Annotated in this window: 61 protein-coding genes and 2 tRNA genes (1 of these 63 only partly in view); 38 read left to right on the top strand and 25 right to left on the bottom strand. The window is 42.0% G+C overall.

Annotated features, from left to right (window positions below):
• The 3 genes from EXT43_RS05135 to EXT43_RS05125 form a co-directional block, all read left to right on the top strand.
• Positions 1-368: the 3' portion of an HAD-IA family hydrolase gene (locus tag EXT43_RS05135; RefSeq protein WP_130166510.1), read on the top strand. Its footprint begins 343 nt before the window's first position; only the last 368 of its 711 coding nucleotides appear in the window; its start codon lies beyond the left edge, outside the window; it ends in the stop codon at positions 366-368.
• Positions 369-437: 69 nt separating this feature from the next.
• Positions 438-1550, top strand: coding sequence for a retropepsin-like aspartic protease (locus EXT43_RS05130; protein WP_130166509.1), 1113 nt, complete (start codon positions 438-440; stop codon positions 1548-1550).
• A gap of 9 nt (positions 1551-1559) precedes the next feature.
• Positions 1560-1919 carry a HopJ type III effector protein gene (locus EXT43_RS05125; RefSeq protein ID WP_130166508.1) on the top strand — a complete coding sequence of 120 codons (360 nt, stop codon included), beginning with the start codon at positions 1560-1562 and terminating at the stop codon, positions 1917-1919.
• A gap of 14 nt (positions 1920-1933) precedes the next feature.
• Here the strand turns inward: EXT43_RS05125 and EXT43_RS05120 are convergent, their stop codons facing one another.
• On the bottom strand, positions 1934-2341 hold the full coding sequence (locus EXT43_RS05120; RefSeq protein ID WP_130166507.1) for a GNAT family N-acetyltransferase: 408 nt from the start codon (positions 2339-2341) through the stop codon (positions 1934-1936).
• A 47-nt stretch (positions 2342-2388) separates the two neighbouring features.
• Complete coding sequence (locus EXT43_RS05115; protein ID WP_130166506.1) at positions 2389-2694, bottom strand: DUF6482 family protein; 306 nt, start codon at positions 2692-2694, stop codon at positions 2389-2391.
• Positions 2695-2774: 80 nt separating this feature from the next.
• Between EXT43_RS05115 and EXT43_RS05110 the strand changes: the two genes are divergently transcribed.
• The 3 genes from EXT43_RS05110 (at position 2775) to EXT43_RS05100 (ending at position 5118) form a co-directional block, all read left to right on the top strand.
• Positions 2775-3461 carry a pseudouridine synthase gene (locus tag EXT43_RS05110; RefSeq protein WP_130166505.1) on the top strand — a complete coding sequence of 229 codons (687 nt, stop codon included), beginning with the start codon at positions 2775-2777 and terminating at the stop codon, positions 3459-3461.
• A 68-nt stretch (positions 3462-3529) separates the two neighbouring features.
• Positions 3530-3904, top strand: a complete 375-nt coding sequence (locus tag EXT43_RS05105) for a BlaI/MecI/CopY family transcriptional regulator (protein WP_054554650.1) — start codon at positions 3530-3532, stop codon at positions 3902-3904.
• 8 nt (positions 3905-3912) lie between these two features.
• Entirely contained in the window at positions 3913-5118 is a 1206-nt protein-coding gene (locus EXT43_RS05100; RefSeq protein ID WP_063528565.1) for a M56 family metallopeptidase, read from the top strand.
• Between the two features lie 78 nt (positions 5119-5196).
• Here EXT43_RS05100 and EXT43_RS05095 read toward each other — a convergent pair whose 3' ends face one another.
• A complete protein-coding gene (locus EXT43_RS05095) occupies positions 5197-5580 on the bottom strand; it encodes an MAPEG family protein (protein ID WP_130166504.1) in 384 nt (127 codons plus the stop codon).
• Between the two features lie 235 nt (positions 5581-5815).
• Here EXT43_RS05095 and EXT43_RS05090 point away from each other — a divergent pair, with 235 nt between their 5' ends.
• Positions 5816-6694, top strand: coding sequence for a DMT family transporter (locus tag EXT43_RS05090; protein ID WP_082710959.1), 879 nt, complete (start codon positions 5816-5818; stop codon positions 6692-6694).
• Between the two features lie 41 nt (positions 6695-6735).
• Here the strand turns inward: EXT43_RS05090 and EXT43_RS05085 are convergent, their stop codons facing one another.
• Together EXT43_RS05085 and EXT43_RS05080 are read right to left on the bottom strand one after the other, a co-directional pair.
• A complete protein-coding gene (locus EXT43_RS05085) occupies positions 6736-7053 on the bottom strand; it encodes a multidrug efflux SMR transporter (protein ID WP_054554646.1) in 318 nt (105 codons plus the stop codon).
• Positions 7053-8585: a carbon-nitrogen hydrolase family protein gene (locus tag EXT43_RS05080; protein ID WP_058585386.1), complete on the bottom strand. Its 1533-nt coding sequence runs from the start codon at positions 8583-8585 to the stop codon at positions 7053-7055. Before EXT43_RS05080 ends, EXT43_RS05085 begins: the two co-directional genes overlap by 1 nt.
• Positions 8586-8845: 260 nt before the next feature.
• On the opposite strand from EXT43_RS05080, the gene EXT43_RS05075 reads away from it, so the two are divergent.
• The gene (locus EXT43_RS05075; protein ID WP_240701471.1) at positions 8846-9946 is read left to right on the top strand and encodes a GGDEF domain-containing protein; all 1101 of its coding nucleotides are present in this window, start codon (positions 8846-8848) and stop codon (positions 9944-9946) included.
• Here EXT43_RS05075 and EXT43_RS05070 read toward each other — a convergent pair.
• Positions 9939-12221 (bottom strand): penicillin acylase family protein, encoded by a 2283-nt coding sequence (locus tag EXT43_RS05070; RefSeq protein WP_062566251.1) that lies wholly within the window; start codon positions 12219-12221, stop codon positions 9939-9941. The two genes, EXT43_RS05075 and EXT43_RS05070, sit on opposite strands and share 8 nt — an antisense overlap.
• Before the next feature lie 165 nt (positions 12222-12386).
• Here EXT43_RS05070 and EXT43_RS05065 point away from each other — a divergent pair, with 165 nt between their 5' ends.
• From EXT43_RS05065 to folX, 6 genes are all read left to right on the top strand, one after another.
• Positions 12387-15752: an ATP-binding protein gene (locus EXT43_RS05065; RefSeq protein ID WP_130166503.1), complete on the top strand. Its 3366-nt coding sequence runs from the start codon at positions 12387-12389 to the stop codon at positions 15750-15752.
• Positions 15753-15767: 15 nt separating this feature from the next.
• The gene (locus EXT43_RS05060; RefSeq protein WP_062566253.1) at positions 15768-16394 is read left to right on the top strand and encodes a DUF480 domain-containing protein; all 627 of its coding nucleotides are present in this window, start codon (positions 15768-15770) and stop codon (positions 16392-16394) included.
• A gap of 67 nt (positions 16395-16461) precedes the next feature.
• On the top strand, positions 16462-17298 hold the full coding sequence (nadE, locus tag EXT43_RS05055; RefSeq protein ID WP_054563697.1) for an ammonia-dependent NAD(+) synthetase: 837 nt from the start codon (positions 16462-16464) through the stop codon (positions 17296-17298).
• A gap of 248 nt (positions 17299-17546) precedes the next feature.
• Positions 17547-18266, top strand: a complete 720-nt coding sequence (folM, locus tag EXT43_RS05050; RefSeq protein WP_062566254.1) for a dihydromonapterin reductase — start codon at positions 17547-17549, stop codon at positions 18264-18266.
• Between the two features lie 18 nt (positions 18267-18284).
• Positions 18285-18839: a GTP cyclohydrolase I FolE gene (folE, locus tag EXT43_RS05045; protein WP_055199245.1), complete on the top strand. Its 555-nt coding sequence runs from the start codon at positions 18285-18287 to the stop codon at positions 18837-18839.
• 2 nt (positions 18840-18841) lie between these two features.
• Positions 18842-19201, top strand: a complete 360-nt coding sequence (gene folX, locus EXT43_RS05040) for a dihydroneopterin triphosphate 2'-epimerase (RefSeq protein WP_054554637.1) — start codon at positions 18842-18844, stop codon at positions 19199-19201.
• Here the strand turns inward: folX and EXT43_RS05035 are convergent.
• Together EXT43_RS05035 and EXT43_RS05030 are read right to left on the bottom strand one after the other, a co-directional pair.
• Positions 19198-19632 carry a YqaA family protein gene (locus tag EXT43_RS05035; RefSeq protein WP_130166502.1) on the bottom strand — a complete coding sequence of 145 codons (435 nt, stop codon included), beginning with the start codon at positions 19630-19632 and terminating at the stop codon, positions 19198-19200. The two genes, folX and EXT43_RS05035, sit on opposite strands and share 4 nt — an antisense overlap.
• 57 nt (positions 19633-19689) lie before the next feature.
• Complete coding sequence (locus EXT43_RS05030) at positions 19690-20061, bottom strand: DUF4870 domain-containing protein (protein ID WP_054563699.1); 372 nt, start codon at positions 20059-20061, stop codon at positions 19690-19692.
• 205 nt (positions 20062-20266) lie between these two features.
• Here EXT43_RS05030 and EXT43_RS05025 point away from each other — a divergent pair, with 205 nt between their 5' ends.
• Genes EXT43_RS05025 through EXT43_RS05010 form a run of 4 tightly spaced genes read left to right on the top strand, consistent with a single transcriptional unit; the run spans position 20267 to position 23965 of the window.
• Positions 20267-20968, top strand: a complete 702-nt coding sequence (locus tag EXT43_RS05025; protein WP_130166501.1) for a spondin domain-containing protein — start codon at positions 20267-20269, stop codon at positions 20966-20968.
• Positions 20969-20977: 9 nt separating this feature from the next.
• Positions 20978-21706, top strand: a complete 729-nt coding sequence (locus EXT43_RS05020) for a spondin domain-containing protein (protein WP_062566256.1) — start codon at positions 20978-20980, stop codon at positions 21704-21706.
• Between the two features lie 58 nt (positions 21707-21764).
• Positions 21765-22490 (top strand): response regulator transcription factor, encoded by a 726-nt coding sequence (locus EXT43_RS05015; RefSeq protein ID WP_130166500.1) that lies wholly within the window; start codon positions 21765-21767, stop codon positions 22488-22490.
• Positions 22490-23965, top strand: coding sequence for a HAMP domain-containing sensor histidine kinase (locus EXT43_RS05010; protein ID WP_130166499.1), 1476 nt, complete (start codon positions 22490-22492; stop codon positions 23963-23965). Before EXT43_RS05015 ends, EXT43_RS05010 begins: the two co-directional genes overlap by 1 nt.
• A gap of 21 nt (positions 23966-23986) precedes the next feature.
• Here the strand turns inward: EXT43_RS05010 and EXT43_RS05005 are convergent, their stop codons facing one another.
• Together EXT43_RS05005 and EXT43_RS05000 are read right to left on the bottom strand one after the other, a co-directional pair.
• Complete coding sequence (locus tag EXT43_RS05005; protein WP_130166498.1) at positions 23987-26152, bottom strand: S9 family peptidase; 2166 nt, start codon at positions 26150-26152, stop codon at positions 23987-23989.
• Positions 26153-26281: 129 nt separating this feature from the next.
• Positions 26282-29683 (bottom strand): S8 family serine peptidase, encoded by a 3402-nt coding sequence (locus EXT43_RS05000; protein ID WP_062566260.1) that lies wholly within the window; start codon positions 29681-29683, stop codon positions 26282-26284.
• Between the two features lie 244 nt (positions 29684-29927).
• Here EXT43_RS05000 and EXT43_RS04995 point away from each other — a divergent pair, with 244 nt between their 5' ends.
• A complete protein-coding gene (locus EXT43_RS04995) occupies positions 29928-30398 on the top strand; it encodes a DUF2721 domain-containing protein (RefSeq protein WP_054554628.1) in 471 nt (156 codons plus the stop codon).
• A 103-nt stretch (positions 30399-30501) separates the two neighbouring features.
• Positions 30502-30954 (top strand): cytochrome c, encoded by a 453-nt coding sequence (locus tag EXT43_RS04990; RefSeq protein ID WP_058585373.1) that lies wholly within the window; start codon positions 30502-30504, stop codon positions 30952-30954.
• A gap of 62 nt (positions 30955-31016) precedes the next feature.
• On the opposite strand, the gene EXT43_RS04985 is transcribed toward EXT43_RS04990, so the two are convergent.
• Entirely contained in the window at positions 31017-31667 is a 651-nt protein-coding gene (locus tag EXT43_RS04985) for a cytochrome b/b6 domain-containing protein (RefSeq protein ID WP_062566261.1), read from the bottom strand.
• 151 nt (positions 31668-31818) lie between these two features.
• On the opposite strand from EXT43_RS04985, the gene EXT43_RS04980 reads away from it, so the two are divergent.
• The 3 genes from EXT43_RS04980 to EXT43_RS04970 all read left to right on the top strand — a co-directional run bounded on the left by EXT43_RS04980 (position 31819) and on the right by EXT43_RS04970 (position 33412).
• Positions 31819-32526 (top strand): AzlC family ABC transporter permease, encoded by a 708-nt coding sequence (locus EXT43_RS04980; protein WP_063529257.1) that lies wholly within the window; start codon positions 31819-31821, stop codon positions 32524-32526.
• Positions 32523-32822, top strand: a complete 300-nt coding sequence (locus EXT43_RS04975; protein WP_063529256.1) for an AzlD domain-containing protein — start codon at positions 32523-32525, stop codon at positions 32820-32822. The genes EXT43_RS04980 and EXT43_RS04975 overlap by 4 nt, the downstream gene beginning before the upstream one ends.
• 107 nt (positions 32823-32929) lie before the next feature.
• Positions 32930-33412: a glutathione peroxidase gene (locus EXT43_RS04970; RefSeq protein WP_130166497.1), complete on the top strand. Its 483-nt coding sequence runs from the start codon at positions 32930-32932 to the stop codon at positions 33410-33412.
• 52 nt (positions 33413-33464) lie between these two features.
• On the opposite strand, the gene EXT43_RS04965 is transcribed toward EXT43_RS04970, so the two are convergent.
• Positions 33465-33653: a hypothetical protein gene (locus EXT43_RS04965; protein ID WP_082389337.1), complete on the bottom strand. Its 189-nt coding sequence runs from the start codon at positions 33651-33653 to the stop codon at positions 33465-33467.
• A 391-nt stretch (positions 33654-34044) separates the two neighbouring features.
• Between EXT43_RS04965 and EXT43_RS04960 the strand changes: the two genes are divergently transcribed.
• Complete coding sequence (locus tag EXT43_RS04960) at positions 34045-34845, top strand: YggN family protein (RefSeq protein ID WP_054563710.1); 801 nt, start codon at positions 34045-34047, stop codon at positions 34843-34845.
• 61 nt (positions 34846-34906) lie between these two features.
• Here the strand turns inward: EXT43_RS04960 and EXT43_RS04955 are convergent, their stop codons facing one another.
• Positions 34907-36349 (bottom strand): PLP-dependent aminotransferase family protein, encoded by a 1443-nt coding sequence (locus tag EXT43_RS04955; protein ID WP_054563711.1) that lies wholly within the window; start codon positions 36347-36349, stop codon positions 34907-34909.
• A 101-nt stretch (positions 36350-36450) separates the two neighbouring features.
• Here EXT43_RS04955 and EXT43_RS04950 point away from each other — a divergent pair, with 101 nt between their 5' ends.
• Positions 36451-37380 carry an EamA family transporter gene (locus EXT43_RS04950; protein WP_054563712.1) on the top strand — a complete coding sequence of 310 codons (930 nt, stop codon included), beginning with the start codon at positions 36451-36453 and terminating at the stop codon, positions 37378-37380.
• 53 nt (positions 37381-37433) lie between these two features.
• Here the strand turns inward: EXT43_RS04950 and EXT43_RS04945 are convergent, their stop codons facing one another.
• On the bottom strand, positions 37434-38282 hold the full coding sequence (locus EXT43_RS04945) for a YegS/Rv2252/BmrU family lipid kinase (RefSeq protein WP_062566263.1): 849 nt from the start codon (positions 38280-38282) through the stop codon (positions 37434-37436).
• 323 nt (positions 38283-38605) lie between these two features.
• Here EXT43_RS04945 and EXT43_RS20650 point away from each other — a divergent pair, with 323 nt between their 5' ends.
• The 5 genes from EXT43_RS20650 (at position 38606) to EXT43_RS04925 (ending at position 40653) form a co-directional block, all read left to right on the top strand.
• On the top strand, positions 38606-38746 hold the full coding sequence (locus EXT43_RS20650; protein ID WP_165385084.1) for a hypothetical protein: 141 nt from the start codon (positions 38606-38608) through the stop codon (positions 38744-38746).
• A gap of 227 nt (positions 38747-38973) precedes the next feature.
• Positions 38974-39064, top strand: a tRNA-Ser gene (locus EXT43_RS04940).
• A 53-nt stretch (positions 39065-39117) separates the two neighbouring features.
• A tRNA-Ser gene (locus EXT43_RS04935) sits at positions 39118-39210 on the top strand.
• Between the two features lie 108 nt (positions 39211-39318).
• Positions 39319-39819 (top strand): DUF4124 domain-containing protein, encoded by a 501-nt coding sequence (locus EXT43_RS04930; protein WP_165385083.1) that lies wholly within the window; start codon positions 39319-39321, stop codon positions 39817-39819.
• 69 nt (positions 39820-39888) lie between these two features.
• Complete coding sequence (locus EXT43_RS04925) at positions 39889-40653, top strand: MBL fold metallo-hydrolase (RefSeq protein ID WP_062566266.1); 765 nt, start codon at positions 39889-39891, stop codon at positions 40651-40653.
• Here the strand turns inward: EXT43_RS04925 and EXT43_RS04920 are convergent.
• On the bottom strand, positions 40625-41743 hold the full coding sequence (locus tag EXT43_RS04920) for an aminotransferase class V-fold PLP-dependent enzyme (protein ID WP_062566267.1): 1119 nt from the start codon (positions 41741-41743) through the stop codon (positions 40625-40627). The two genes, EXT43_RS04925 and EXT43_RS04920, sit on opposite strands and share 29 nt — an antisense overlap.
• Complete coding sequence (locus EXT43_RS04915; RefSeq protein ID WP_062566268.1) at positions 41743-42912, bottom strand: monodechloroaminopyrrolnitrin synthase PrnB family protein; 1170 nt, start codon at positions 42910-42912, stop codon at positions 41743-41745. The genes EXT43_RS04920 and EXT43_RS04915 overlap by 1 nt, the downstream gene beginning before the upstream one ends.
• Positions 42913-43025: 113 nt before the next feature.
• Between EXT43_RS04915 and EXT43_RS04910 the strand changes: the two genes are divergently transcribed.
• From EXT43_RS04910 to EXT43_RS04900, 3 genes are all read left to right on the top strand, one after another.
• Positions 43026-43487: an Lrp/AsnC family transcriptional regulator gene (locus EXT43_RS04910; RefSeq protein ID WP_062566269.1), complete on the top strand. Its 462-nt coding sequence runs from the start codon at positions 43026-43028 to the stop codon at positions 43485-43487.
• Positions 43488-43554: 67 nt separating this feature from the next.
• Complete coding sequence (locus EXT43_RS04905) at positions 43555-44922, top strand: alpha/beta fold hydrolase (protein WP_130166496.1); 1368 nt, start codon at positions 43555-43557, stop codon at positions 44920-44922.
• The gene (locus tag EXT43_RS04900) at positions 44919-46058 is read left to right on the top strand and encodes a GNAT family N-acetyltransferase (RefSeq protein ID WP_130166495.1); all 1140 of its coding nucleotides are present in this window, start codon (positions 44919-44921) and stop codon (positions 46056-46058) included. Before EXT43_RS04905 ends, EXT43_RS04900 begins: the two co-directional genes overlap by 4 nt.
• Here EXT43_RS04900 and EXT43_RS04895 read toward each other — a convergent pair.
• Positions 46035-46625, bottom strand: coding sequence for a DUF938 domain-containing protein (locus EXT43_RS04895; protein ID WP_130166494.1), 591 nt, complete (start codon positions 46623-46625; stop codon positions 46035-46037). The two genes, EXT43_RS04900 and EXT43_RS04895, sit on opposite strands and share 24 nt — an antisense overlap.
• A gap of 183 nt (positions 46626-46808) precedes the next feature.
• Between EXT43_RS04895 and EXT43_RS04890 the strand changes: the two genes are divergently transcribed.
• The 5 genes from EXT43_RS04890 (at position 46809) to EXT43_RS04870 (ending at position 49910) form a co-directional block, all read left to right on the top strand.
• The gene (locus EXT43_RS04890) at positions 46809-47003 is read left to right on the top strand and encodes a hypothetical protein (protein WP_054554610.1); all 195 of its coding nucleotides are present in this window, start codon (positions 46809-46811) and stop codon (positions 47001-47003) included.
• Between the two features lie 106 nt (positions 47004-47109).
• Entirely contained in the window at positions 47110-47475 is a 366-nt protein-coding gene (locus tag EXT43_RS04885) for a hypothetical protein (protein WP_054554609.1), read from the top strand.
• Positions 47476-47483: 8 nt separating this feature from the next.
• Positions 47484-48860, top strand: a complete 1377-nt coding sequence (locus tag EXT43_RS04880; RefSeq protein ID WP_062566273.1) for a class II fumarate hydratase — start codon at positions 47484-47486, stop codon at positions 48858-48860.
• A gap of 149 nt (positions 48861-49009) precedes the next feature.
• Positions 49010-49495 (top strand): hypothetical protein, encoded by a 486-nt coding sequence (locus tag EXT43_RS04875; protein ID WP_062566274.1) that lies wholly within the window; start codon positions 49010-49012, stop codon positions 49493-49495.
• Positions 49496-49508: 13 nt separating this feature from the next.
• The gene (locus EXT43_RS04870) at positions 49509-49910 is read left to right on the top strand and encodes a hypothetical protein (RefSeq protein WP_058585357.1); all 402 of its coding nucleotides are present in this window, start codon (positions 49509-49511) and stop codon (positions 49908-49910) included.
• On the opposite strand, the gene EXT43_RS04865 is transcribed toward EXT43_RS04870, so the two are convergent.
• The 8 genes from EXT43_RS04865 to EXT43_RS04830 all read right to left on the bottom strand — a co-directional run bounded on the left by EXT43_RS04865 (position 49903) and on the right by EXT43_RS04830 (position 55976).
• Positions 49903-50088, bottom strand: coding sequence for a hypothetical protein (locus tag EXT43_RS04865; protein ID WP_062566286.1), 186 nt, complete (start codon positions 50086-50088; stop codon positions 49903-49905). The genes EXT43_RS04870 and EXT43_RS04865 overlap by 8 nt on opposite strands.
• 65 nt (positions 50089-50153) lie before the next feature.
• Complete coding sequence (locus EXT43_RS04860) at positions 50154-50471, bottom strand: hypothetical protein (RefSeq protein WP_062566275.1); 318 nt, start codon at positions 50469-50471, stop codon at positions 50154-50156.
• Positions 50468-51106, bottom strand: coding sequence for a hypothetical protein (locus EXT43_RS04855; protein WP_055199258.1), 639 nt, complete (start codon positions 51104-51106; stop codon positions 50468-50470). Before EXT43_RS04855 ends, EXT43_RS04860 begins: the two co-directional genes overlap by 4 nt.
• Before the next feature lie 71 nt (positions 51107-51177).
• Complete coding sequence (locus EXT43_RS04850) at positions 51178-51870, bottom strand: PspA/IM30 family protein (protein WP_130166493.1); 693 nt, start codon at positions 51868-51870, stop codon at positions 51178-51180.
• 24 nt (positions 51871-51894) lie between these two features.
• Positions 51895-52308 (bottom strand): DUF2170 family protein, encoded by a 414-nt coding sequence (locus EXT43_RS04845; RefSeq protein WP_054563728.1) that lies wholly within the window; start codon positions 52306-52308, stop codon positions 51895-51897.
• A 79-nt stretch (positions 52309-52387) separates the two neighbouring features.
• Complete coding sequence (locus tag EXT43_RS04840) at positions 52388-54109, bottom strand: polyamine aminopropyltransferase (protein WP_130166492.1); 1722 nt, start codon at positions 54107-54109, stop codon at positions 52388-52390.
• 4 nt (positions 54110-54113) lie between these two features.
• Complete coding sequence (locus EXT43_RS04835) at positions 54114-55013, bottom strand: DUF350 domain-containing protein (RefSeq protein WP_062566277.1); 900 nt, start codon at positions 55011-55013, stop codon at positions 54114-54116.
• A 30-nt stretch (positions 55014-55043) separates the two neighbouring features.
• The gene (locus EXT43_RS04830) at positions 55044-55976 is read right to left on the bottom strand and encodes a hypothetical protein (RefSeq protein ID WP_058585354.1); all 933 of its coding nucleotides are present in this window, start codon (positions 55974-55976) and stop codon (positions 55044-55046) included.
• Between the last annotated feature and the right edge of the window lie 772 nt (positions 55977-56748).

Raw genomic sequence — 56748 nt, 5'->3', positions numbered from 1 at the left:
CTGATGAAGTGCTTGAATTACTTGCTAACCTCAGTAAACACTACCGCCTCATCGCCATCACCAATGGTAATGTCGAAGTAGAAAAGTTTAACCTTAATGGTGTGTTTGAGTTAGTTTTACAAGCAGGCCCACACGGAAAAGCAAAGCCGCACAGCGCCTTATTTGATAGCGCAGCCAAAAAATTAGAAGTGCCTCACAAGGAAATTTTGCACATTGGCGATAGCCTAGATACTGATGTCCAAGGTGCCAATAATGCCGGATGCCAAAGCGTTTGGCTAAATAACCAAGCAACGCAATATCGTTATCAAGGATTAGCAGATATTGAAATAAGCAATATCATGGCGCTCAATCATTTGATTAAAAAGTAACGACTTTGAGAAATTTGTTTTATGCTGAGTAAGTAGGCAACGAAGATTTAAAACTGGTGGGCGAAACGGATGAATGCTTTTCTTAAATTAATATTGCTACTTTCTCTTAGTTTAAATGGTTACTTTATTTGGCAGCTTTTTAACCCTGCAAAGCCTATAGAAATAGAAACTGTCGCACCAGCGCCTAAAGTACAAAAAGGCACGGTCTTACCTGCCCACTTCCAGCAAGCAGTTGCACTATTTAGCAATCAGTTATTTGATAAAGCCGTCGCTGAGTACACTCAATTACTTGTGAATGAACCTCGCTATGCAAGGCAGCTAAAGCAAGCTTGGCAACAACAACTTGAGACATGGCTTTCCCATCAAAAATTCACTTTAAGTGAGCAATTTTTAACGGCCTTTTTAAATAGCCACCCTTACGATGTCACCATGCTTGAACTTGAAGCTAAGCGTTTAATCGCACAAGGTGATACCCAACAAGGTATTATCAATTTACTGGCTCTTAGCAACCAGTTAGACAGCAATGATAAGCAACAACTTAACAAACAAATAGACGAGCTAAGCACATCCTATATTGATGAGCTTACTGCAGCACAACAATGGCAAGCCCTACTTAATATTAGTCAACAATGGCTTGATTACGAGCCTGGCAACGCCCATTACTTATATAACCATGCATTAGCTAACTACCATTTAGAAGATTATGTCGCGAGCCAAATAACCCTAGATCAACTACCCGAAGATCATGACTATAATCATCAGGCTGAGCAATTACATCAGTTGATTCAACAAGCCCTCGCAGGTGTTGAAGTTATAGAGTTAACCGCTCGAGGTTCACATTATTTAGTAAACAGTATTATCAACGATGATATTGAAACCGAGCTGATGATCGACACGGGCGCTAGCTTTACTGTAATTAACCAAACATTATTAAACTCGCTTAACACCCCTGCCAATTACCTTGGCACCTTGCAAGTAAACACAGCTAATGGAATTGTTGAAGCACAGCGTTATCAGCTCGAATCATTTCAAGTCGGTCAACAACGTATTCGTAATTTTGAAGTGCTGATAATAGAAAATCATGCTGGCTATGGCTTATTAGGTATGAACTTTTTAGAGAATTTTAAGTTTAATATCAATCAGCAAGTGAATGAGTTAGAGTTGATAAAGAACAATTTTTAAGGACAAGCAATGACTCTTAACGAATTTCTGGCGACATTAGCAAGCTCACCACAGCAAATTGAGTTTACCGATACCATGGCGGTTATAGACAACAATTATGATTTTACCCCAAGCGGTTTTAACAATCATGGCCTGCTAAGCGAAGCAAATGAAAATAATGGCTCATGTAAAATTTTTGCCTTTGCAAAGCTTAATCAACTAAGCAAACAAAATACCCTAGATTGTTTTGGCGCGTTTTATCGTGATGACGTATTACACAATCCTGAAGGGCAAGACCATATGAACATTCGCACCTTTATGCTTGCCCCTGAAGCGACCCCTTTCTTAGGGATTACTTTTACCGAGCAAGACGTGCTTAAAGCGAAGTAAGTAAAAGCCAATAGTTAAAGGCTTTTTTCCATAAAATAACGGCAACCATCAAGTGGGTAGTTACTCATTTCGTATTTAACTTGGTAGCCGTTTTTTTCGTAAAAGGGTTTGGCTTGGAAATCGAGCGTATCAAGTTGAGCGGTGCTTGCACCAAATGCTTTAGCTTTGCTCTCTAATTCAGCTAACAACCGTGTCGCAAGCCCTTTACCACGCGTCTTATCATCACACCAAAGCCAATTAATAAGCAGCCAGTTACCAAATACTTGGCCATGGATACCAGCAACAACACTGTTTTGTTCATTAACAAATTTAAAGCCTAAAGGAATACGCTCGGCATTAAAATGCGCAGCGTTGAAAGCAACAATATGTTCTCTTAGCTGGTTGTTGAGATCAGCTGAGTCATCACTTTTTAATTGATACATAGCATACCTATAAAATGTTATGACTCAGTATACGCTTATATCGTTAATCAGTATAAGTGGTTCTTGCCATAGGGTACTTCGAGCATATTACTCGCGAGCTTTTCGGGCTGACCGCACATTTCATCATAAGCACTGGTGTGGCGTAGAACCATATCGCCATAACTTAAGTGATCAAGACGCTTTTGAATATGCAACGGGCTAATATCACGAATAAACTCACCCTGCTCATCAGTAACATAATACTCAACGTTATTGATCATCACAGACACTTGATACAGTGCCATTTCTAATGAATGAAGGATAACCTTTTGCAGTGGTTGGTGATCTGCAAGCTCTGATAACTTGATAGGCATGTGCATTCCTCTTTGGTGGTGGAACTATTTATACGTGATTTTGATATACTGTGATCAAATTAATTGTACAAAAATCACTCATGTCAGAAAAAGTACGACTTGCTAAATTTATTGCCCATGCGGGTGTTTGCTCTCGAAAGCAAGCATCGCGCTTGATAGATCAAGGTGAGGTAACAGTAAATGGCCGTGCCGCAAATCATATAGATCATGTTGATGAGCACGATGATGTGATTGTACTTGGCGAAAAAATATCAGAAAAAGCGCCACTCACCTACTTTGCTTATCACAAACCCGTTGGTATAGATTGCAAATTAAATGCTAACGACCCAACCAGTCTTATTCATAGTCTACCTAAAACCACTCGGGTTTACCCAATTGGCCGGCTCGACAAAGACTCCCGAGGTTTGTTGATTTTGACCAATGACGGTGAGTTTTGTAATCAACTGATCCACCCTGATTACCACCAACCCAAACGCTATTTAGTCACCGTAGATAAACCCCTTGATAGCGACTTCTGTAAAAAAATGGCGAGCGGTGTGCCTGTCGATAAACAAATAACCCTCCCTTGCACGGTGACTCAAGTCAACGAAACGCAGTTTTGCATCGTCTTAAAACAAGGCTTAAATCGGCAAATACGTAAAATGGCACGTTTTTGTGGCTACAAAGTCATCGACCTTTACCGCACAGATATCGCAAAATTGTCACTCACCACGCTTAATTTGCCCGAAGGACAGATAGTCAGTATCAAAAAAAGTGACATTCTCTAACAAAAAAGTTTGCATTAATTGATTACACGTGTAATCTTAAATTAAAGATTACATCTGTAGGCATAAAAATGATTGAACTTTCTAAAGCTGAATTCGAAGTATTAGATGCGGTATGGCTTGGCTACCCAGCCACGGCAAGTGAAGTAATTGCGCGTTTAAGTGACGATAAAGAATGGCACGAAAAAACCATCAAAACGCTACTAAGCCGTTTAGTTAAAAAAGGTGCACTTAGCTTCGAGAAACAAGGCCGCCAATATAACTACACTCCTTGCATCGCCCGTGAAGAATACACATTAAAAGAAAGCCAAAGCTTTATTGAACGCTTTTTTAATGGCCGTATTGCGCCACTGGTGAGTGGCTTTGCTAAATCAGAGCAACTCTCGCAACATGATATTGATGAGCTGAAAAAGGTCATTGATGATTGGGAAAAACAGCAAAAATAAGGCTTGTTATGTTAGATGCATTTTTTAATTGGTTGTTAGATCAACAACTTTTGATCTCATCTGCAATAATGTTTTTATTGCTGCTAGAGCGAAAGTTGCTAAGCCAGCTGTCGGCACGCTTGGTTTATACACTGTGGGCGCTTTTACCGATTAGTTTATTGTTAGCGAACCTACCAGAACACTTAAAACCAATTCAAAACGACTTTATCAGTAAGCTGACTATCACGCCAAACACAGCAATAATGCCGCAGTTTACGCTCACTTGGTTTGCTATTTATGGCTTTATTAGTGCCGCACTGCTGATCACTGCCGTATATTTTCATTACCGTTTTCTAGCAAAACTGCAATTAGCGCCAATTACGCTTGATCAGCACAGCAACCAAAGCATGCGCTTATACCAAAGCAATCAGGTGAGTTCACCTATGGTTGTAGGGGTTATAAACACCAAGCTAGTGCTGCCTACAAACTATCAAAGCCATTACAACAGCCATGCTTTAGCGCTTATTTTAGAACATGAATCAGTGCACATTAAACGCAAAGACAACCTAATTAATGCCATCGCTTTAAGTGCCACTATTTTGCTGTGGTTTAACCCTGTCGCTTGGCTTGGTTATGCAAGTCTGCGCCGCATTCAAGAGCTTTCATGTGATGAGCAAGTACTCAAAAATAAATCAACTGAACAACGAATTCTATACAGTAAGGCATTAGTGCACTGTGCAAGCTTTAGCAGAACAGGCTTAATGGCTTATTCACAATACGGAGATAAAAACACCATGTTACAACGTCTAAATCAAATAAAGCAGATCGACAACAGCTCATTTATTGCAAAAACAGCGTTAGTTATTTTTACAGCGGGCATGCTTAGCAGCTTTGCCATTGCAAAACAGCCGATGTCCGTTGAAAAGACAAAGGACTATCAAGCGGTTATGCGTGTAGAGCCGATATACCCAATTCAAGCTGCAGAGCAAGGTATTAGCGGTTCAGTCGTTTTGAAATACGATATTTTACCAAGCGGCGCCACCAGCAATGTTAGTGTAGTAAGTGCAGAGCCTGAAGGTGTTTTCAATCGAGAAGCGAAAAGAGCCTTAAAACAATGGCAATATGCGCCGTCTGAATCTGGCTTTAAAAACGCCTTAGTACAACTCGATTTCGCCTTAGACGAAAACTATCAAGCAAAGGATTTAATAGAGAAAATTAAAGTTAGCTCTAAGTAAAAGTAACCACTTAAGACCCTAAAGCAAGCGCCTTATTTAAGCCGCTTGCTTTGTGGTTTTTAACTCATTGGCTTGTAACTAAAGGCAAACAGCAATCATCGCCACAGCGCTTACATAGCCAACAAGCCAGACTAATGAGCGTAAAATATCCTGGTTTATGTAGTAGAAAATACAGTACAACACGCGAGCAACAACATGCACAATCGCTAGGGTCTCAGTTACCTGATAGACATTATTGCTACCTATTACGACTGCCAGCGCGACAGCAAAAATAATCAGCGATTCAAAGCTATTTTGATGTGCTGCCAACGCACGAGCACCAAAGCCGGTTAGTTTAGCTTGTTGCTCGCGTGGGTGCTTATTGTCGTAGCCTGCTAGCTTATTTTGTGCAAAAGCCACAGGTGCTTTAGCTAAATAGGGTATAAGTACTGCGATGAGTGCGCAGATAATCAGTGTGGTCATGATATTTCCTTATCTTTTAATTGTAATAGCTTACCCTAGCGCAAACAAAAAAAAGCCGCTACTTAAAACAGCAGCGGCCAGCAATAGCATCATTGTCACTATAGTCTAAAGCCGGCATAAAAGCCCTGCGGCATATTGTCACAGCTGAGTTTTTCTCAAGTTGGTCGATAAGCTAATGCTCTCATACTTTGGTTTTGTTACTCTAAGCGCCTCTCCTTATTAATTTATTTTCAATATGACTTGGATTTTCTTAACTATTTTTGCGGCATTTATGCAGTCGTGGCGCAATGCACTGCAAAGTAAACTGAGTGCAACAGTGAGCGTTGCAGGGGTAACGCTTGCTCGCTTTATTATTGCCAGCCCGATTGCTGCACTGTATTTATTTGTACTTTATCAATATCAAGACGCCGCACTCCCTGACTTTAATCTGGCTTTTATTGGTTACATTGTTGGCGCCAGTATCGTCCAAATCCTTGCCACCGGTTTGATGGTTAAACTTTTTAAAATGAATAACTTTGCAGTCGGTGCAGGCCTTGCTAAAAGTGAAGCACTGATGGCGGCCATTTTAGGCGTTATGTTCTTTGGCTCAGCGCTGTCGCTACTAGGCTGGATTGGGGTCTTTATTGGTGCAATTGCGGTATTGCTATTAAGTGGCATCGCGAATGTTAAACACTTTAATTTGGGCACCGCACTGCTTGGACTTGCTTGCGGCACTTCTTTTGCTCTCTCTTCATCATGGATCCGTGAAGCAAGTTTAAATTCAGGACTGACTTTCCCACACTCTGCCGCTTGGGTGTTGTTACTGATAATCAGCTTACAAACCCTGATGCTGTGCGTGTATATTGCATTCAAAGAACGCGATACATTTAAGAAAATGTGGCATCACAAAGGCACTACTACCGCTGTTAGTGTTTGTAGCTGTTTAGGTTCAATCGGTTGGTTTAGTGCCATGAGTTTGCAGCATGTTGCTTATGTAAAAACGCTTGGGCAGATAGAAGTATTCTTTACCATTATGGTATCGATTCTTTGGTTAAAACAACCTTTAAAGCGCCAAGACACGGCTGGGCTTGTGTTAATTGCACTGGCAGCCATTCTGGTAATGCTACCAAATTAGTCTTATCCCAAGTCATTAAAAAAGCGGCATTGCCGCTTTTTTTAATGACTAATTTTTAGCGTTATTACACCGCTAATTATCAGCAATACTCCGGCAATGCGGCCAAATGTTGCGGCATCACCATAAAATAAAATACCAACTAAGAAAGTGCCCGCGGCTCCTATGCCTGTCCATACCGCATAAGATGTTCCCATCGGAATATCCTTTTGCGCCAACCACAGCATAAAACCACTAGCGACCATAAATGCGACGGCAATTGCAATGCCTAACCAGCGACTGTCTGCCTGTTGAGACATTTTAAGGCCAACAGGCCAGCCAATTTCTAACAGACCTGCGACAATTAAATACAACCACGCCATTAGTTATCTCGCTTTTTCAAGATCACGTCATACAAATCTTCGCGGCGGTCTTTTAAGTTTCTAACAGTACCTTCACTGTGAAGGATTTTCAGTTTATCCATATCTAAATCACTGAATAACAGCATTTCGGTATTCGGTGTTGCTTCATTCAAGGTCGCATCATGTGGGAATGAGAAATCAGAAGGAGTAAGCACTGCTGATTGCGAATACTGTACGTCTAAACTCTCAACCTCAGGTAAGTTACCAACCGAGCCTGCAATCACAACATAACATTCATTTTCAATTGCACGTGCTTGCGCACAATGACGAACACGTAAGTAACTATTTTTTGTATCCGTCCAAAATGGCACGAACAAAATATCTAACCCTTGCTTAGCGAGAATACGTGACAGCTCAGGGAACTCTACATCGTAACAAATTTGAATACCGACACGACCCGCATCGGTTTCAAATACAGCAATTTTGTCACCGCCTTGGATCACCCAGTCATTTTGCTCGTGAGGGGTAATATGAATTTTGCGCTGCTCATCGATTTTACCGCTACGATGGCATAGGTAGCTGACATTATAAATCTTGTCATCTTCAGCAAGCGGCATGGAGCCTGTGATAATATTGGCATTGTATTCAACCGCCATGCGCGACATTGCATCACGGAAGGTTTCTGTGTATTCGGCCAGATAGCGAATGGCTTCCGTCTGATTGCTTTGCTCGGTGAGGCCCATTAACGGGGCATTGAAAAACTCCGGAAACAGAATAAAGTCACTCTTATAGTCAGACACCGTATCAACAAAGTATTCCACTTGCTTGAGCAGCTCTTCAACAGACTCAACACAGCGCATTTGCCACTGTACGGCACCGACACGGACAATTGATTTGGTCGACTCAAGTACTGTATCAGTCGGCTCAAACATAATGTTATTCCACTCAAGTAAAGTGGCGTAACCAACTGATTCCTGATCTTCAGGAAGGTATTTTTTAAGTAAACGTTTAACTTGGAAATCATTAGATAGCTGAAAGCTTAAAATCGGATCGTACAGCTCTTTGTGGTCTACTTTTTCGATGTACTCCATCGGAGTCATCTCTGCACTATGATTGTAATAACGCGGAATACGCCCACCCGCTAAAATGGCGCGTAAGTTATACTGACGGCACAGCTCTTTTCGTGCATCGTATAAGCGACGACCCAATCGCATACCTCGGTGAGTTGATGAAATCACCACATCTAAACCATAAAGTGCATCACCTTCAGGATCACTAAATACACGGTCATGGCCATCAACAATATCTTCGTAGGTATGTGGGTTAGAAAAGCGCGCGTAATCTACCTGAACACTCAGTGCGATGCCGACTAAGACACCATCGTCAACAATACCTATCTGCCCTTCCGGAAACTGGTCTATTAGCCTAAAAATAGTATGGCTTGGCCAAGCTCCACCAAGCCCTGGGTACGCTTGATCCATAAGGGTCTTTATTTGTGGGTACTGTTCTTTGGTTAGATTACAAATCTCTAAATGCGTTTTTTCCGCCGGCATAGCTACTCCTTTTTAGGCACGAGAGAATAATCACAGCAAACATTGCTCAGCATGTTTCTAGATTAGCTTTAACTAGAGTGGCATCAAATGCCCACTCTGCCAAGCCCCAAGCTTAACAAACATGATGTGAACAAACGCTTAGCTTCATTCATAAACATCAGTGACATGCGTTTACAAAGCAAAAGCGAGCAATTATAAACCTGCATTGCTCAACTTTTCATCTATAATTACGCTACTCTCCATGTGTATTTGAGGTTGGATTGATCAAACACTTACTAAAACAATCAAAGCAATCTGGCTTAGAAGAGATTGAACACGTTAAATTTCTGATTATTTCTAAAATCGCCTATTTCGCGTTGATTGTTCATGTCTTGCTGATCCCCGTATTTGCTCACATAGGGGCAAATACGCTTGCTTTAGTTAATATCTTGAGTGTGCTTGCTTGGGCAAGCGGCATCTTTTTAATTAAACAAGGGCTGACTTCGCTAGCACTTAGAGTATTTTGCCTTGAAGTAATTATTCATGCGGTAATTGTTTGTGCCACCCTTGGCTTAGGCGCAGGGTTCCAGTTTTACCTATGGACTGTATCTTGTATTTTAATGATCGATTATCAATTAACCTTTAAGCGTGCAGCTTTATATAGCTTAGTGATGATTGCGATATTCGCCCTGCTATATGTATTTTTTTCAGATGTTCAGTACGGCTTTGCTTACCCAGAGTTACTACCACATGTAAATGTAATCAATATTATTATTGCCGGTTTACCTATGGTCTATGGCATGGGTCTAATCAGAGAAATCACTTTGTCACAACGGGTTGAGTTAACAGAAATGGCAGCCCGCGATCCACTCACTAAGCTCTACAACCGCCGTTTTGCAAAAAAATTAATCACTGCTGCACATCAAAAGAGCATAGAGCTTGAGAGCAGTCTTTGTATTGTTATGGCTGACATCGATAAGTTTAAAAGTATTAACGACAATTATGGCCATGAAAAAGGTGATACGGTGCTCGTTAATGTTGCAAGGCTAATTCGCCAATTTATTGATGATGAAGATATAGCGGTACGCTGGGGTGGTGAAGAATTTTTAATTTTATTAACTAATACAGATGCAAAGCAGGCCTTTACAAAAATTGAAACCTTACGTTTAAGAATCGCCGAACTAGAGGCGCATCATGAATTCCCCGATCTCAATGTCACTATGAGTTTTGGGCTTATTGAATGGCAACCGCTCGCTTCAATAGAAAAAATGCTACAACACGCTGATGAAGCGCTGTATAAAAGCAAGCACGCAGGACGCAACCAAACTACCATTGCTAAAGGTCAACGCCCTGCTTTCAAAGATACTGATGCGGTTAATTAACCGCATCGATAGTGATACTGTGGGCAATCTCTTGTGGCAATAATGGCGTTAAACCATTACTAACATAATCGTTAAACCCGGCACGATAAAATTCTGACAATGGATGCCCCGATTGCCCACCCGGAATAGCCATTATCGCTTTATCTAAGTGCCCAGGTTGAACAATAAAGCGCTGTGAAGCACCAAAGCTACGTCCTTGCACCGAAGGCATAAAAGTATCACCAAACCCAGGCTCCGTAGGCATATTCAATAAGCTTTTCAGTGCAGGTATTTGCTTAGCAAATGGGTGCTCAATCACTAATTCGTTAACCTTGCCCCACTCCCAGCTATGCGGGTTGTTACCGTATTGATCGGTTAGTTTAGTGATAACGCGGTCAAAGGCTCCTATCATTTGTTGTTGCCAGTTTGCATACTCAGGGTTTAACCATGCCTGAGGCTGCGCTTCGATAAGTTGCCAAACAGCAGGTTCTAAGTCTCGTTTTACTGGTTTTAAGCTACTATCGAGAGCTTTTAGCTTATTCTCTAACGGGCTAAATAAGCCGTTAATCACTTCACTGCGGTAGCGCTTTACTAAGGTGTAGCCAATTGAGTCGCTACAAGCACACGCCTGCCAATTATTTAGCTCTTTTAAATACAGCGCGTATTTATCGCCTGCGTTGCTAAGCTGTTTGACCAGCAGTTTATGCCAAGCCGTTAAGAAACGCGCTTCGTTATCATGTTGTAAGTCATAAAAATCTTGTTCATTGAACTGTTGTTTTTCAAATAAGCGGTCGCGAATTTGTGCCGAGCGAGCCCCCATTGCATAACCACCATTACCAAAGCGCTGGTCATCCTCTGCGGAAACAACTCGTGAGTTGCCCGTCCATAAACGGCCACTTTCTGGGTTTTTAACAAATGGACGCTGGGTTTCGTTTTCGTGCCACTGTGCAGGATACGCTTGCTCAGCCACAGCTAATTGATGGGGCTCTTTACGGGCAGGCACGGCTCCCATATTCTTCCAAGCTGCATTACCTTTATCATCAACAACCATCAGATTTTGTACAGGAATACCCACCTCAGCAGCAAGCGCTAGTGCATCATCAACCGTGTTTGCTTGCTCAAGCTTAAGTAACTCCATATCAACCGCATACTCATGGTGGGCAACCCAACTTAGCGCATAAGATTTGCCGTTAATTTCTTTAACTGGGCCATACTCGCTCATGGTTAAAGCGTAATTTTCGCTGTTGCCGTCATTGAGTAAAATAGGTTCATCTATCTGCCAGGTTTTCTCTTTGCTCTCAAGGGCTATCCAATCGGCTGTATCTAAATAACCATTGGTGAATCCCCAAGCTATTTTATTATTGGTACCAACAACAATGGCAGGAGCCCCTGGTAATGACACACCGGTAATTTGCTGCATTTCACCATTGAGTGGGTAATTGAGCTGGGCACGGTACCAAATGATTGGCACAGCAAACGATAAATGCATATCGTCAGACAGCATTGCAGCACCTGTTTCAGTTAACTGCCCAGTAACCGCCCAGTTATTACTGCCAAGTTCCTTTCGGTCTGCAATGTCAGTCATAGCCCATTGAGGGTCTTTGAGATTAGGAATACTGCCGTCATAAGGTGCTAATTGGCTGTTGTCGAGTGCCGCTTGATAAAGGCTAGGCTGAGTAATAAAGTCAACCATCGCCTTACCATATAAATCTTCGATTTCGATCAGTGTTTTGTCGCGCTCAAAGGTGGCTGTTTGTAAATCTAAATACATACTAAAAATGATTAGTAAGCTGTCTTCGCTTTGCCAAGGTTTTGCTTCAGCGCCTGTGAGTAAATATTCAAAGCTATCGAAACCCACTTGCGCATGGCCTTCATTAACCCCATTCGCGTAGGCTTTTAATAGCGCTTTATCTTTAGCAGGTAACTGCTCGACAGCAATCTGACTGCGTTTACGTAACTGATGAAAGCGCATTTTTTTATCAAGCCCAACGGCAGCTTTACCAAATAACTCACTAAGCTCACCTGCAGCATTACGGCGCAGTAAATCCATTTGAAAGAATCGGTCCTGACCATGAGCAAAACCAAGCGCATAGGCTGCATCTAATCGGTTTTCGGCATGAATAACAGCCTGTCCTAAGGTATCTCGCTCAATCTTAACTGATTGCGAAATAGCGTCGCTTTTACCGCGACCATCAAGTGCCGGTAAACTTAAGTTTAATACGCCATAAACAAGCCCCGTTGCGAGTAACACCACAACGAACAAACCTATTAGTAACCATTTGATTATCTTAAACATGCCAATTATCCTTGCGCTAAAGTAACACTATATTAACCTGAGTTTTGTGAAAGAATAGTGTTGCGATACAAATAATTGAAATTAGGTTTATAGATTTGCTGTTCATTGTTAATTACCACAGAAATTGTCTATAGTAGGTAAATAGTATAAAACCTGATATTTCTCATGCCGCTAGCGACCGAAACAGATAATAAAAAACTACAAAAACTGAAGCTAGCCTTCTGGTTTTCACTTGCCTGTATCATCGTGATTGGTCTTGTAATCGACCAAATTAATTACAGCCGCGAGAAAGATGCTTTTCGTGCACAGGAGCTGGCAAAAGTAAGTGCCTATCGTGCAGAGCTCGAAGCCACCTTAATATCTAACATTCAACTTGTACGCGGCTTGGCGGTTGCCGTTGCGGCTGAACCCAATTTAGACCAAGCCCGCTTCACGCAAATTGCCAGCCCCCTATTTTCAACGTCTTCAGAGCTTAGGAACATCGGCGCAGCACCGGATATGGTTATTCAGATGACTTATCCTCTTGTGGGTAATGAGAAATCTATTGGGCTCAACTTTTTAGAAAACCCAGCGCAGCGTGACGACGCAGTTAGAGCACGGGATGAAAACCGTATTGTTATGGCCGGCCCATTAGAGTTGGTGCAAGGTGGTCAAGCATTGATAGCAAGAATGCCCGTATTCACTCCACCAGAGCTCACTTTTTGGGGGTTACTCTCTGTTGTCCTCGATATAGATAAAATCTATACAAACTCGGGGTTAATCGCACTGAGTCAGCATTATGATGTTGCCCTGCAAGGCAGAAATGGCCTTGGTGCTAAAGGTGATTTTTTCTACGGTTCACAAGACGTGCTCAATACCAACCCTTTGAGCTTTAGAATTAACTTTCCAGGTGGTGAGTGGCAGATGTACGCCACACCAAAATCTGGATGGCAGCCACCAAGTTCTGCTATTTGGCCGCTTAGACTGGCCATTATTCTATTTTGTATTTTATTTGCTGGCGCCTCTGTATTCTTTTTACGCATGGTCGAAAGACAGTACAAAAGCGAACGTATGTTAGAAACTATGAGTAGTCTTGCTAAAGTCGGCGCTTGGTCTTTTAATCTAGAGACAAGAACCGTCTATTGGTCTGATATGACCAAGCAAATTTTTAAGTTTCCTCTTAATGTACAGCCAGAGTGGCCTGCTAACTTTACACTTTTTAAGGCTGGTGAAAGCCGGGATAAAATTCGTCGCCTTAACGAGCGTGCAATCAAGTATGGTGAGAGTTTTGAGACTCAAGTGCAAATCATAACTGCTGAAGGTGATGAAGTTTGGGTGCTGCTACATGGTGAAGCCGAGCATAAAAATGGCCGTTGTATAAAACTTTTTGGTTCACTACAAAATATTGATACCCGTAAGCGAGATGAGCTAGAAAACAACAAAATAGCCTTACATAATGAGATTTTAGCCTCTCTTACCGTTAATGATGCTGTACTGACGGGTAACCTTAACTTATCTAAACATGTTATTGTGCAAGCAATTTGTCACGCTTTTGATATTGATCGCGCTAGTATTTGGCTATTTAGTGACGATCGCCAATCGCTCAATACCTTTGCTATTCACGACCAAAGTCAGCCTGAATTTAGTGAGCCGATTTCACTCCAGCAGTTTGAATTTCAAAATTATTTTGATGCTATTAACAATCACGCTGTAATTAATGCCAGTGATGCACAGCAACATCCACTGACTAGTGACCTACGTAGCAACTATCTTGATTGGTTTAATATACGCTCAATGCTGACTGTGATAATCCCCACAGGTAGCAAAACAATGGGGGTTGTGTGCGCCGAAAAATGTCATAACCGCAGACATTGGAGTAAAAATGAAGAAAGCTTTTTAATCGCAGTTGCGGCACTCATTGGTAGTTTACACGCAAGTCAGCGCCGTATAGAGACCGAACAACAACTCGTTCAAGCAAAAGAAGCTGCTGAACAAGCAGTAAAAGCCAAAAGTGAATTTTTAGCAAGCATGAGTCATGAGATCCGCACCCCTATGAATGGCGTGATCGGGATGCTCAATATCATCAAACAAACCAAACTAGACACCCAGCAAAACCACCATATAGATTTGGCGCAATCATCGGCTGAATCACTATTGCATATCATTAACGATATTTTAGATTTCTCTAAAATTGAGGCCGGTAAGCTCGATATTGAAAATGTTAGCTTTAATGTATCAAAACTACTTGGCGATACTATCGAATCGTTTGCCATTAAAGCAGAACAAAACAATACCAAGTTGCTGCTAGATACCACACACCTTAATCACGGCTTTATCATTAGCGACCCAAACCGGATTAGGCAAATTATCAATAACCTAGTTAGCAATGCGGTTAAATTCACAAAAGATGGTGAGATTATCGTCATCGCCAAACTCGAAACAAACAACGAAGAATTGTTCTTGAACTGCTCTGTTATTGATTCGGGTGTAGGTATCAAGCCCGAAAAGCAAGCCACTTTATTTGACTCATTCACGCAAGCGGATGCATCAACTACACGCCAATACGGCGGTACAGGGCTTGGCCTTGCAATAGTAAAACAGCTGTGTCAGTTAATGGATGGTGATGTCAGTGTGGTTAGTTCATACGGGGAAGGCAGCACCTTTAATTTTACTGTAAAAGTTAAACGTGATCATACAAAGCAAGCGCCAGAGCCAAGCCACATTATAGATAAAAAGCATATTTTAATTGCTGATAATTGTAAGCTCAGTAGCAATATTGCCAAAAAACAATTGCAGCTATGGGGAGCAGAGGTCGAGACCTATAGTGATATGCCAAGCTTACTCAATCGTGCTGCAATGCCAACCGATAATGGCTGCGATGCAATTTTAGTGGATTATCTTTTTTATAGCAGCGCAACAAAAGAGCACCAACAAGCATTCTTAAAATACTTTAATGCCACCAGCTGTAAACGGATTTTGATGGCCCCAATGAGTCTTACTGAAAAACAAACGAGACAAACATTAAAAGTTGAGAGTATTATCTTTAAACCATTAACGCAGTCTGATTTATTTAATTCTCTGGCAAACGACAAGTACATTGAACAGCAGCAGGTTAATAAAGAAACCTTAATAACTAAGGTCGTGACCAGTAGCGATAGCGCTGAATCGCAAGTCTTACTGGTTGAAGATAATAAAGTGAATCAGATGGTGGCAGGTTCGTTGCTAAAACAAGCAGGCATTAGTTTTGATATCGCTGAAAATGGCCTTGAAGCGATTGCAAAGCTTTCAAGCCGCGAGCAAAGCCCCTACCAATTAGTGTTAATGGATTGCCAAATGCCAGAAATGGATGGTTACCAAGCAACGCGAGCCATTCGGGCAGGTGAAGCAGGCGCAGCTCATCAGGGGGTTAATATCGTCGCACTCACTGCAAATGCGATGCAAGGTGACAAAGAGCGTTGTTTAAACGCAGGCATGAACGACTATGTCACCAAACCCCTTAAATTTGACTCGCTCAATAAAAAGTTAACAGTGTGGCTAAGCACTGAAGAATAAAAAGAGAGTAAAACCATGCAATTATCATCAATTCAACAACGTGTTATTGGCTGTTTACTCGAAAAGCAAAGTACAACACCCGAACATTACCCGTTATCTTTAAATTCACTGACTAATGCATGTAATCAAAAGTCGAACCGTGAACCTGTATTGTCTTTAACTGAAGCGCAAGTACAAGATACCCTCGATGAGCTTATTGCATCACGCTTAGTGACGGTTGATGAAGGGCTGTCAGGGCGTGTAAATAAATATGCTCACCGCTTTTGTAATACCGAATTTGGCAGTTTGCAGTTTACTGAGCAGCAACGCGCCATTATTTGTTTGTTACTGTTACGTGGCCCGCAAACACCAGGCGAGTTGAGAACACGCAGCAACCGCCTCGCTGAGTTCAGTAACGTCAATGAAGTCGAAGCCGCATTAAACGCACTCATTGCACAAGAACATGTGGCACGCTTAGCACGAGAGCCCGGCAAACGAGAGAGCCGCTACATGCACTTATTTGTTGACCCAGACAGCATTACTGAGGATATGGCTGCTAATGAGCCAATGCAGGATAATAGTAGTGAAGTGCAGCAATTACGAAGTGAAATCGAAGAACTTAAGCAACAAATTAACGCAATAAAAGCGCATTTAGGTCTTTAATAAAAACCGCGCCCGTAACATAATGTACAAGACGCTGACAACCACAACGAAAAATAGGAGCTCTACCATGCGTGCCGACATTCTGGCGGAAATGAAAGTCCAACCAACTATTGATGTAAAAGCGGAAATCACCCGTCGTGTTAACTTTCTTAAAAGCCGACTTATTGCTGCGCACTCTCGCTCACTTGTATTAGGGATCAGTGGCGGTGTTGACTCATCAACCTGTGGCCGTTTATGCCAATTAGCGGTTGATGAATTAAACCAAGAACATAACACCAACGAATATCAATTTATTGCTGTGCGCTTACCTTACGGCGTACAAGCAGATGAAGACGAAGCACAACTAGCCGTAGATTTTATTCAACCAAGTAAGCGTATGACGGTTAATATTAAAGCGGCTGTCGATGGCATGCATGAACAAGCAATGGCGGCAGTTGTTGGTGGTGGCGCTGAATTACCAGAGCAAGCTAAAATCGACTTTATCAAAGGCAATGTAAAAGCGCGCCAACGCATGGTTGCGCAGTATGAAATTGCCGGTTTCAGCCAAGGCTTAGTTGTTGGTACCGATCACAGTGCTGAAAACATCACTGGCTTTTACACAAAATTTGGTGACGGAGCATGTGACCTGGCACCTTTATTTGGCTTATCAAAGCGTCAAGTTCGTGCGCTTGCTGAGCACTTGGGAGCGCCAGCTGTCCTTGTACATAAAGCCCCAACGGCCGACTTAGAGTGTGATCGCCCAGGTCTAACTGATGAAGAAGCGCTTGGCCTCACTTACGATCAAATTGATGATTTCTTAGAAGGTAAAGAAGTCAGCAATGAAGTCGAAGAAAAGCTAACAGCAATTTACTTACGTACTCAACATAAGCGCCAAGCGATCCCAACGGTATACGACGAGCTTTAAAAACGGTTAAAACACTAAAAGGGCAATAATAATTGCCCTTTTTCCTTCCTCGTACAGACCCTTAGCAATATTCAAAACCTTCAATCACTCATTATCGGCCGCGCTAAATGATCTAGAGCGCTATGCTTGACGTAAAAATTAGCAACATGATTGCAGTAAAGATGAAATAGTTCTGTAATTTGGTTTATAGTTGTTACAGTTAAATACATTACATTTCAAATCAAAAATCTAAGGTTTTATATTAGTTTATGTCATCGCCCATTTTAATTACTGGCGCAGGCCAACGTATTGGACTCGCTCTGGCCGAGCACTTTTTAGCGCAAGGGCAAGAAATCATAGTCACTTACCGTACCCGCCATGAAGCAATTGATGTGCTTGCAGGTAAAGGCGCTATTTGCATCCATGCTGATTTTAATAGTGACCAAGCTATCGGGCATTTTATCGAAGAATTAAAAACCCATACCAACCAGCTCAAGGCAATTATCCATAATGCGTCTAGCTGGGATTGCGAAGCAAATAACCACGATTACGCAGACCTATTCGATAACATGATGCGTATCCACGCCAAAGCGCCCTATTTAATTAATTTAGCAGCTTCTGATTTGCTACTGCATTATCAGCAAAACAGTGGCCAAGCCGCAGATATTATTCACTTAACCGATTATGTGGTTGAAAAAGGCAGCCCTAAGCACCTTGCTTATGCAGCAAGCAAAGCAGCGCTTGATAATTTAACCAAGTCGTTTGCCGCTAAATTTGCACCAGACATTAAAGTGAATGCTATCGCCCCTTCGTTAATTATCTTTAATGAACACGATAGCGACGAATACAAAGCCAAAACATTAAAGAAATCGCTAATGGGCATTGAGCCCGGCTGCGCCGAGATTATTAACAGCGTAGAACTATTACTAAGCAGTCACTACATCACAGGTCGTTCTATGCCTGTTGATGGTGGCAGACATTTAAAATAACGAATTACTGAGAAAGCTATGCACGATGATTTAAAAAATAGTTACCAACAAATAATTACCGCAGTAGGTGAAGATCCTGCTCGTGAAGGATTACTCGACACACCAAAACGCGCAGCAAAAGCGATGGAGTATCTGACTAAAGGCTATCGTCAAACATTAGATGAAATCACCAACAATGCGGTATTCACTTCAGATGCCGATGACATGGTATTGATCCAAGACATTGAGCTTTACTCTATGTGTGAGCACCACTTGCTGCCATTTGTTGGCCGCTGCCATATTGCTTATATTCCTGATGGCAAAGTGCTTGGTTTATCTAAGTTTGCGCGAATTGTTGACATGTTCGCACGTCGTTTTCAAATTCAAGAGCAATTAACCCATCAAATTGCTAAAGCGGTTGAAGAAGTAACTGGCGCGAAAGGTGTTGGTGTAATAGTTGAAGCAAAACATATGTGTATGATGATGCGCGGTGTTGAAAAGCAAAACTCAAGCATGCGTACTTCGGTTATGTTAGGTAACTTCAGAGCCGATCCAAAAACCCGTAACGAGTTTTTACAACTAGTTAGAGGGTAATGATGGCCAATGCAATTATTAATGTCACTAACCTCAGGCTACGAACCTTTATAGGTTTTAACCCTGAGGAACGTGAGAAAAAACAAGATGTAGTGATTAATTTAGAAATTCACTACCCTGCGGATCAAGCTTGTGAAACTGACGCAGTCGATAAAGCGCTAAACTACAAGACCATTACTAAAGAAGTGATCAGCCTTGTCGAAGAAGGCCACTTTTTGCTGTTAGAAAAACTGGTTGCTGAAATTTTAGCAATTTGCCACCAGCATCAAAGTGTTCACTATGCCAAAGTACGCGTCGATAAACCTCATGCGCTGCGCTTTGCTGATTCAGTATCACTGACCCTAGATTGGCAAAAAAGCTAGAATAACTTTTCTAGTCCCACCGCAAAGGCAAGCACAGCTAAATAACGTGCGCCTTTGCCTAAGGTCACGAGTAACAAAAAGATTGAAAACTTAACCCTAAAAATTCCGCCAACAACCGTTAAAGGGTCGCCGACAATAGGCAGCCAAGCAAATAGCAAACTGTAAATACCGTATTTATTAAATTGCTGTTCGGCTTTGTCTATCGACTTTTGTGAAACGGGAAACCATTTACGGTCTTTAAATCGCATGACTTGCGTGCCCAGCCAATAATTCACACAACTCCCAAGCACATTGCCTACAGTTGCACTTAACCATAACAACCAAAGTAGATAATCACCACTGGCTATCATAGCTGTCATTACTAATTCTGAAGAGCTAGGTAATAAGGTTGCGGAAATAAACGCGCTGAAAAATAACGATAAGTAGGCCATAAACATCACATAAAAAAGCTCAGCAAATGGCTGAGCTTTTAGTATATGGCAATTAGTTTACTTTATAAATTCTATCGCCATAGGGTATTTAACTTCTTTACCATCGTTGGCTTTAATCGCCGATACGACCACCATAATCAATGAGAATAGCGCAACCAATGGCAACAGAATGACACCAACGACAACAAACATCAGCATAAAGCACACAATGTAAGCAATCATCATGGTTAATTGAAAGTTTAATGATTTGCGACCATGCTCAGCAACAAGTGGCATTTCTTCTTTTTTTACAAGCCAAACAATCAAAGGCCCAATCACCGAACCAAACGGGAAAAGCAAGCCTGCTAAGGCACTTAAGTGACAAAACATTGCCCATGTGCGCTGCTCTTTATCTGCCACAATTATTTCAACTTTTTGATTATCATCCATTTTAAATTCCTTGTTATGGGTCTGTTTGTTTCTCTACTATAAACCGTAATGACTTTTTACCCTAGTTAAATTGGTTAAATTTAAAACTCTCAACCAGCAAAAAAGGCTGTAATCAGCGTTGTGATAAAAATGTGATAACTTCGTGAGGGTTTCTGGATATTGCTATTCGATACTGGTTTTGAATCATCAAAAACAGGAATCTCACATGAAAGCTTTACCTTTAACTTTATTCGCTGCATGCGCAGTAACTAGCCTTGCAAGCCAAGCTGCTGAGCTTGATATAAAACTAACTAACCTCACGCAAGGTTTACACTTTACCCCTATTCTCATTACTGCCCATAACAGTGACAGCAAACTTTTCAGCGTTGCTATGCCTGCTTCTACAGCCCTACAGACTATGGCTGAAGGTGGCAATCTCGAGCCATTGATGACTGAAGCCACAGCCGCAAACAGCGACATGGTTGCCAACCCAGCTGAAGGTTTATTAGCCCCAGCAAGCTCAACAATGGCTAGCTTATCCACCAAGGATGGCAATAACTACTTATCTCTAACAGCCATGCTACTGCCTACCAATGATGGCTTTGTAGGTTTAGATAGTTGGATGATCCCAACAGAGGCTGGTACCTACACAGTTTATCTCAATGCCTATGATGCTGGCACCGAAGCCAATGATGAGCTTGTTGTTGAGGGTTCAGGTATGCCGGGCACGCCAGGCATTCCTGCCGCACCGGGTGGTAATGCGGGTATGAATGGTAGCGGCGTCACCAGTAGCGAAACCAATATGATGGTGCATATTCATCCGGGTAATTTAGGTGACGACGATTTAGAAGCAGGTATGAGTGACCTCGATAACACCGTACACAGATGGTTAAACCCAGTTGCGATGCTAACAGTTACGGTTAAATAGGAGGTTATTATGCGCTTTTCAAAAAGCTTAATTATCCTCGCATTGAGTGCCGGCCTTGCGGCCTGTGGGGATTCAGATAAATCATCAGACAACATGGATGAAGCGCTGGAAGAAATGACAATGGAAATGGGTGAGATGGCAACAAATCATCAATTTATGGTGGAGGTAGTCAATCTCACCGCTGCTCAACCTTTCTCCCCTGTTGCTGTGATTGCTCACACCGATGGCATGCTTTGGAAAATTGGCGAGCCAGCATCTGAAGCACTTGAAATTATGGCTGAAGGCGGCGATAACAGCGAGCTACTCGCAGCAGAAATGACAATGCAAGCAGCTTCAGCAGAAAGCCCATTACCACCAGGTGAGCAAGTCACGTTGACCCTGACAACGGGAGAGCTTGATTCATTAAAAATTAGCTTAGCGACCATGTTGGTGAATACAAATGACGCGTTTACCGGTCTTAATGCTATAGACGTGTCTTCGTTAGCGGTTAATGAGTCACTGTCTCGTACTAGTTTTGCCTATGATGCAGGCACAGAGGCTAACTCTGAAGCACAAGGCACGATCCCTGGTCCTGCCGACTCAGGCGAAGGCTACAACGAAATGCGTGACGATATTAACCGTGTTGCAATGCACCCAGGTGTGGTTAGTCAAGATGATGGCCTGACAAACTCTGTGCTCACAAGCCAGCATAAGTTTGATAACCCGGTTGCTCGGATCACGATAACGCGGACGCAATAATAATCGCACTCCTTACACCGAGGTCATAAGGATGTGCCTCTGTGATTTGGAGTGAGCCATGCGCCAAGAAAAATTATTAATCGTCGAAGATGATAGAGCAATCCGCCAACTTATCAGCACACAATTGCACTGCCTAAACTTACATATTGATGAAGCCTCGAGCGCTGAAGCTGCAATAAAGAAGCTTGCCAGCTCAAGTTACGGCTTAGTACTGCTTGATATTAACCTGCCACAAATGGATGGCTTGAGCTTATGCCGCAAAATTAAAGAGCACTACCCAAGTATTGCCGTTATTTTACTGACCGCACTCAGTAGCGATATGGACAGAGTGATTGGTTTGGAAATGGGCGCTGATGACTATATTTGCAAGCCTTTCTTCGCCAGAGAATTACAAGCACGAATAAAAACACAATTACGGCATAGGTCACAACTTATGGCAGCTCAATCACATCATGAAGATAGCGCTCAAGCGGCAATTCAGCTTGGAGAACTACACATTGAATTTGCCAGCCACCAAGCATTTTTAGCTGACCAAGCAATTAACTTAACCGCCACCGAATTCGATTTACTGGTCTATTTTGCTAAACACCCAAACCATGTTTTTAGCCGCCAACAATTACTAGACCAAGTATGGGGCTATCAACACAGCGGCTACGAGCATACGGTTAATTCCCATATAAACCGTTTACGCAGTAAGTTTGAGCAACATCACCCAGCAAACTTTATCGAAACAGTTTGGGGGGTAGGCTATAAACTAAACCCCGGTCAATTGAGTGCAAGCTAATGAAATCAATGACGCTATATCAAAAACTCGCTTGGTCTTTGGTGCTCATTTTTAGCCTGTTGTGCGCACTGGTTTTAAATTGGAGTAAGCAATTAGAACAAAGCTCGGTACATCATGCTCAGCAAAACTTGCACCTCCAACTAGCCGAACATTTAGTGCATGATAACCCACTGATCCAGCAAGGTGTGTATGACTATAAGGCACTAGAAAACTTATTTCACACGCTGATGATACTTGGTCCGGCTTTTGAGTTTTATTTTGTAGACCCAGAAGGTCATTTACTGACTTATTCAGCCAAACCGGGGCAAGTCGTAAGGCAAAAAATAAACTTAAGCCCAATACAGCAGCTACTCGACAACCCCACTGCCACGCCAATTTATGGTGACGATCCACGTAGCAAGGATGGCGTAAAAATTTTTTCGACCGCACCAGTTTATAATCAGCAACAACTGCAAGGCTATTTGTACGTGATAATTGGCGGGCAAGCTTACGATACAACCCTTAAAAACATAAAAGCCAATGATAACCTTTGGCTAGCCGCAATGTGGTTTGTAGCCGCCTTAGTTGCGCTCTTTATTGCGATGTTGCTGTTATTTCGGTTTTTCACCTTACCGCTCAAAAAACTCAATAAAGAGCTTAATAAAATAGAAGCGGCTAACTACAGCCTAACCAAAATGTCATTGGACTCTAGCTATACAGCTGATGATGAAATTGGCAATTTAAGCAAAGGCGTCAATGCCATGCTGGCGCGTATTGATGAGCAGTTTCAGTCATTACAGCACGCTGATAAGCAACGCCGTGAGTTACTCACTCATTTATCACACGATTTACGTACGCCGCTCTCTTCACTGCACGGCTTTCTAGAGGTGATCAATAAACCGGATAGCCACTTAAACGAGCCCGAGCAACGTCATTATCTCAACCTTGCAATGGATAACTGCCAGCAACTAAAACAGCTGATTGAACAAGTTTTTGAGCTGGCTAATTTAGAGTGCGGCCAAGTGAAAATACAATCCGAGACCTTTAATTTGGGCGAGTTGATTTATGATTGTGTGGCAAAGCTTGCTCTAACAGCGCAATCAGCTGGGATTTCGCTCAAGGTTATTCCCGAAATTTGCGATTTTACCGTGACAGCAGATATTGCAAAATTAGAGCGGGTGCTTACAAACTTAATCGAAAATGCCATTCGGCACACCCCAAATGGCGGTGAAATAGCCGTTAAAGTTAGCCAGCAAAGTGATCAGTTATACGTGGCAGTGTCTGATACCGGGGTTGGTATTCATGAGGATGAACTCAATGCGATTTTCGAACCTCACTATCAGGCGCGTAATAGTATAAAACGAGGCTCAACAGGCTTGGGACTTGCTATTTGCAAGCAACTGCTCAACCTAATGGATAGTGAAATAAACGTAAAAAGTACCTTAGGAAAAGGCAGTGAATTTCGTTTTAATTTAGCGATGCAGGCATCCGCTTAATCACGGATGCCTGTGTTGTTATTATTTTTCGATACCCGCTAAATCGAGCATAAAGGCGTAATATAAAGCGGTATCCTGCAAGCTTTTAAAGCGCCCAGAAGCGCCGCCGTGCCCTGCTTCCATGTCGGTTTTGAACAGCAACAGGTTATCATCGGTTTTATATTCACGTAGCTTAGCAACCCATTTTGCAGGCTCAAAATACTGAACTTGAGAGTCGTGTAAGCCGGTGGTGACTAACATATTTGGGTAAGCCTGCTTCTTAACTTGGTCATACGGCGAATATGACAGCATGTAATCGTAATAGACTTTATCGTTCGGGTTGCCCCACTCGTCATACTCATTCGTTGTCAGTGGTAAGCTGGCATCTAACATGGTCGTGACTATATCAACAAAAGGCACTGCTGCAATCACCCCTTTATAAAGTTCAGGCGCTTGATTCACAACAGCCCCCATTAGTAAGCCACCTGCACTGCCACCCATGGCAAAAATATTATCCTTATCACCATACTTTTGAGCTGCTAATGATTTAGTCACATCAACAAAGTCATTAAAGCTGTTTTGTTTTTTCAGCAACTTGCCGTCTTCGTACCAAGGACGACCCAGCATTTGTGAGCCACGTATATGCGCAATCGCAAACACAAAACCACGATCAAGTAAGCTTAATCGAGAGCTAGAAAAGCTCGGATCCATGGTCGCACCATACGAACCATAACCATATTGCATAAGCGGATTAGAGCCGTCTTTTTTGAACATGTCTTTACGATAAACAAGGCTCACAGGAACATCGACACCATCTCGGGTGGTCACGTAAACTCGCTCAGAGGCATAATTGTCAGGATTAAAATCACCTAACACTTTACGCTGTTTAAGCAGGTTTTTTTCACCACTTTCTAGGTTGATATCGTAGCTGCTGCCTGGCGTCGTCATACTTGAATAGTAAACACGTAAGTTAGGGTTATCTAACTCACCATTACCATAACTAAAGACCATATAGGTTGGGTCATTAAACGCAACGACTTGCTCTTGTTGGTTACGAAGGTCACGAATAGTGATACGGGTTTGCCCCATTTCTCGCTCTTCGTATACTAAATGATTGTTAAATAACTCAATGCCTTCAAGCTTTACGTTATCACGACCAGCAATTAGCGTTTGCCAATTTGCTTTATCATGCGCTTTATCGCGATGCACTTTCATCAGTTGAAAGTTAACTGCATTTAAATTGGTAACGATGTAATACCAATCGCCTAACTTTTTGATGTCATATTCAAGCCCTGCTTCGCGTTCAATAAAACGTTTTGGCATTGCTTTGACATCATTTGCATCAATAACCGAGACGCCCGATGCACTGGTGCTGCCATGGCTAATATAGATTTCTTGTTGGTCTTTACTCTTGTAAATACCGGTGTAATAACTGGTATTTTTCTCTTCGTAAACGAGTTCGTCGTCGGCTTGCGGGGTGCCTAGCGTATGGCGATATACTTGGTAGCCTAACAGCGTTTGTAGGTCTTTTTTGATGTAGTAAAAGGTTTTGTTGTCATTAGCCCACACGACATCACCTTCTGTACCTTCAAGGCTTTCTGTGAGCATTTTACCTGTGGTTAAATCTTTTACTTTAATTGTGTAAATACGACGACTCACAGTGTCTTCACCATAAGCCAGCAAATTGCCATTTGGGCTGACAGCTAAACCTGTTACGGCAAAATAATCATGATTTTTAGCAAGCTCATTCACATTTAAGATAACCTGCTTACCTTCTCCTTGGCTATCTTTGCTGCGCACATAAACCGGATATTCGTCATCACCGCGCGTTTGTGAGAAATAGTAATATTCCCCTTTTTTTGTCGGTACGGTATCGTCATCCTTCTCAATACGTCCTTTAAGCTCTTCGAACAGGGTGTTTTGTAGCGTTTGAGTATGCGCTAACTTACTTTCAACATACGCATTTTCAGCATTCAAATGAGCAATAACAGCGGCATCTTTGCGCTTATCATCACGCATCCAATAGTAGTTATCGATACGTGTGTCACCATGAATGGTCATTTCATGAGGTATTTTTTTGGCGACGGGTGCTGCAATCTGAACTTGCTCTGTAATAACAGCTTTTTCTTTATTATCTGGGACTTTATTACACGCTGATAGAACAGCTAAAGAGAGTGCCGCTAGGCAAAGTGAATGGCCAACTTTCATGGGATTCCTGTTTTCGTTTTATTATTCTGTCTCCAATATAAGTAAAAAAACTGCAATATATAAGTAGCCTTTGTGAAGCAATGTAAAAAGGGAGCCGAAGCTCCCTTTTATCACTTACTTATCAAGTAATTACTTTTGCTTACGACGACGCATAAATGCGAACGGTGTAGCAAGTAATGTTAACCATGCTAGTGAGCCTGAAGAAGATTTTTTCTTCTCTGGTTCTTCAACTACAACTGGTTGCTCAGACGCTTCATCAGCTAGGTTGTTAACTGTAACAGTTACCATAGCAGACTCTGAAACATTACCTGATCTGTCAGTTGCAACAACTTCTAGTTCAATTGATGTTAAACCAGCGTCATAATCAAGTACGTCTTGATTCATAACTACAACATCACCTGAAGATGTTACTGAAATAGCTGTTGAACTTGAGCTAATTACAATGAACTCTGTAACAGGGCTTGCTAAATCAGCACCATAAGTTGCTTCTAGCGTACCAATTACCGTACCGTTTTCAGTGTTTTCATCAACAGAGAACTCAGTATCAACAATAACTGGTGGAGTATTCGAGTCTGATTCAGGTGTTGCAGCATACGCTTTAGAACCCGAGTCTGAAAGAATCATGAAGTCTTCACCTGCATTGTATAAAGTAGCTGAAGCACCTGGTTCAATTGAGCTAACAGCTTCACCAGCTTCATCTACAAACATTGCATATACATCACTTGATGCATCTGTGAATGTGTAAGTACCCATTGCAACATCACCTTCTTCAGTTGCAATTGGTGTCCATGTTTCTTCTTCTGTGCGGAAACGAACATCTACAGTTGCTCGACCAATGTCATCGGCTGTTAGGCCAAATGCTTCAATACAGCTTTGCATTGTGAGGTGGTTGTTACCGATAATTTGGTAATAATTATCTAAGAAACCAGAAGCACTACCATAGCCGTGAGTAAAGGTAATTGCAGTGCCCGGCTCAACATCGTAGAACCACTCTAACTTACCATTTTGTACTGTAACATCGTAAACACCATCTTGGTCCATATCGAAGTCAGCCATGAAACCACCCACGTAAGAGTGAGTAATTCCCTCGTTTAGCACTAATGTAGTAAGTGTTACATAACCGCTTTCACAAATTTCAGCTGATACAGCAAATGTTTCGATTGATGCGCCTACTAAGTCAAAACGTTGGTCTTCATCAATATCATCAGTCATTACTGTAGGGGCAAATACAGGATCAAGTGCTACCGCACCTGTGTTTGTTACTTCATGTGCAACGCCGTTATCAGTCACAACTGGCATGAAGCTCATTGCCGCATTTGCTTTTGGTAATACGTGGTATACAAGGTGGAATGCTTCATCGCTGCCATCAGAGAAGATTAGCGCACCATCAAGCTCTAGGTTAGTTAAGTCAGCCGTGGCATCTTGAGAACCAATATTTTCCTCAGTTAAGGTCCACTCAGGTAGAGTTGCAGGATCAATTGTTGCTGTCACGTCAAATGACATTGTTTGACCTGCTGGCACTGTAATTGACTCTGGGTAGTCAAGTGAGAATGAACCACGCTCAACATCGTCTGCATAACGTTGTTCAAGAGAAAGTGTGTACACTTGGTCTTCGTTAGAGAAGTTCTTAACTTGAACTGTTTTAGTAAGCTCAACTGTTTCTGATGCGTTTACTAAACCAAACGAAAGCGCAGCTTGTTTGGTATCTGCAGCCCATGCAGCAACGGGTAAGTTAGCCGCTTTGTTAACATCAACAAGACCCGCACCGATATAACTAATTGGTGCAAGCTCAGCGTCTGGGTTAATCGCTAACGGCTCCATAGTTACATTTAGGTTTGCCGTGTTCATTAATGTCGCTTTAATTTCAAACGCGTTACGCTCTGGCAGCGCTTCTTTTAATAAGCTCACCGCACCAGCAGTAATTGGGCCCGAGAATGAAGTACCTGTTGCGCCAGTAAGACCATCACCAAGACCAGGATGAGCAGTCATGATGTTTACACCTGGTGCTGTAATCTCTGGTTTTAACAGCCCGCCCATTGAAGGACCACGCGATGTGAAATCAGCAATCGCGCCAGACATAACAAGACGCTCAACTGTTAGGTTAAACGTACCGCCCGCTTTTAGAGCTGTACCAGCTGCAAACGTTACGCCTACAGAAGGGATAGTAACAGTTGGATCTGAACCGCCCATAGGTGCTGGCGTGCCATCGTCATTATTGTTTGCAATAATAACAAACTCTGCGCCTTTAGCTTGTGCTGCTAATACTTTAACTGTAAATGCACATGCACCACGGTCGATGATAACGCCTTTACCTGTAAAATCTACGTCGTCAGCAAACGCTTCACAAGCCGTTTGATTTGCATCTGGGTACACAAGTTCCAAGTTTTCATTAGTGTAGCTAAATGCCATCTGTGGACCAAAGCTGGCTGGCTGCACAACAGCTTCTTCACCATTAACTGTACCACTACCAACTGATTCTTCACCGGTAGGGTGAGTCATCGCACCCACTGAAAGAGCGTTTTCAGTTGTACTTGGGCCACCTACGATGAATGGATAAGCACCATCATTACCAGCAGAGATAACAACGTTTGTACCAAGTTTAACTGCTTGGTTGATGAATAAGCCTACAGCATCGTTTGCAATATCACCGTAATCGCCACCAAGTGACATATTTACAACATCAACACGGTCGCTCATATCACCGTCACCATTCGGATCCATTGCACTTTCAAGAGCTAAAAGTTGTGCAAGGCCTGGACAGCCACTATTACATACAGAGTAAACAAATAAATCTACGTTTGGTGCAATACCGTTAACAGAGTGAGAAACGTGTGTACCGTGGTTTGTATCTACATCAATAGGATCGGCATCATCGTTAATGTAATCATAACCACCTAATACTTTACCTTGTGGCCAATCAACTGACGCAGGATCAGCAATAGCTGCCGCATAGGCTTCATCAGTCCCCGCACCACCAAAAGCGGTATGAGTGTAGTCAATACCTGTATCAAGCACAGCAACGCGAACACCTTCACCTGTTGCTAAACCATTAGATACTAAAGGAGTTGCTTCAATATAGTCAGCGCTGTCAGCAACATGCAATTCATAATCGTATACTGGGTAAATGCCCTCAACTTGAGAGTTCGATAGTAACTTAGCAACATCTTGCTTATTACCATTGACTACGATTGAGCTTACTAGTGTTGATGTTTTAGCGACAACTTGTACAGGCAAGTCCATACTATTGATTGCTTGCTCTACGCTTGCTTGCGCTACTTTTGCTTGCGCTTGAATTGACGCTACATCCGCGCCCATTGTTTTAGCATTAACTGATGCTGGAGCATTTAACTTAATTAACCAGCTTGTAGCTTCGCGATGAGCTTTTTGTTCTTTTTTAGTTACCGCGCTCGATTGGATTAATTTTTTGCCGGCAAGATTATATTTAGAAAAGTCATTGGCTTGTGCACTAGCGCACATTGCACTGGTTACAGCCAAAGCAACTGCAGTTCTTTTTATTAGATTTTTAGACATGGGTTCCCCTGGGATATGTTATGTTATCGTCTAAATAGTGATTGAAACAAAGTTTCAGAACCAATATAAAACGGAAACCCTAGCAAGAACAACATTTCTGTTACATAAGAATTACATTCAGCTAAAACAAAGAACACTGAGTTTAAGTAACATATTGTTTTAAAATGATTTAAAGATGCAAGCTAGAGTTGTAAATATTTGTAAATGAACAGTGTGTTGAGTTTTAGTAAATAGAGTATTGAAAATGAATTCAGAAGTAATCAACATTCTTACCATGGCAAAGGTGATTCAAACGGCTGTTGCACCCGTCTTTTTAATTACCGGTATTGCTGCAACGTTAGGCGTGCTTTCAAACCGCTTAGCGCGTATTACCGATCGAGCGAGACAGTTAGAACGTAAACTTAAAGTCAGTACGGATGAAGACTTCAATAAGTCATTAACAACGGAGCTAAGGGCACTGTTGAAACGCTCTCGCTGCATCCATATTGCATTTAGTCTAAGTGTACTCAGTGCCTTATTAGTATGTGCTGTGGTTATGTGTCTATTTTTATCGCATATTCAATCTATCAACTTGAGCGTGACAATTGCTAGCTGCTTTGTGGCTGCTATGGCGCTTTTGATATGTGGATTTTTATCTTTACTATGCGAGGTTTTCTTAGCAACAAGAAGCATGCGCCGCGGCATGATCTTCGCTGATATTGATATAAATGATTAAATTAAACTTAAGTTAAGATTAACCGCGATACACTTGAATATTATATTGAGCTAAGATAAAACTCAGTTAGTTTACTTTTATGACATCTTAAGGGGCAAAAGGAATGAAATTAAAACAATTAGTAGTGGGTGCAATGCTTTCAACAATGGCACTAGGCGCTTCAGCAAATTCTGTATTTGAAGAGCCAAGCGATGCAATCGAGTATCGTCAAGCAGCATTTTCAATGATCCGCGTACAAATTGGTGACATGGGCGATATGCTAAAAGGAAAAGTACCTTTTGATGCAGAACGTTTTCAAAAGCGTGCCGACAATGCAGCGGCATTATCTAAAATGCCTTGGGAAGCTTTCGTAGCGGGTTCTGACAAGGGTGATACATCTGCACTTGCAGCTGTATGGAGCGACAACGAAACCTTTATGAAAAAAGCAGTTGCTTTCCAACAATATGCTGATGAGCTAGCAGTAGCAGCACAAAGTGGCGATAAGAAAGTAATCGGCAAAGCATTTGGCGCTTGGGCTAAAGGCTGTAAAGATTGCCATAAGTCTTTCAAAGACTAGTCTAGTTATGATTTAAACTAAAAAGGCGCTTATTAGCGCCTTTTTTTCATGTTTTGAAGTTGCTACCCAAGCAAATAGCTGAGCGGCTCTGCACCCCAAGTCGTAAATAGCACCACTAAGCACACTGCAAAAATAACAAAAGCTATCAACGGTGATTTAGTGACAGGCTCAGTAACCGCAACTTGCTCACTATTACCCGTAAGCATAGGTTTCACTAAGTTTTTTCCTTTAATGCGGTAAATCACAATCGCTATTACATGCAACACAATGGCATACAACAAAATATCAAAGTTTAAATGATGTAACCAACCGGCAAACTCTACGGTATCTGAGGATACATGCTCGACGAGTGGACCATCCGTTAATATATCGTCACTAGTCATTAAGCCAGAGGTTAGCTGCACAATGAGTAACGCAAAAAAGGCTATCACCATATAACTACCCGCCGCGCCGTGACCCGCCTTATGTTCATTGCTTGTAAATGACTTAATTGCAGCAACAGGTGAGTGAATAAGCGCAGACAGCTTTGCCGTTTTACTACCAATAAGGCCCCAAACAAGACGTGTAATAATAAGCGCTAGAGTGAAGTAGCCTGCAGCAAAGTGCAGCTCCAACATACCTTCTTCAGCACTAAAATAGAGGGTTGCGATGGCCGCAACTAATAACCAATGGAAGCTTCTTATAAAGCCATCCCATACTTTAACTTTAGACATTGTAACTTTCCCTTTAAAGACGCTTATAACTTGCAGATATGAAATTTCAGCAATGGGTTCGGCTATACATTATTGCAAACTTCAGTTATTTTGACACACCTCTATTTCAGCTGTTTTGATCTAAGCCATAACAACAAACATGAGCGATAAGATGCATAAATCAACAATAAGAGCCTTGCTAAAAGGGTTTTTCGACATGCTCCCCTTATGTCTTGCGGTGTTACCTTGGGGGATTTTATGTGGCTCGTTAGCCGTTCAAAATGGCTTCAGTGCTTTAGAAACACAAGCTATGTCGTTGTTGGTATTTGCAGGATCAGCACAACTCGTTGCGATTGAATTAATGGCCGGCAATACCCCGCTTTTAACTATCTTATTTACCACTCTCATTATTAGCTCACGGCACTTTTTATATGGTTTAGCTATTCGCCACAAAGTCATAGATCAACCCTTTCGTTGGCGCCTGCCTGTGAGTTTTGTACTGACGGATGAATTATTTGCTTTTTCGCATCATCGCAAAGCCTATCGCACAAAAGTGCGCCTTATTTACGCACTCAGTGCCGGGTTTAGTTTTTATATTGCTTGGAATATCTGGACCTTGCTAGGTATTGTCGCAGGAAGCCTCCTTCCCGATTTAACACACCTAGGGCTTGATTTCGCCATCGCAGCCACGTTTATTGCTTTAGTTATTCCGGGTGTAAAAAACCTTGCAACACTAGCTACTGTGATCACCGCTGGCGTTGTTGCAACGCTATTAAAAAATCAGGGCTTTCAACTTTGGCTTGTCACCGCGGCTCTTATCGCTATGACGGTTGGTTATCTAATTATTCGCTGGCAAGCAAAAGAGGAGCATACGCTATGATGATCACCATTTTATTAATGGCGTGTATCACCTTCTTCACACGTTACTTATTTTTGCACCGCGCATTACCATTCAAAGTCGGCCCCAAAATGCAGCAATTCTTAAGTTTTAGCGCCCCAGCCGTACTCACCGCAATTTGGGTGCCCATTGTGTTTATTAATGACGAAGGGATAAATCTAGATTGGCAAAACCCTTACCTAAGTGCTGCTGTTGTGTCTGTTATCGTGGCCTATAAAACACATAACATATACTACACAACACTGGCAGGGATGGGATTGTTTATAATTTTAAGTTAGCTGCGATGCTTAACGCCAAGTAAGAAAAACCGCTGATTAAAATTTACCCTTTTAGAAAGATGCCAAGCAAGTTAGAATCAATGCAACAATAATAAAAAGTTATCATTATGAGCGAATTTCACCAACTTTCTGCCACCAGCCTACAAGGCCAAACCGTTGACTTTTCTGATTTTGAAAACAAGGTTGTGCTTGTTGTAAATACCGCAAGTAAATGCGGTTTCACTCCACAATATGAAGGCTTACAAGCACTGCATGAAAAATATCATGAGCAAGGCTTAGTAATAATTGGTTTTCCATGTAACCAGTTTGGCAAACAAGAACCAGGTGATGCAAAAGAAATTAAAGAAGGCTGCCTAATTAACTACGGCGTTAGCTTTTTAATGATGAGCAAAGTCGATGTGAATGGCGAACATGCTCACCCTGTTTTTAGATACCTAAAATCAGAATTACCGGGGTTTATCACCCGCAAAATAAAATGGAATTTCACCAAATTTTTAATTGGTAAAGATGGCAAGGCCATTAAGCGATATGCGCCACTGACAAAGCCTGAACAGCTCGAGTCAGACATCGCAGCTGCACTGGACAAATAACAAAGCCTAAAAGCAATAAAGAGGCAAATTGCCTCTTTATCTAAATTTATGCTTAGTCGTTCAAGTACTCGTCAAAGTCGTCATCGCCTAAGTTTCTGCGCAAGCGTTTTTGTTCAAGATAGTCTTCCAACTTCTTCTTTACGCGTTGCTTTTTCTTGTCGTGTTGATTACGCCCGACCATTTCGTACTCGTCTTCAACAAAATCGTCATCTAGCGCGTCATAACTAAATGTCTTACCCACAACCCACTCCATAAAGTGTTTGAGACCAATTCTTGAGATTAAAATTTGCTCGATGAATTGGCAAAGATTAAAAAGCTCGGTAGTAATTTAGTATCTAAAAAACCACCAAAATAAAGCCATACACCCATGCTAAATAGGTCATATGTCAATATTGTGAATAAATAGCGCTAAATTTGATTTCTGAAAAGTGAGAGTTTTTTATCGTTTCGATAAAAGTCATTTATGCATGTGTATTTTTTAGTTAATTTGACTAAAAAATGGTTAAAAAATTATTCCCCGCTATTTTTGAAAAAGCCTTAAAACACAACAAACTATTGAATTAATTGAATTTATGAATTTTGGCATTCAATTTGATTATGTATTTGTGTCATTTCAAACAGGAAAGAAAAAAATGAAAAAGTTATTGTTAGTAAGTTCTTTATTTATCGCTACCGGCGCAATGGCTCATAACGATAATGATACAAATATTTCATTCAGCGGTGAGCAGTGTGATGTTGAATTTATAAATGATGTACGCATTACACCAAGCGAGTTAGAAGTATACACAGCCGATAATCGCACTATGAAAATCATCGATCAACACACTTTATATATCGATGGTCAAAGCGTGTCGCTTGATGCTTCACAACAGCAAGCAATTGCAGATTACTCAGACAGCTTACGCAGCCAACTTCCTGAAGTAGCAAATATCGCACTTGATGGTGTAAAAATAGCTGGTGTAGCCATCGAAGAAGTCTCAAATGCTTTCAATATTGATGGCCTAAGCGACATTTCAGAATTAATGGACGATATCAGCGTAGAAGTACAAAACGCTTTCTATCAGCAAGGTGCGTTCACCATGGGTCAGCAAAATTTCGAAAAATTTGGCCAAAACTTTGAAGACCAATTCGATGAGCAAATCGAATCGGCTGTCGAGTCAGCCATGATGCAATCGATGGGCAGTATTTTAGTGGCGCTAGGCTCTGAACTTTTAGGTTCAGGTGGCGACATGGATGAGTTTGAGCAACGTATGGAAAACATGGGCGCACAAATCGAAGCGCGCGTAGAAACTCAAGCAGCTCAACTTGAAGAGCGTGCAGATGCATTATGCGGCAGCTTTGCTGATATCGCTCATAAAGAGCAAGAGCTAGTGGTTCTAGTACCAGAGCTAAAAGAGTATCAACTATTTACTTTTAAACAGAACGCAGAGTAATGAATTAACATCCCTGAACCAAAACACTTGGTCCTTTCGCGCAGAGCTTGCTCTGCGCTTTTTATTTTTTGGCCAGCACAGTCAGTTGCGATAACGTTTTAATCGCCTGCTCTAAGTTTTCAGACCAAGGCAAGCCATAACTTAAGCGAAAACAGCTACGGTACTTTTTACCCGCTGAGAATATCAACCCTGGAGTAATGCTGATCCCCGCCTCTAATGCCAAGTGGAATAACTTTACCGCATCATATTGGCTACCAAGGTCAACCCAGATAACACAGCCCCCTTGCGGGTTACTTATACGCGCACAACTTGGCATATATTGCTGCAGGCACCAAATCATACGTTCTTTATTGGTACTTAAGCGCTGTCTAAGCAAACGAATGTTACGGTCGTACTCACCGCTAGCTATAAACTCATACAAGGTCCACTGGTTTATAAGTGGCGCTGAGCAACTAAGCGCACGTTTGTGTCGCCTTGCTTGCTCTGCAAACTTACCGGCAATGATCCAACCAATGCGGTAACTAGGTGCGGCTGTTTTTGAAAACGACGCGCAGGTGATCACTAAGCCCTTTTTTGAATAAGCTTGTGCAGGAGTGGCACGCTTAGCTGTAAAATGTAAGTCGCCATAAACATCATCCTCAATAAGCACCACGTCACGCTGCTCTAAAAGTGCCACTAATTGCTCACGCTTGGCATCAGGCATAAAACTGCCAACAGGATTATTTAATGAGGTTGAAAACACACAGGCTTTTATATCATGCTCATCGAGTGCTTGAGCCAAATCATCTAGCCATATTCCTTCATCGGGGCATAGCGGTATTTCCAGTGCCTTTAAGCCTAAGCTTTCAATTAATTCGATAATGCCAAAATAACAAGGCGACTCGATAGCAATAACATCACCGGGTTTAGCGACACACTTAAGGGCAATCGCCAACGCTTCTTGAGCACCATTGGTGATCACTAATTCATCGCTATCAACCCCAATGCCAAAATCAAGATAGCGATGAATGAGTTGTTTTTTAAGTGGTGCAAAGCCATCCATCGGGCCGTAATTAATTGCCGATGCGCCCGCTAATGTCATTACTCGGCGCATTGTTCGTGCCAGTGCTTTATCTGTCGGTGCAGCGGCTACAGGGTTGGCGATACCAAATGGCACCACATTAGCTTTATGGATAGCGCTGTAGACTTGCTCAATCAAGCCTTGCTTATTGACTGTGGTCGGCTCTCGACTGAGCCTAACTCGCTTTGGTCGTGACTGATTTAACTGTGAAGACTTTAAAAAGTACCCTGACTTTTCTCTTGCTTCAATCAATCCTTGCCCTTCAAGTAATTGATACGCTTGTTTTACAGTAGGAATACTGATGTTGAGCTTGTCTGCCATTTTTCTGAGCGAAGGTAACTTTTCACCCGGTAATAACGAGCCTTGCAAGCAAAGATCTCTAACTAGCTGAATAACTTGTTGATATAAGAACTCACTGTTACTACGACTGATAACTTGTGACATAGCCCACCAAACTGTATAGGTTGCATTTCTATTTTTCTGTATATGTTAAGTATACAGAAGAGGATTAAAATGAACATACTTTCAATTTTTGGGTACTAACTATGAAAAGCGCCGCTCTCTACCTTGCTACAGTACTGATCTGGGGATCGACTTGGCTAGCTATTGAGTTTCAACTAGGTGATGTCGCTGTTGAGGTCTCTTTATTTTACCGCTTTGCCATTGCAGCTATTTTAATGTGGGCCTTTGTGCTCATGAAAAAGCTACCTATGCATTATTCACTGCGTGATCACGGATTTTTTGCTTTATTAGCCTTATTTAACTTTGGTTTAAATTATTTAGTGCTGTATTGGGCGCAGAACTATCTCACCTCAGCAATGGCCTCAATAGCGTTTTCGATGTTGCTATTGATGAACATTATTAACACCCGCTTGTTCTTCGCAAAGCCAATTGCTAAACGAATTTACTTTGGGGCTCTACTTGGCGTAATGGGTATTGCCAGCTTATTTTGGCCACAAATTCAGCAATTCGACTTGAGTAACGGTGCGTTGGTCGGGTTACTACTTGCGCTATCTGGAACCTTTGTGGCTTCATTGGGGAATATGGTCAGTGTTCGAAATTCACAACGTAACATTGGCGTACTTCAAGGCAATGCCTGGGGTATGTTATACAGCGCTTTAGGTCTAGCTGCTTATGTTTTAGTAAGCGACGTTGAGCTCACGTTGAACGCCCCAAGTAGCTATTGGGTATCGCTTTTCTACTTAGCAGTGTTTGGCACCGTAATCGCATTTGCTTGTTACTTCGCGCTACTTAAAAACATCGGCCCTGAGCGCGCAAGCTATGTGATCGTGTTATTCCCACTGGTTGCAGTGGTGTTAAGTACTTTATTTGAAGGATTTGAATGGCAAGCGAATACCTTTATGGGATTTAGCTTGGTGTTATTCGGTAATGCTATCGTGCTGACTCCTACTCGACAAATTAAAGCATTTTTTGCTGCACGTAACCTACAGCAAAAAAGCTCCGTCCCCAGTTAGAAGTGACTATGTCGCCTCTAACACCAAGCGCCGGCAAATTTGCCGGCGCTTTTTTATGGCATATGAAAACGAAGTGCTTGTTTGTGTATCTTAATCTTAGCCGGAGTAAAACCAACAAGCTCACCATCGGCTTCTATAGCCAACCCTTTCGTGGTGACCTCTGCAGTTGTTAACTGGGTATATTCTAGCGCTTGCAAACCATGATGCTTTACGAGCAGTAAATACAAAAAGCTGATCAGGTTTTTCAACAAACCGCCAGCTGGCATGCAGTAGCAATCAAGCTGACCATCATTTAACTTTGCCCGAGGGGCAATCTTTAAGCCACCACCAAAGTAATGATGATTAGCAAAAATCGTCGCTAAATTACTGTAGCTGAGTGCTTTACCATTAAACTCACCCTGAACTGACTGTGCCTTAAATGAAAATAGCTGCTTGATGCCCTGCCAAGTGTAGCCAAACGAGCTAAAACTTCCGGCTTTATTTAGTTGAGTCACGACTTCAGCGTCAAAACCTATTCCCGCCACATTAATAAAATAGCGCTGATTGATTTGTCCAACATCGATTAACTCAGTACGGCTAATAAAAACAGCGTCATACCAAGCCTGTTGTTTACACGCAAAGCCACGAGCAAAATCATTTCCTGTGCCTGCCGGAATTAACGCGATAGAGCAGCGACTCGACATTAATGCATTAACAGCTAAATGCAGCGTCCCATCACCACCAATCACCACAACTTGAGTCTGGTTCTTAGCTAAAAGCGCTATATCAGCGCAATCATTCTCAAACTTGCCTGTGGTTAAATACAGTTCAGGCTCAATCTGTCTTTTTTTACATTCTTTTAGTAGCCAATCAACACTGTTTTTATGATTTTTTTTGTCACTTGGCTTTATTATTATCAACATCAACGGTTACTTCTTTTCTTGCATGGAAAAACACCACACTCGTTCAAATTATATTAATCTGAATATTTAGTCACTTTCTCACTCTAAAAACGCATAAATAAAAAGAATAAAAACTAAAAACCTTTATTTACCTACACTTCAGCGTTAAACAAACTGCATAAGAATGCAAGATACCACTAAGTTAAAAACTTAACCCCATGTTAATAAAAGGTTTTTGGATTAGAAAAAGTTATCCGACAGACTCAATTTTTATCGTTTTATTTTTGTTCAGTTTGATTGCAAAATACTCACGTTTTCAACCAAACACAACCCGGAGCAAAGTAATGAACCCAATTAATACATTAAACCAAAACGCTGCAACTCATGTTGCCGTAAAACCAACAAACCGCAAAGCAAAAATGTTGGCAAAACTAAATCGCTACGGCAAAAAGTTAGCTCTTGGCGGCGTAGTACAACAAAAGTAATCCCCAACCATGGTTACTTTATCGGTGCAGTAAACACCCAACCACTAACGAAGATCCTTCTTTAGCTCCTCCGTTTACTGCTCCAACCCCTTTCTTTTAAGTTAAAAACAGCAATTAATTAAACCTTTTTACAAAAAACTCCCTCTTTACGCTCAAAAAACAAGCAAACAAACTTTTTCCTATTTACACAGCCGATTCAGCTAAGTATTATTCTCGCATCACGATGTGGAGAGATGGCAGAGTGGTCGAATGCACCGGTCTTGAAAACCGGCAGGGGTTTGTAGCCCCTCTAGGGTTCAAATCCCTATCTCTCCACCACTTATTTTTATTTGTTGGTTAATTTCAGCAAATTACAATCAGAATTATGCGCTGGAGAGGTGGCCGAGTGGCCGAAGGCGCTCCCCTGCTAAGGGAGTATAGGGTTTGTAGCTCTATCGAGGGTTCGAATCCCTCCTTCTCCACCATTTTATTATTAAAAACCGCTTTTAAGCGGTTTTTTTATGCCCGAAAACTTGCACACTTCATTATATTTCATGCATGCTAAGTATCTATTTGCTACACAAAGTGATGCTATGTTTCGTTTTGCATTTTTTACTCTTGCCCTATTTGCCAGCGCCTACAGTCAAGCTACTATTTATAAGTGCATGATTGACGGGGTTGCCACTTTTACGGAGCAGCCTTGTGGGAAAGATGCAGTAATCGTGAAAATTTCACCGCCACCAGCAAGTAGCAAAACACCAGCTACAGAGCAGCCGCAAAAGCCACAAAAGCCTGCCGACTTAAGTGTTGAAGATTATTTAAAAATTCAAAAAGCCGATCGTGAAATAGAGCGCCTTCAGCTAGAAATTAAAGAACTACAAAAACAACAAAGTAAGCGCATCGATAAACTCAATAATATGACGCAAGATGCCGCAAATAGGTTAGGCGCAGCGTCTATTGATGATGCTATCAGCAAACAAAGTGAGCGTATTAACGCTTACTATAAAAGCCAAATCAGCATCCTCGAAAAACAAGTAGCACAGCTAGAAGAAAACAAAAAGCAGCTCAAAGAGCGAGGCACGCAATCCAATTAGCTTAACTTACTAAAACTGGTCAGACATGATATAACAACATTTGCTGATTTAGTTTAGGGATCAATCGTTTTGCACATTCACACGCTCGAAGGTTATATTCAAAATATCTATTTAGTTGAATATCCAGATAAATTGATGCTACTTGATGGGTGTTGCCGTGCTGATGTTGATACAGTATTTGACTATATTACCGAACAACTAAAGCGCCCCATCACTGACTTAAAACTGATTGTAGTCACCCATATGCACCCAGATCATGCCGGTGGAGCGCATGCACTAAGAAAGTTAAGCGGCGGCAAAATAGCGACGTCGAATGCTCCAGGTCAATGGTATAGAGGCATTGATGGTTTCTTAATGCACTTAACCGATATCGCTTTAGCTTGGTGGGTCGCCGGTAGGTTAAATAAAAAACGCCACAATCTTTGGTACAGCCGCCATTTAGATGCTGACTATTACCTTGCCACTGATGCAACCCTACCCGGCTTTGACGATTGGCAAGCACTACATAGCCCAGGTCACACTGACCGAGATATTAGCCTGTATCATATTCCTAGCGAGCGAATTTACATTGCTGATTTACTAGTGAAAGTAAAAGGGCAGCTTGTACCACCCTTTCCTGTTTTTTACCCGAAGCTGTATTTAAGCTCTTTGTTGATGCTAAAAGCGCTACAACCAAAACGGATTATGTTTGCCCACAGCAACGAAGTCAGTATTGATGACATCGACTTTGAGCAAATTTTAGCGCTGGTCCCCGAAAAACCAATGACGCACTGGCGTTCCGTCAAAGCAAAAGCTCGACAAGCTCTTAATTTAAGGCGCTTTTCACAGTCGTGATAAAAGTATCTATATCCTGCTGATCATTATAAATATGAGCAGAGACTCTTAAGCCTAAGTGACGTTCATCAACCGCAATATTCGCTGCAATAAGCGCAGCTTTAACAGCCGCTTGTTGCTCGCCAAAATGCATAATAGCCGTACCAGAGCATTTGTCAGCCTGTATGGGTGAGCGCATATAATCAGCTAATTGATCATGAAACTGAGCGAGCATTGCTAAGTTATGAGCGCGTACTTTCTCAATACCAAGATCAGCAAAGTAATTAATACTATGCGAAGCTAAAATATAAGGTGCAACTGAAGGAGTACCGCCCCAAAAGCGTAACGCGGTTTGATGATAAGCAAAGTGCTTAATATCAAACTCAAACGGATTTTGATGAGAAAACCAGCCAACATCTTGTGGCTGGCAAAGTGATAGCTGCTTGCTGTTAACCCATAAATAAGCAGCACCCGGTCCACCACATAGCCATTTAACACTCGAGCCCAACATAAAATCGGCATCAAGCTTAGTTAAGTCGACCTCTAAAATACCCGCAGACTGCGCAACATCTAGTAAGCTCAATGTGTTGTGTTGTTTCGCGATATTTATAATTTCATGAATAGGCGCTTGCTGACCCGTGTTTGAATAAACATGGCTAATAAAGACTAAATCAATATCATTTTTCGCTAAATATGACTGCCAAACCTGCGCATCAGTTAAATCTTCATGCTTACCAATAAACACGATTTCAGCACTTTCAGGTAGGGCTTTTTGCATCGCAAAACCCATGCTTGGAAAGTCACTTTCTGCCATTAACACTTTGCAATTTTCTTGTTGCAGTCGCGGGTGCGACATCAACAGCTTGGTTAAACCACTCGATAAGTTAACTTGTGGACAAAATAACTCACTTTGCGAGTTAAATAATTTAGCGAGACTACTCGTAAATGCTTCAACACCTTGCAACCACTGTTGCCATGGTTCTTTATTTTCATTTTGCCAAGCGGCAAAAAACTGCTGATGAAAATGCTGCTCAGCAGATTTTAAGGGGCGCCCAACAGAGTGGTTAAGCAAATAGCTGCCTTGTGGAATTACAAAATCGTCTTTACTCATTACTTAATCCACTGTTTTAACTTAGTTAAATCATCAAACCGAGTGCGAATATCATCCCGTTTTGCTGCCGCACGGCGATCACGTAACTGCTCTAATGAGTTAAGTAACACATGCAAAGGCGGCCCACTGGCTGTGACTTTATCCAGATGTTGTTGCTGCATTTGCTGTGAAGGCTGCGCTATGTATTTACTGACCAACTGATTATGGTGGCCAATGGCTGTATCACCATGCAGTTTACACACTTGAATGAACAGCTTTAAGTTAGTTTGTAACCATTCGCTATCGCGCTCAGCTTCTGCTGCTAAAAAGTCATCCATAATACTTGTCATACGCATGCTTTCACGCAGGATCTGCTGATCTTCAGGCATCATATACAAGAATTTATCCACCAGCATTTGCGAGTAACTAGGTTCATTAGCAAAACAAAGACCAAGCAGTAAATCAATAACATTAATGCCCGCAAAATCACCAGCATTCGCGCCACGATATACCTCTTTACCTACTCGATACGGCTTGTAATACGGGCGTACACAATAGAAAAAGCGGTCTGTATCGAGCTTGTTGTATAACGTATTGTTCGACTCAATCACATCAAGCAATGCTTGTTTTGCTACTGCGAGTAAATCTGCCGCGATAGGGTGTGATATCCCTAACGGCTGAATTTTTAATAAAGCATCTGCCGCGCGCTTATACGCTAAAATGCCCTTGGTATTGTAATCAATAAAGATTTTCTCATCTTCAAGGTCAGTAAAACGCTTATACAAGCCATCAACCGCTTTATTGTGGGTGGTTAAATGCGCCGTTGCAAAACGCGGGGTTACACCAATAGATGCACCAATGTGCATTGCCAACGCAGAAGCTTCAACAAGGGGTGAACTTGTTTCACGAGAAGGCTCAGTGATCTCATGGCGACGGCATGCCGCCATATACAAGCCAACATTACCTAATAAGTCAAAGGCATTATCAAAGCCTTCATCGGTATTGCCCTCTGCCAGTAAGGCACGAATATGCTCATTACCTTCTTGCTCTAATTGACGTTTAAGGTGCTCACCGACACCCTCTACATTCGCTTTATCGTCTTGTTGCCAATATAGTTTTTCTAATTCGCTGTTGATCTCAACAAAACGGGTGCGAAGCCAGCTATCAAATGCCTTAGTGTTCTCAGTCACAGGCTCACTCCAAAATAATTATATTGCGATAATGTTAACAGAGTTCAATGAGTGCTAATCGCCAAAATATAGACTAGAATCCATCTAGATTAGTGAAAATCACTCAAATAAAAATGAAATTAGATAAAAAAGACCAACAATTACTTAATGCTTTACAGGATAATGCGAGAACTTCTGTCTCAGAGCTGGCACACTCGGTTAGCCTGTCCGATACCCCTTGCCTACGCCGCATTAAAAAGCTCGAATCAGCAAATGTGATCAGTGGTTACCATGCTGCCATCAATCCTAAAGCAGTTGATTTAAATGTGTCTGTGTATGCCTTTGTTCGCTTAAACCAGAACTCTGTTGCCGCTGCTGAGCAATTTGAACAGCAGGTTGAGAAGCTTGACCATGTACTTGAGTGTTCTGTTATTTCAGGCAGTTATGATTACCTGCTGAAGATCGTTGCCGCTGATTTAGAAAGCTATGAAAGCTTTGTGAAACATAAATTAGGTAGTATTGATTGTATTGCTAACATCGAATCGACAGTGGTCTTAAAACAAGCGTTCACTAAGCGTCATTTACCGCTCGCTTGACGCACCTTGCTTGCAAATAAAACATAACTCGATAAGCTAAAAACAGGCTTTAAAAGGATGCTTAAATATGAAATTCATCAACTTAGTTGCTATCTCTTGGGCCATCAGTGGGCTATTTAGCAGCTCATTAATGGCGCAGCAACAAACCTGCCTTACTCAGCTTGAAGACCAAAAACTGATGATGAAAAGTAAGCGCGAAGGACTATTTAGAGAGCCATTACCACGCACCCATAGCACCTTTAGCTATAATATCGAGCAAGCATTTAGTGACTATTTAACCGCTGCCTACTTGCAAATTAGTAGCGAAAACCCGCGTGCTAGTTTGCCATGCCCTGTTTACACAGACACCTATCAGCAGCTTGTTGCACAAGGCGCTCGACCAGCTAACGCGACTGTTGCCGATTTAATAAGCCCATTTGAACTTAAACAGGCCAATAGCCGTAAAGCAGTGCTCTTGATCCACGGTTTAACCGACTCACCCTTTACCTATCACGACCTTGCACAGGTGTATTATCAACAAGGGTATACGGTACGCACAATTTTACTACCTGGGCATGGTACCGCTCCTGCAGCACTTAGAGACATAGATGCCGATGATTGGCAAAAGGCTAGCGTGTATGCCATTGAGCGCACATTAAAAGATTTTGATCAGGTGATATTAGGGGGGTACTCAACCGGTGCTGCACTAGTTATTGATTACTTAACTCAAGGCCCGGTCGATAATAAGATTACTGCTGCTATGCTGTTTTCACCTGCAAGCGAGCCACACAATAAAAACGGTTGGCTGGCGAAATGGGTCGATGCGATTCCATTTGTGAATTGGATTGATAAAGACGCGGACCTTGATTTTGCCAAGTATGAGTCGTTTCCATTTAGTGCAGCCTCAGCTAGTCACGAAGCAATGAGCCGTATTAGCCTTGATGAGCTTCGTCATCGCCAACTCCCTAATGTAGCGATATTTAGCACTTTTAGTGATGTTGACACCACAATAGATAACCAAGCAACCTTTAAAATTTTAACTAAGCTGCACGACCCAAAAACGCGCAAAAATAACCAGCTTGATCGCCTTGTATACTATGGGGATGACAAAAACATCCCCGCTAGCTTTCCAGCTGATTACCAAATAATTCGTGATGACTGCGACACCGATGACTGTAAAAAAATCAAAGGAATGTCACATATTGGTATTGTTAATAAACCCAGCAACCCTTACTACGGTCGCACAGCATTGTATCGCAATTGCGGAAGCTACTTAGATGACGACAAGCTTTATACAGCCTGCAAATACCAAAAAGACGTTGTGATGGGTGAACGAACAGCCGAAAATTTACAAGCGCACAAACCCTTTGCACGACTCACGTTTAACCCTTATTTCGATAAACTTGCTATGCATATCAACGGTTTCATCAAAGATATTGAATCGGCTGCACAATGAGTGAGTTTAGCCACCGCTGGTTTAATCAAATAAGCGAGATTGATGCCGCTCTTTGGCAGTCATTTTTTGATCATACGCCCTTTACTGATCACGCTTTTTTAGCGGCTTTAGAACAAACGGGCTGTGTGAGTGAAGAGTCGGGTTGGCAACCTATGCACCTAGCAATTTACCAGCAAGAACAGGTCATAGCCTTACTACCCGGGTATCTAAAACACCACTCTTATGGTGAATATGTATTTGACTGGGCTTGGGCTGAAGCCTATCAACAACATGGCCTAGAGTATTACCCTAAATGGCTGTGTGGCGTCCCCTTCACACCTATTGCAGGGCAACGAATTAGTATAAATCACAATAAGCCCACTGAAGTCTATGCGTATATTCAGCACATACTCACAGCAACAGCAGCGCAATTAGACTGGTCAGGTTGGCATATAAATTTTTGCCACCAGCAACAAGCGACAGCATTAACTAGCGACACCGTAATGCAACGTCATGGCGTGCAGTTTCAGTGGTTTAATGAAGGCTATAATGACTTTGAGGACTTTTTAGCTTCACTCACCGCAAGAAAACGTAAATCGCTCAAAAAAGAACGCGCTAAAATAGCTGAACAACAGATAACCATAGAATGGCTCGAAGGTGCTGACATCAACAAACAGCATATGCAGAAATTTAGTCATTTTTACCGCCAAACCTATTTGAAGCGCTCAGGCCACAATGGTTATTTGAATACCGCCTTTTTTGAGTTATTACAGCAAAGCATGGCCGACAAACTGGTGTTAATGTTCGCTAAGTATCAAGGAGAAGTGATTGCCGCCACACTCAGTTTTAAAGATCAGAACTGTTTATACGGTCGATACTGGGGAACAAATTATGAGCTTGATAGTTTGCACTTTGAGCTTTGCTATTACCAAGGCATTGAATACTGCATTGCCAACAAACTTAAACAGTTCCATTCTGGCGCACAAGGTGAGCATAAAATAAGTCGCGGTTTTAAGCCCGTATCTACCTATTCACTGCATCATATTCAGCACGGTGATTTTGCAGCTGCCATTAGCGATTTTATAACTAGAGAACGCCAACATATGGCGCTCTATAAAGCCCATTGCGAAAGCTTACTGCCTTTTAAACAGCAATAATTGGTTATTCGCTGGCATTTGCACATCTTCAACCAAGGTTAAGCCAGCTTGCTCTGCAAGTTGGCAAATCGCTTCAAAATCACGAATCGCACTATGTGCATCTTGCTGTTTTAAAAACGCATCGAATTCAGCATTACTGGTACTGGTAAACTTACCTTGATATTTAAATGGTCCATAAATACACAGTTTACCTTTTGGCGCTAAATGCTTTGCTACACCTTGGAAAAAGCGCTCCACCAGTGGCCAGCTAATAATGTGCATTGTATTCGCCGTAAAAATGGCATTCACAGTTTCAACCGGCCAAGGATCATTAAGGTCGAGTGTCAGTGGCGCATGCAAGTTAGTTAATGCAGCTTCTTGATGCCATTGTAAAATCCCCGGGTGATTAACCTCGCGATCACTACAATGCCACTGCAAATGTGCTAAATGCGTTGCAAAATGCACACTATGTTGCCCAGTACCTGAGCCGACTTCTAATACATCCGTCACATCAAAAAAGAACTCTGCTAATACGTTTAAAATAGGTAATTTGTTGTTTTCACAGGCTTGAGAGAAGGGTTTATCCATACAAATTAGTGCACCATGTTTGGTAATTAGTGCACAACAGTAAAGCAAAAATAAATAATAAAGTCGCGGTGAATTTATTAGTTAAAAATATAAAACCATTATTTTCAACAAGTTAAATTTATTGATAAATATTGGTACAGCTTATGCTATTTCCTAAGTGAGTTAACCAATAGGAGCAATATTATGTATATCTCACCCTACACCGCTGTAGATGCAGCACTTGCAGCCAGCGAACGTGCTGAAAGCGAAAAAGCCGCCTTAACAAGTTGTGACGACAGAGCAACCGTGATCGATCTTCTTTCTCAATGTAACAAAGAAAATGTACAGGCGCCGAAAAAACATGAAACAGACCAGATTTTTATTCTCGGCTACAATTAATCACACACAGTTAATCCATTCAGTCTTAGCTTCATTATATAAGACTTGCACTAAAACCGATTAACTGTAATGATAACAATTATCATTACAGTTAATCGGTTTTTCTATGCACTCTCACAATGCTATGCTCCATTATCAGCGGCAAATGAAATGTGTTTGCCAAAGACCTGGGCTACATGCCCCTGCACTTGTTGCGAACTATGTTGAAGCGGGTTTAAACATTGCACGCTATTACGAAAAGCATCACAACTTTATTTTGCAAGAGCTGTATCTAAGACGCACCTTTCATGAACTACTTGAAAAGATGTGTGATTCATTAGTGCATAATGCAATTCGTAAACAATGTTTGGCTCAGCTTTATAAACCGCAACTTGCGCTAAAGCGTTACTACAAAACTCATAACTGTATTGAAAAGTATTTCAGTTTGGAGCGAGAAGCGTGCCTTCTCAGCCAAGAATTTAACCCGATTTAGGAGTGTTTATGAGCCAATTTAGAACCGAATCAGATAGCATGGGTGAGCTACAAGTCCCTGCCAATGCTTTGTATCAAGCTCAAACGCAACGCGCTATCAACAATTTTCAAATTAGTGGCTTAGCCATGCCTAAGCAATTTATCACCGCCCTCGCCTACATTAAGCAAGCTGCCGCGCAAAGTAATGCTGCTTTAGGCCATTTGAGCCAAGGTAAAGCCAAAGCCATTGAGCAAGCATGCCAAGAGGTCATCGACGGTAAACATTTTTCAGAGTTTCCGGTTGATGTATTTCAAACAGGCTCTGGCACTAGCTCAAATATGAATGCCAATGAAGTCATTGCAACGCTGGCGAGCCAATTTGCAGGGGAAACCATTCACCCCAACGATGATGTGAACATGGGACAAAGCTCAAATGATGTGATCCCCACTGCGATTGCTGTAAGTAGCGCTATTAACATCATTTATGAGCTGTTTCCTAAACTCGATAAACTCAGTCAAAGACTACAAAGCAAACAAGCCGAAGTAGGCCATATTGTTAAAACCGGTCGCACTCATTTAATGGATGCAATGCCGGTGAGTTTTGCACAAACACTGGCTGCATGGCAGTTACAAGTGGATCATGCAATGGCTGGTATTCGCCAAGCTCTTGAGCGAGTTTGTGAACTTGCACAAGGTGGCACAGCAGTTGGTACCGGTATTAATGCCGACCCTGCGTTTGCCGGTGAGTTTTGCCAACACTTGAGTGAGAATGTGGGTATTCGCTTTAGCCCAAGCAAAAACTTCTTTTATAACATCGGTTCACAAGATGCCATTGTTGCGCTGTCAGGCCAGCTAAAGGTACTTGCTGTAGCACAAATGAAAATAGCCAATGACTTACGCTGGATGAACTCAGGCCCTCTTGCAGGGCTTGGAGAAATTGAGCTTGAGGCTTTACAGCCAGGTTCATCAATTATGCCGGGGAAAGTAAACCCTGTGATCCCTGAAGCGGCCGCTATGGTCAGCGCACAAGTCATTGGCAATGACGCAACCATTACAGTGGCTGGTCAAGCGGGTAACTTTGAGCTCAATGTAATGCTGCCTGTGATTGCCTTAAACATTTTGCAAAGTATCGAACTGTTAGCAAATAGCAGTGAAGCACTGGCAGATAAAGCGATTGCCAGCTTTAAAGTAAACCAAAGCAATGTTGATAAAGCGCTCGCTAAAAACCCAATTCTGGTTACTGCACTTAATCCGGTGATCGGCTATAGCAAAGCCGCAAAAATTGCCAAATTAGCTTATCAAGAAGGTCGTCCTATTATTGATGTTGCTGCTGAGCATACGGATATTTCGCGCGAAGAACTGAGCAAGTTACTGAACCCTGCCAAACTAACCCAAGGTGGTTTGTAATACCTATTTATTGCAAATAGGTGTAAAACTTTTATCCTACTGTAGCTCTGTGAATACAGAGCTACTTACTGAAAGCTAACGTTTTTATTGCTCCACTTTGAGCAATGTGTATGATAGTGAGTACTTATTCAACGATTTTTAGGTATGTTATGCGCTATCCACTATTGGCAATTTTATTTCCTGTGTTATTAACTGCGTGCTCGGACGCTGCAACTAATGAGCAAGCCGAATCAACGGCAACCAGCAATAAACTTGTCGAGGCACCAAAAGCCGTTGAAATAAAAAACGCTGAGGAAGTGACCAAAGCAGCCCCAGATAAAGCCACTATTAGCTCTGCCCATGAGCAACTTAAACAGCTAATCGATGATCCTAGCTGTGACAACAGCACCCAATGTAAAGTATTACCTGTTGGTAGTCGTGCCTGTGGCGGCCCAAGTAGTTTCATTGTGTATTCAACCAAAACAGCTGACACGGCTGAGGTTGAAAAACTTGCAAAAGATATCACCGCCCTTGAAAAGCAATTTAACGCAGCAAACGACATGATGAGTATTTGTCAGCATCTAACCGCGCCAGGTGCGCAGTGTTCTGAGAATACTTGTGTTAGAATCGAAGGCTCAGCGGCAAGTGTATACTAAGGAATAAGCAATAATGGTTCGTTCATCGACTTTCAAGAAACTTTTCATCACCACAACTGTGTTAGCAAGCATTGCTTTAAGCGGTTGCGAAACAACAACGTCGGGTAGCTCTGCACGCGTTGATCTAGGTGATTTAAATGATCAGCTGAACGATATCGTTAGCAATAATAGCTGTACTGCGAGTTTTCAATGTAAGGTGTTAGAAGTTGGTGAGCGGGCATGTGGTGGCCCAAGTCGCTATGTGGTTTATTCAACGTTAAACAATACACAAGAGCAAGCAGAGCAACTTGCAGAGCGAATTACAGCGGCTGAGAAGTCATCTGATCAAGCATTAACTGTTAACGATTGCTCACCAGTTCTGCCTGTACAATCGCTGTGTATTTCACAGCAGTGCCAAGCAATCGAGATTAAGTAAATAATGCAATAAGGCCGGAAACAATCACCACGCTGATGATACAAACCCCGGCCTTATATATGTATTTAACCTGCATTGTATTATGCACCCAGTAAGCATAAATGTAGCGAACAAAGTAACTTGCTGCAGTGCCAAATAATGCAAAAATAACTAAATACGCAAGTAAAATAATATCCACAGTCATGCCACTTCTTTAAAACATCTAGTCTCAGTGTAAGGGCTTAAAGAAGTAAAGGCAAAACCTTAGCTTTTTTTACTGTGTTCAATGAGTAATTCAGCCACGCGCTGCTTCACAGCACGCTTATCATCGGCTGCAACACCAAAGCGCTCAGCCAATAAAGCAATCTCTTCATCATTTAAGTTAAACGATAAACGCTGTCTGGTTTTTTTTGACTTAACGTCGAGATCCAAAATCTTACGGATCATATCTGATGGCGTAAGCTCTTGGTCAATGGCTTGCTTCTTAATTGATTTTTGCACTTCAGAGCTTAAATCAAACGCCATTTGCGTGGCTCTAACGGCTTGCTCCTGACGCTGCCATTTGGCTTTTGCATCACTCACTTGGCATCCCCAGGAAATAAGTCAACAATATCGCTAATTGGTCTGGTTAACGTCAGTGATACCTCTGTTTCACCGCCTTCCCAAATCTCAATATTTAAACTATGCGATTCATCATCTGAGCTTAAACAGATCATTTCACACGGCTCACCGCCTTCATCTTCATAACGAGGTAAAGGCTTATTGCGGTAGTCCTTATTATGGAAATAACACACATAAGGTGCTTCTGATTGTTTGTAGCTCGATGCTAAAAAGTGACTAAAACGCTCCGGACTATTTTGCACGTTAATTGCCGTTAATTCGTCTTCATCAAAAATACGAGCGAACTCATCAAGGGTAAAAATCTCATCAACATCGTCGCGTTGAATTTTGATCGCAAAGTTTGCCCATTGCTCACCGTCATCTGATTCAATTTGCAAAAACACCACTTGGCCAGATTCACTCTCGAGAACCAACTCATACTCTGCACTACGTTGGTACTGATACGTTTGCACATCAATAACACGCAGTGTTTGTCCTTTTAACCAGCTTGGGTAAGCGAACGAATCAATCACCGTCAGCATATCACCAACGAGTAATTGGCTTGGATCAGTAAGCTGACGCTCTGGGGCTTTTTTAGATTTGAAAAAGTTAAACATTGGCTGACTCCTTGTTGAAGCAAAAAAGGTAACCCAGTGCGTGGGTTACCTTTTGTCTTTCCGTTAACTGATTAGCTATTTTGTTTTGCTTTAATACGCGCCAAAATATCCGCGCTTTTCGGGTTGCTATCACCAATACCCGCTTCAGCCATTTTCGCTTTTAAATCATCGCCATTAGTATCAGCTTCTAGTTGCTTAGCCGCACCTAACTGGTCTTGGCGGTCTTGCTGACGCTGCTTAATACGCTCTAGAGACTCACGTGCTGATGTCATTGATGAGCTATTAGTATTTAGCGTGCTGTTTACAGCCATTGTTGCTTGCTGCACACTCTCAGTCGTTTTAACCATTGTTAATTGACGTTGGTTTTCTTTAATCGACTTTTCAGCTTCTTTAACTTGCTGCTTTAGTTGCACAATGTGGTTACTAAAACCAGCTAACACTTCTTCGTGCTCTGCTTTTTCAGCTTCAAAATCACCGATTTTTTCTGCGATTTCTAATGCAAGAGCTTCGTTACCTTTTTCAAGTGCTTGGCCTGCATACGCTTCATGTTCAGCAATTGATGCATCTAGTGCGCTAATTTTACGCTTCGTTTGCATCTCTTTTGCCATTACTTCGGTCAGGCTTTTTTTAGCGCGTTGTAGGGCATTTTGTGCATCAGCAATTTCTTGTTCAAAGATACGGATACCGTTTGCATCAACAATTGCTTGTCCTGCTTCACGAGCGCCACCACGTACAGCTGTAAATAGTTTCTTTAAAATACTCATAATCTTAACTCCAGAAATTGCTAATTAATCGTTTAAATAAATGGTCACGGCTTCAAGTGCATCAATCGCATTGTCTGCCAGTGTTACCAACTCATGGGTAATATCATCAAACGATGAATTAACCGATAACGCGCCAAAAATAGCGTATTTATCATCAATTTTTGCAAATGCGCTTAATGGGATTGGTACATTTAAACGTAGTAACGTTTCGTTTAACTCATTACGCATATCTGCTTGTACTTCGTTTTCAGCAAACAGGTAGCTAATACACAGTAATTGCTCTTCTGTTTGAGTAACAAAGATAGGTAACTCATCATTCCCATCGACGATAACTTGTAACACATCTTGTTCACCTTCGTTGGCAATCAAGAAAGACTCAAAGCTCACACCTTCTGTTTCAAAAGAAGCCAGTTTGATTGATAGTTCATTTAATTCCATGTCTCACCTTTTCACGTTTTGACATATTATGTCTGAGTTAAGATTTGCATAGCCGACATATTATGTCAACTATAAAATATCAATTTTTGTACAATTCGGTTTCAACTTGCCACGCTTGGCGGTAATAATCATATAAGGTTCCAGAACCTAATCTATTGACTTCAATCGTGTTTACTTGTTCAAAAAAATGATTCGGAAACACAAAAGAAGCCAATAAATATTCTTTGCTTACCCAACGAGATGGCACGGGTAATTCGTTAGTTTCGCGAATTCGCTGACTTGCTGATTTGCCAGCGGTGGTCGCGATAGTCCAACCCCATTGACCAAACGAAGGGATATTTTGTTGGTATTGCTCAACATAACCAAAGCCAGCAGCTTTCATTGTTTTAGCAATACTTAAAAATGCTTTCTTCGCATGATAAGGGGATGTTGATTGCACGGCCACAGCCCCATCAGGCGCCAACAACTGACGCACATGATTATAAAAATAATCACTGTACATCTTATTAAGATCAGGGTGATTAGGGTCTGGTAGGTCAATTAAAATAGTGTCAAAGCGCTCGCCTTTAGCAAGCATAGCTTCGACCTCTAAAAAGGCATCTGCAATGCGAATATCAGCGCGGGGATCGCTCATAGAATGTTTATTTAGCGCTGTTAAACGTGTTCTGATTTTCTCTGGCGCATCATAGTCGCCAACATCATTACCAAATAAGTTTAACAGCTGACCATCTAAGTCAACCAGAGTGACATGCTCTACTGGCCACTTCAAAACATCACGCAATGCAAGTCCATCACCGCCCCCGATGATCAACACGCGGTCATGACGATTTGAAGCCAACATAGCAGGATAGACAAGCATAGAATGATAAATTTGCTCATCCACACTTGAGAATTGTAAACGGCCATTGAGGTAAAGATCGGTAATTGCATTGGGCTGATTACGGCTCAGACGCTCAGTTAAGACTAGGTGCTGATACTTAGTTGCTTGCGAGTAGATAACTTTATCTTTGTATAAAACATTACTTAAGTTTTTCATCCAGCTGGTGCCAAACACAAGCACAAACGCAAAAAATACCAACAACAGCACATGGCAAACTAGCAGTAACTTAGCGAAGCGAACATGTTGATGATAGCGCCATAAAAACACGAGGCCAGCAATAATATTAAACAACGCCGTCCAAGCTGCTGCTTGCATAATTGGCATCGCAAGCATAATGCTCACCCAAATAGCAGCACCGACACCGGCACCGATATAATCCGCCCCGTAAATAGTTCCCGCATTATTTTCTAAAAAGCGGCCATAAACTTGCTGGCGAATACGCGCAATCAGCGGGATCTCCATACCAATTAATAGCCCGAGTAACAGACCAAACACATAGGGTAAGAAACGTGACCACTCTTGTAGCTTTTCAAATACATAGCCATTAAGTACGGTATCTGCAGGCAAGTTAAAAATTTCGGAGAAGATATGCGGCAATGAATAACTGACAGCGATAACACTCGCTATCGCTAAAATACAGCCCATGCCGACCAAGGCAATAATACTCTCTAGCCACGCGAAAGCAGTAAATGCATCTTTAAACCAACGTGCTAAAAATGCACCGATACCCATAGCGACAATCATGGTGCCGATCATGGCATAAATGGCACTCTCGACCGAGCCTAAGACACGACCTGCATAATGAGATAGCAGGTACTCATAAATAAGGCCGCACCCAGCGAGTACGGCCATAACAGTTATTAATAGGAAATCATGCCCAAGTAGATTGGCTCTACTTGGGGCGCTTGTTGTAGTAGACACTTAATTAGGCACCTAACAAGGTTGCCATAGTCGAACCAATCGCAAATGAGATTGCTGCAGAGATAGCTGCTACACCCACGTTCTTCTGGCGGTTCACTTCATCTGAAATATCACAACCAGATAGGATGATTTTGATAGTCACTAAGTGTAGTAAAATGAAAGCAACTAAACTCACTGCTGCACTTAATGCCCAGTATCCTAAACTAGCAACAATGTTGTCAGCCGCATAAGGAGCAATACCTGATGCAGCCGTTAATGCCAATGCACTACCCACTAAAAAGCCAGCATAACGAATACCTACTGCTAAGTTACCGTCAATAACCGCTTGCTGTAAGCAATCACCACTGCGATTAGTACGCTTGAATAACTGCACTCTATATTGACTGATCAGTAGCATCGCAATACTGCCAATGGCAAAAGCTGCGATCACAATTGGAATACCATGCCAGCCTTCGGTTGCCACCCAAAATAAAGCTGAGCGAATAACAATAGCCACACTCACCACATGGCCAAAATCAATGAGTGCAGCAGTCGCATTACCTTTTACGATTTCGTCATGCAGGCTCACTTTACGAAGCGCTACCTTGTCTTGGAAGAAGTGACCTAGCTTGATAAGCACAATCGCCATCACACCATAACCTAGCATTTGTAATGCTTCTTGTTGTAAAGTCGGTGCAAATGAGCCGCTACTCACGCCACTAAGAACAATAGCCAGTGCCACAAGCCCAGCCGCAAAGCTAATACCAAAAGCAAAATTGTCACGCTCAGTTATTTCATCATTAGCGTGTAAGTTAGATACCCAGCCTTTGATAAATTTTAGGCTGACAAATAAAGCGATAATGATTGCAAAGTCGATTGCTAAAGCTTGCAACGACCAAGTTGTTATTCCATTAAATTCATACATGTGTTGTAACTCCGGTGGTTATTCTTTTCACTACTTACCGCGGCTAATGCCACGTGATGTTCTGCTCGAGCTGTTACGTAATGACCCAGAGCTTCTACTGTAACTACTGCTAGAAGCATAGCTACTACGTGTGCGTGGCGGCGTATAGCTGCTACGGCTTAATCCAGATGCGCCACTACGCTTCTTGGCATACGGACTAGTGAATTGTTTACCTTGGCGTTGATAAGACTGACGTGTACGTGTCTCTACCGTTTGTTGTGCTTTAATCTGTTTTGGGCTCGAATAACGATAACGGCCATAGTCATTGTAATAACTGTACTTTCTGTGACGACTCCAGCGACCATACTCAACTCGGTCGAATACATCGCCTAACATGCGATACATCCCGTACCAAACCCAAAAGCTGGTACCGCTGCTATTCGTTTGCCATTGCCCATAGTTAGGATTACCAACTAACTGGTTACCAACACTTTCACCTTCAGCAGCCTCACTAATTGCGCCAACCCGTGCTAGTGACCCCTGCGACATATCAGCAAGCATATTGATAGGATCGGTAAGCGCATCTTGAAATAAAGATGGCTTGGCAGCATCACGAATAAGATCAAGTTGATGAAGAGTATCTTCATATGGTGGTATTAGATACGTAGACTTAACATCAGCTAAGCGTTGTGTAAGACCTGAATAAATAGCACCTTCACGAGTCGCATCAAGACTAATTACACGGGCGATCTCAGAAAGTTGCGGTTGCTGCTCAGCAAGCACCTTGCCGTATTGTTTTAGTATCGTCGCATTACGCAAAGAGCCATTATCAAGCGCTGTACCGAGTTGATTTAATTCAACTTCAGCTTTTTCTATGGATTGTTGTATTGTTTGTTTCAGCTGCTCTTCTTTCGACTCACAGCCCATAAGCAAGCTTACCAAACAAAACAGGCTAATAAGTTTCCAAGCTTTTATTTGAGACATTCATGTCACCTGATTGTGGTTTAAAAACGCAAATAGTTTTACATAGCTCAGGTACTAAACCAAGATTAAAATTGCAACAAAGGGTAAATTGGGTTGGTAGGTTACATAAGTTAGCGAGGGGAAAGTTTTAAGGTCTGGCGTAGGTTGGGTAGAGCGGAGCGAAACCCAACACATCACAGAGCTATCAGCTTTCAGCCGTCAGCGTTCAGCCGCGCGGTGGAGGCTCTAGGCTCTAGGCTCTAGGCTCTAGGCTCTAGGCTCTAGGCTCTAGGCAAAGTCTACTTGTAGGAATGGCTTTAGCCATGAATATTCTTGTTATGGTCTAGATTCGGCACTGAAGTACCCCTAAGGGGTTTGTTGCTGAGGGTGACTAAGTTACCTAACAACCCGGTAGATCAACTAACATCTATTATCTAACGTCTCTTGTCTATTTGGCACTGAAGTACCCCTACGGGGTTTGTTGTTGAGGGTGACTCAGTTACCTAACAACCCGGTAGATCAATAACGTCTAACCTTCTCATCACGTAGGAATGGCTTCAGCCGTGAATGTGTTTGTTATGGTCTAGATTCGGCACTGAAGTGCCTCCTACGCGGGGTTGTTGCTGAGGATGACTCTGTACAGGACAACCCCACAGTTCTGATCTGACTCCATAAAAGTAGACACCTTTTTGGAGTCAGTAATCATGAAAGTAAAATCACAGCGTAGATATTCCCTCGAATTTAAAATAAAAGTCGTTCAAGAGTCGTTAGACACCACAGATACAGTTAAGAT

It is taken from the genome of Pseudoalteromonas sp. CO109Y, assembly GCF_004208935.1.
Lineage (GTDB): Bacteria > Pseudomonadota > Gammaproteobacteria > Enterobacterales > Alteromonadaceae > Pseudoalteromonas > Pseudoalteromonas shioyasakiensis.
Note: the sequence above shows the minus strand (reverse complement) of the source record. Positions and strands in the feature narration are given on the sequence as shown.

What these genes read in the sequence shown, in the direction of transcription:
- EXT43_RS05130 (WP_130166509.1), top strand. Translation starts at nt 438, where the DNA reads ATGAATGCTTTTCTTAAATTAATATTGCTACTTTCTCTTAGTTTAAAT.
- EXT43_RS05125 (WP_130166508.1), top strand. Translation starts at nt 1,560, where the DNA reads ATGACTCTTAACGAATTTCTGGCGACATTAGCAAGCTCACCACAGCAA.
- EXT43_RS05120 (WP_130166507.1), bottom strand. Translation starts at nt 2,341, where the DNA reads ATGTATCAATTAAAAAGTGATGACTCAGCTGATCTCAACAACCAGCTA.
- EXT43_RS05115 (WP_130166506.1), bottom strand. Translation starts at nt 2,694, where the DNA reads ATGCCTATCAAGTTATCAGAGCTTGCAGATCACCAACCACTGCAAAAG.
- EXT43_RS05110 (WP_130166505.1), top strand. Translation starts at nt 2,775, where the DNA reads ATGTCAGAAAAAGTACGACTTGCTAAATTTATTGCCCATGCGGGTGTT.
- EXT43_RS05105 (WP_054554650.1), top strand. Translation starts at nt 3,530, where the DNA reads ATGATTGAACTTTCTAAAGCTGAATTCGAAGTATTAGATGCGGTATGG.
- EXT43_RS05100 (WP_063528565.1), top strand. Translation starts at nt 3,913, where the DNA reads ATGTTAGATGCATTTTTTAATTGGTTGTTAGATCAACAACTTTTGATC.
- EXT43_RS05095 (WP_130166504.1), bottom strand. Translation starts at nt 5,580, where the DNA reads ATGACCACACTGATTATCTGCGCACTCATCGCAGTACTTATACCCTAT.
- EXT43_RS05090 (WP_082710959.1), top strand. Translation starts at nt 5,816, where the DNA reads ATGACTTGGATTTTCTTAACTATTTTTGCGGCATTTATGCAGTCGTGG.
- EXT43_RS05085 (WP_054554646.1), bottom strand. Translation starts at nt 7,053, where the DNA reads ATGGCGTGGTTGTATTTAATTGTCGCAGGTCTGTTAGAAATTGGCTGG.
- EXT43_RS05080 (WP_058585386.1), bottom strand. Translation starts at nt 8,585, where the DNA reads ATGCCGGCGGAAAAAACGCATTTAGAGATTTGTAATCTAACCAAAGAA.
- EXT43_RS05070 (WP_062566251.1), bottom strand. Translation starts at nt 12,221, where the DNA reads ATGTTTAAGATAATCAAATGGTTACTAATAGGTTTGTTCGTTGTGGTG.
- EXT43_RS05065 (WP_130166503.1), top strand. Translation starts at nt 12,387, where the DNA reads ATGCCGCTAGCGACCGAAACAGATAATAAAAAACTACAAAAACTGAAG.
- EXT43_RS05060 (WP_062566253.1), top strand. Translation starts at nt 15,768, where the DNA reads ATGCAATTATCATCAATTCAACAACGTGTTATTGGCTGTTTACTCGAA.
- nadE (WP_054563697.1), top strand. Translation starts at nt 16,462, where the DNA reads ATGCGTGCCGACATTCTGGCGGAAATGAAAGTCCAACCAACTATTGAT.
- folM (WP_062566254.1), top strand. Translation starts at nt 17,547, where the DNA reads ATGTCATCGCCCATTTTAATTACTGGCGCAGGCCAACGTATTGGACTC.
- folE (WP_055199245.1), top strand. Translation starts at nt 18,285, where the DNA reads ATGCACGATGATTTAAAAAATAGTTACCAACAAATAATTACCGCAGTA.
- folX (WP_054554637.1), top strand. Translation starts at nt 18,842, where the DNA reads ATGGCCAATGCAATTATTAATGTCACTAACCTCAGGCTACGAACCTTT.
- EXT43_RS05035 (WP_130166502.1), bottom strand. Translation starts at nt 19,632, where the DNA reads ATGGCCTACTTATCGTTATTTTTCAGCGCGTTTATTTCCGCAACCTTA.
- EXT43_RS05030 (WP_054563699.1), bottom strand. Translation starts at nt 20,061, where the DNA reads ATGGATGATAATCAAAAAGTTGAAATAATTGTGGCAGATAAAGAGCAG.
- EXT43_RS05025 (WP_130166501.1), top strand. Translation starts at nt 20,267, where the DNA reads ATGAAAGCTTTACCTTTAACTTTATTCGCTGCATGCGCAGTAACTAGC.
- EXT43_RS05020 (WP_062566256.1), top strand. Translation starts at nt 20,978, where the DNA reads ATGCGCTTTTCAAAAAGCTTAATTATCCTCGCATTGAGTGCCGGCCTT.
- EXT43_RS05015 (WP_130166500.1), top strand. Translation starts at nt 21,765, where the DNA reads ATGCGCCAAGAAAAATTATTAATCGTCGAAGATGATAGAGCAATCCGC.
- EXT43_RS05010 (WP_130166499.1), top strand. Translation starts at nt 22,490, where the DNA reads ATGAAATCAATGACGCTATATCAAAAACTCGCTTGGTCTTTGGTGCTC.
- EXT43_RS05005 (WP_130166498.1), bottom strand. Translation starts at nt 26,152, where the DNA reads ATGAAAGTTGGCCATTCACTTTGCCTAGCGGCACTCTCTTTAGCTGTT.
- EXT43_RS05000 (WP_062566260.1), bottom strand. Translation starts at nt 29,683, where the DNA reads ATGTCTAAAAATCTAATAAAAAGAACTGCAGTTGCTTTGGCTGTAACC.
- EXT43_RS04995 (WP_054554628.1), top strand. Translation starts at nt 29,928, where the DNA reads ATGAATTCAGAAGTAATCAACATTCTTACCATGGCAAAGGTGATTCAA.
- EXT43_RS04990 (WP_058585373.1), top strand. Translation starts at nt 30,502, where the DNA reads ATGAAATTAAAACAATTAGTAGTGGGTGCAATGCTTTCAACAATGGCA.
- EXT43_RS04985 (WP_062566261.1), bottom strand. Translation starts at nt 31,667, where the DNA reads ATGTCTAAAGTTAAAGTATGGGATGGCTTTATAAGAAGCTTCCATTGG.
- EXT43_RS04980 (WP_063529257.1), top strand. Translation starts at nt 31,819, where the DNA reads ATGCATAAATCAACAATAAGAGCCTTGCTAAAAGGGTTTTTCGACATG.
- EXT43_RS04975 (WP_063529256.1), top strand. Translation starts at nt 32,523, where the DNA reads ATGATGATCACCATTTTATTAATGGCGTGTATCACCTTCTTCACACGT.
- EXT43_RS04970 (WP_130166497.1), top strand. Translation starts at nt 32,930, where the DNA reads ATGAGCGAATTTCACCAACTTTCTGCCACCAGCCTACAAGGCCAAACC.
- EXT43_RS04960 (WP_054563710.1), top strand. Translation starts at nt 34,045, where the DNA reads ATGAAAAAGTTATTGTTAGTAAGTTCTTTATTTATCGCTACCGGCGCA.
- EXT43_RS04955 (WP_054563711.1), bottom strand. Translation starts at nt 36,349, where the DNA reads ATGTCACAAGTTATCAGTCGTAGTAACAGTGAGTTCTTATATCAACAA.
- EXT43_RS04950 (WP_054563712.1), top strand. Translation starts at nt 36,451, where the DNA reads ATGAAAAGCGCCGCTCTCTACCTTGCTACAGTACTGATCTGGGGATCG.
- EXT43_RS04945 (WP_062566263.1), bottom strand. Translation starts at nt 38,282, where the DNA reads ATGTTGATAATAATAAAGCCAAGTGACAAAAAAAATCATAAAAACAGT.
- EXT43_RS20650 (WP_165385084.1), top strand. Translation starts at nt 38,606, where the DNA reads ATGAACCCAATTAATACATTAAACCAAAACGCTGCAACTCATGTTGCC.
- EXT43_RS04930 (WP_165385083.1), top strand. Translation starts at nt 39,319, where the DNA reads ATGTTTCGTTTTGCATTTTTTACTCTTGCCCTATTTGCCAGCGCCTAC.
- EXT43_RS04920 (WP_062566267.1), bottom strand. Translation starts at nt 41,743, where the DNA reads ATGAGTAAAGACGATTTTGTAATTCCACAAGGCAGCTATTTGCTTAAC.
- EXT43_RS04910 (WP_062566269.1), top strand. Translation starts at nt 43,026, where the DNA reads ATGAAATTAGATAAAAAAGACCAACAATTACTTAATGCTTTACAGGAT.
- EXT43_RS04905 (WP_130166496.1), top strand. Translation starts at nt 43,555, where the DNA reads ATGAAATTCATCAACTTAGTTGCTATCTCTTGGGCCATCAGTGGGCTA.
- EXT43_RS04900 (WP_130166495.1), top strand. Translation starts at nt 44,919, where the DNA reads ATGAGTGAGTTTAGCCACCGCTGGTTTAATCAAATAAGCGAGATTGAT.
- EXT43_RS04895 (WP_130166494.1), bottom strand. Translation starts at nt 46,625, where the DNA reads ATGGATAAACCCTTCTCTCAAGCCTGTGAAAACAACAAATTACCTATT.
- EXT43_RS04890 (WP_054554610.1), top strand. Translation starts at nt 46,809, where the DNA reads ATGTATATCTCACCCTACACCGCTGTAGATGCAGCACTTGCAGCCAGC.
- EXT43_RS04885 (WP_054554609.1), top strand. Translation starts at nt 47,110, where the DNA reads ATGCACTCTCACAATGCTATGCTCCATTATCAGCGGCAAATGAAATGT.
- EXT43_RS04880 (WP_062566273.1), top strand. Translation starts at nt 47,484, where the DNA reads ATGAGCCAATTTAGAACCGAATCAGATAGCATGGGTGAGCTACAAGTC.
- EXT43_RS04875 (WP_062566274.1), top strand. Translation starts at nt 49,010, where the DNA reads ATGCGCTATCCACTATTGGCAATTTTATTTCCTGTGTTATTAACTGCG.
- EXT43_RS04870 (WP_058585357.1), top strand. Translation starts at nt 49,509, where the DNA reads ATGGTTCGTTCATCGACTTTCAAGAAACTTTTCATCACCACAACTGTG.
- EXT43_RS04855 (WP_055199258.1), bottom strand. Translation starts at nt 51,106, where the DNA reads ATGTTTAACTTTTTCAAATCTAAAAAAGCCCCAGAGCGTCAGCTTACT.
- EXT43_RS04850 (WP_130166493.1), bottom strand. Translation starts at nt 51,870, where the DNA reads ATGAGTATTTTAAAGAAACTATTTACAGCTGTACGTGGTGGCGCTCGT.
- EXT43_RS04845 (WP_054563728.1), bottom strand. Translation starts at nt 52,308, where the DNA reads ATGGAATTAAATGAACTATCAATCAAACTGGCTTCTTTTGAAACAGAA.
- EXT43_RS04835 (WP_062566277.1), bottom strand. Translation starts at nt 55,013, where the DNA reads ATGTATGAATTTAATGGAATAACAACTTGGTCGTTGCAAGCTTTAGCA.
- EXT43_RS04830 (WP_058585354.1), bottom strand. Translation starts at nt 55,976, where the DNA reads ATGTCTCAAATAAAAGCTTGGAAACTTATTAGCCTGTTTTGTTTGGTA.